Here is a 57,160-nt window from a genome sequence, read left to right as displayed (position 1 = left end):
GCGCCAAAGATGCTGCTACGAAGCGGCTTCGAGAAAAGATTTTGCGGATCAAATGCTGCGTGCTGCATGCAGATCGCTGCGCGTCCGCATCTCAGTCAATGAAGCAGCGAAAAAACCGACGCCTGCGATGCCGCTCCATCAACAAGCCACCGCCCCGGCACAACGCCAAGCAGCGGCAATCGCATATTGCATGCATCACGCAACATGCAAAACGCAAACCGCCGCTCCAGCAAGCGTTTCAAAAATCCCCGCTGCGCCCCGTACAATAGCCGTCTGCGCAACCTCCGCACCGTCTTCGATGAACCTCGTCATCCAGAGCCCTGCACCAATCTCCGATTCGCACCTGAAGCCGCTCGCCGCTCTCGCCCGCTCGACCGTAACAGCGCGCATCGACGACACGCTCCTGCGCTTGTCCGATGCCGATCCGCTTCAGCGTCCCGACATCGACGCCTATTGCGGCACGCATTCGCTCGACTACGCGTTCATCGAGCCGCAAGCGCAACTCTCCGATTTCGGCCTGGTCGCGATGGACATGGATTCGACGCTCATCACGATCGAATGCATCGACGAAATTGCGGACTTTTGCGGTCTGAAAGCGGAAGTCGCGGCGATCACCGAAGCGTCGATGCGCGGCGAGATCAAGGACTTCAACGAAAGCCTGACGCGCCGCGTGGCGTTGCTCAAAGGTCTCGACGCGAGCGCACTCGAACGTGTCTACGAAGAACGCCTGCGCCTTTCGCCCGGCGCGGAACGCATGCTCGAAGGCGCACGCGCCGCCGGCCTCAAGACGCTGCTCGTTTCAGGCGGGTTCACGTTCTTCACGGAGCGATTGAAAGCGCGGCTCGGCCTCGACTACACGCGGGCGAACACGCTCGAAATCGTGGACGGCAAGCTGACGGGCAAGGTCATCGGCGAAATCGTCAATGCGGATGTCAAAGCGCGCACGCTGCGCGAGACGTGCGAAAAGATTGGCATCGATCCGAAGCGCGCCATCGCGATGGGCGACGGATCGAATGACCTGAAGATGATGGCCGAAGCGGGATTGTCGGTAGCGTTCCGCGCAAAGCCGGTCGTGCGCGAGGCCGCCACCGTCGCCTTCAACTTCGTCGGACTCGACGGCCTGCTGCGCCTGTTCTGAAACGGTCAGCCCAGCGCCTTCACGAGCGCCGCCTCGAGATCGGCGCGCAAGTCGGCTTCGTCTTCAAGACCGATATAAAACCGCACCAGCACGCCCTCGTGCGGCCACTGCGACGCCGTGCGCATCGAGCGGACGTTGTAGGGCATCGCGAGGCTGTGCGCGCCGCCCCAGCTCCAGCCGATCGCGAACAATTCGAGCGCCTCGACGAAAGCATCGACCTGAGCGGCGCTATAGCGCCCGTCGAACACGATCGAGAACAGGCCGCCCGCGCCGCCTGAAAAATCGCGCTCGTAGAACGCGTGGCCGGGGCAGTCTTCCAGCGCCGGATGCAGTACCGCCGCCACTTCCGGACGCGTCTTGAGCCAGCGTGCCAGCGCGAGCGCCGAGCGGTCGTGCGCTTCGTAGCGCAGTTTCATCGACGGCAGGCTGCGCAGCACCAGCGATGCATCGTCCGCCGAAACGCCGATACCCATACGCATGCGCGCGCGCTTCAGCTTCTTGTGCAGTTCGACGTCGCGTGTGATCGTCGCGCCCATCAGGATGTCGCTGCCGCCCGACTGATACTTCGTCAGCGCCTGCACCGAAATATCGACGCCATGCTCGAACGGCCTGAACGCGAGCCCCGCTGAATATGTGTTGTCGATGGCCGTTACGATGCCATGCGCCCGCGCCACGGCGACGATCGCGGGCACGTCCTGCACTTCCATCGTCACAGAGCCCGGCGCTTCCAGCCAGATCAGCTTCGTGTTAGGCCGGATCGAATCGGCAATGCCCGCGCCGGTCATCGGATCGTAATAGGTCACTTCGAGCCCGAAGTCGGCGGCGAGCCAATCCGCGTGCTCGCGATTCGGCGAGTACGCGTTGTCCGGCACCAGTACGTGATCGCCCGCCTTCACCAGCGCGAAATACACGTTCGATATCGCCGCCAGACCGGAAGGCTGCAAGAGCGCGTGCTCGCCGCCTTCGATCGCCGCGAGGCGTTGCGCGAGCGCGATCGTCGTCGGCGTGCCGTGCAGGCCGTAGCGCCACTTGGAATCGTCGCTCCAGACGAGCGCGCGCATCGTCGCGAGATCGGGAAACACGACCGTCGACGCCCGCGCCACCGGCACCGCAAACGACTCGAAGCCGGGCGTGATGCAATCGTTCGGCTGCACGATGCGGGTTTGCAGGTCGCGGTTCTGGCTGCTTGAATCGGTCATGAATAAAAAGCGATGAGATAAAAAGGACGGGCGGCGCCCGGTTGCATGCAATAAACCTATTCGCCGATGATCACGTTGCTCGTGCCACCGACGGCGTTAGACGGCGGCAGCGGCGGCGCAGGTTCCAGCGAAGGCGCGGCCTGACGCGCCGCGCCGCCGCCAGCAGGCGCGGGCGGCAATTTCACGCCGGCCACGGCAGGCCGCAGGTCGAACGGCTGCGCGTTGGAATCGTCCGGATTCATGCGCTCGCCCGACACGCTGCCGTCCGCTTCGAACTTGCCGATCCAGTTGCCGGTGATGTGCGTGCCGTCGTTCGATTCTTCGATTTCGAGCGTGTCGCCGTCACGGTCGCCGGCGACGAGAATCACCGAAGGGCTGCCCGCGAAACGGTATTCACCGTGCACGCCGGACGGCTCGTCTGTTTTCGCGCCGAGCTTCATTTCGATCTGCCTGCCGCCGAGCGTGCCGACATAGCGCGGAAAGCGCGCGTACTCCGGGTTCGGCGACAGCGGCTTCTGTGGCGGCAAGGCGAGCGTGCGGATGGCGTCGTCCGCGCCGTGGGACTCGCCCTTCGGCGCGACCCCGTTTGCGGCGCTCGACGTATCCGGCGGCATCGGCGAATTGCAGCCCGCGAGCGCGAGCGCAAACGCCAGCGATGCCGCAGCCATCGTCATCGGCCGAACCGGAAAGCCCGGCCGCCTCGTTGCTTCTTTCATGCTTGCTTCCTTCGATACAACGTTAAATGCGCTCGAAGATCGCCGCGATGCCCTGCCCGCCGCCGATGCACATCGTCACCAGCGCATAGCGGCCGCCGATGCGTTGCAGTTCGTACAGCGCCTTCACGGTGATGAGCGCGCCCGTCGCGCCGATCGGATGGCCGAGCGAAATGCCCGAGCCGTTCGGATTGACCTTCGCGGGATCGAGTTTCAGTTCCTTCGTGACGGCGCAGGCTTGCGCGGCAAAGGCTTCGTTCGCTTCGATCACGTCGAGATCGTCGACGCTCAGGCCCGCGCGCTCCAGCACCTTCTGCGTCGCCGGCACGGGTCCGATGCCCATGATCTTCGGATCGACGCCCGCGTGCGCATACGCGACGAGCCGTGCGAGCGGCTGCAGGCCGCGCTTCTCCGCGACGCCCCGCTCCATCAGCACGACGGCCGCCGCCGCGTCGTTGATGCCGGATGCGTTGCCGGCGGTCACCGTGCCGTTCTCCTTCGCGAAGACCGGCCGGAGCTTGGCGAAGTCATCCGCCGTGGCGTTCATGCGAACGTGTTCGTCCTGGTCGAATACGGTATCGCCCTTCTTCGATGCGAGCGTGATCGGCAGAATCTGTTCCTTGAAATAGCCCGCCTCGATGGCCTTCGCCGCGCGGCGGTGCGATTCGAGCGCGAGCGCGTCCTGCGCCTCGCGCGTGATGCCGTACTTGTTCGCGACGTTTTCCGCGGTCACGCCCATGTGGATCTTGTCGAACGGATCGTTGAGCGCGCCGAGCATCATGTCGACGATGCGCGTGTCGCCCATGCGCTGGCCGAAGCGCGCAGCCGGCATCAGATACGGCGCGCGGCTCATGCTTTCCGCGCCGCCGCCGATGGCGATATCGGCATCGCCCAACAGGATGGACTGCGACGCCGATATGATCGCCTGCAAGCCCGAGCCGCACAGCCGGTTCACCGTGAGCGCGGGCGCATCCTTCGTGACGCCGCCGTCCAGTGCGGCGACGCGCGCCAGATACATGTCGCGCGGCTCGGTCTGGATCACGTTGCCGAACACCACATGGCCGACTTCGTCGCCCGATACGCGCGCGCGCGAAAGCACTTCCCACACGACGCGCGCGCCGAGATCGCCCGGCGTGAAGTCCTTCAGCGCGCCGCCAAAGTCGCCGATTGCCGTACGCACGCCGCTTGCCACCACCACTTCGCGCTTCATGTTGTCGTCTCCTGGTCTGTGTTCTCGGATTATCCGGCGAGCGCGCGTTCGACAGCCGCCCGGCCGGGAATGGGCGCGACCGCGCCGAAGCCTTGCGTCGATAATGCCGCCGCCACGTTCGCATAATGCGCGGCGGTGAAAGGATCGTCGCCCGCGACGATGCGCGCGATGAACGCGCCGCCGAAGCAATCGCCTGCGCCGGTGGCATCGACCGCATTGACGACGCGGCCCGGCACCACCCGCCGCTCGGCGGGCGTCGCGATGTACGCGCCTTCCTTGCCGAGCTTCAACGCGACGACTTTCGGGCCGAGCGCGAGCAGCGCGTCGACGATTGCGTCCTTGTCGTCGAGACCGGTGAGCGCGGTGACGTCGTCGTAGCTCGGCAGGCAGATATCGGTCGCGCGGATCGTTTCGAGCATCACCGCGCGGGCGCGTGCAAGCGGCCACAGCTTCAGGCGCAGGTTCGTATCGAAGCTGACCGCGACGCCGTTCGCGCGGGCGTGATCGATGGCGGCGAACGCGGCGTCGCACGCGGCAACGCCGATCGCGAGACTGATGCCCGACAGATGCACGACCTTCGCGCCCGCGATCATGTCGAGCGGCAATTCCGACGGCGCATAGCGGCTCGCCGCCGATCCCGCGCGCAAATAGTCGAAGCGATGCCCGCTCTCGCCATGCGATACGAAATAAACGCCGGTGGGCGCGTGCTGGTCGATGCGCACGGCGGAGGTATCGACGTTTTCCGCGCGCCACAGATCGAGCAGCAGTTGCCCGAAGTGATCGTTGCCGACGGCGGAGACGAAGCCCGTTGCCGCGCCTTGCCGCGCCGCCGCGATCAGGAAGTTGGAGACGTCGCCGCCGAAGCCTTGCAGATAGTTCGGCTCATTGCGCTTTGACTGATTGAACTCGATCATCGCCTCGCCGAGCGCGAGGATGGCTGGATGCTGCGGATTCTGCGGCGTCATCGTTTAGACCTCACCCCAGAGATCGTGGCCGTCGGCGCCGGTGATTTTCACGGAGACGAAATCGCCAGCCTTGTAACGCTTCGATGCCTTCGCCGGCGGCGCGATATACACGACGCCGTCGATTTCCGGCGCATCCGCACCCGTCCGGCCGACGCCGCCTTCGCCGCTCACTTCGTCGACGAGCACCTTCAGCGTCTTGCCGATCTTCTTTTTCATGCGCTTCGCGGACAGCTCCTCGGCCAGTTCCATGAAGCGCGCGCGGCGTTCCTCCCGCACTTCGTCGGGTAGCGCGCCGTCGAGTTCGTTCGCGGTTGCGCCTTCGACCGGCGAATACGCGAAGCAGCCGACGCGGTCCAGATCCGCTTCCTTGATGAAGTCGAGCAGCGTCTGAAACTGCTCTTCGGTCTCGCCGGGAAAGCCGGCGATGAACGTGCTGCGGATCGTGAGATCGGGGCAGATGGCCCGCCACGCCTTCACGCGCTCGAGCACCTTCTCGCCGTTGGCCGGGCGCTTCATGCGCTTCAGCACTTCGGGATGCGCGTGCTGGAACGGCACGTCGAGATACGGCAGCACGTGACCTTTGAACGGGCCTTCGGCCATCATCGGGATGACTTCATCGACGCTCGGATACGGATAGACATAGTGCAGCCGCACCCATGCGCCGTATTGCGCGGCCAGTTCGCCGAGCGCGCCGACCAGTTCGGTCATGCGTGTCTTGAGCGGCTTGCCGTTCCAGAAGCCGGTGCGGTATTTGACGTCGACGCCATAGGCGCTCGTGTCCTGCGAGATGACGAGCAGTTCCTTGACGCCGGACTTGAAGAGATTTTCCGCTTCGAGCATGACTTCGGCGATGGGCCGCGAGACGAGATCGCCGCGCATCGAAGGGATGATGCAGAACGAGCAGCGATGGTTGCAGCCTTCGGAAATCTTCAGATACGCGTAGTGACGCGGCGTGAGCTTGATGCCGGCGGGCGGCACGAGATCGACGAACGGATCGTGCGGCCTGGGCAGATGCGTGTGCACTGCGTTCATCACTTCGTTGGTGGCGTGCGGGCCGGTGACGGCGAGCACTTTCGGATGCACTTCCTCGATGAGCCCGGTGCCGCTTGCGCTTTTCTTTGCGCCGAGGCAGCCGGTGACGATGACCTTGCCGTTCTCGCTGAGCGCTTCGCCGATGGCGTCGAGGCTTTCCTGGACCGCTTCGTCGATGAAGCCGCAGGTGTTGACGACGACGAGGTCGGCGCCGTCGTATGTGCCGGAGATTTCATAACCTTCGGCGCGGAGTTGGGTGATGATCTGCTCGGAATCGACGAGGGCTTTGGGGCAGCCGAGGCTGACCATGCCGATTTTGGGCGCTGGCGCGGTGGAGGTAGGCTTGACTGGAGTATTCACGGGATATTCGGGGAGAGGCACGGTTGCGGGCGTGCATGCCGCTCGGGTTGCGGCGAATTCGCTATTTTAACCGCAATGGGTTGGCGGCTTTCGCGGTGGTTTGGTCGTACTTCCGCGGTGCTTTTACGGCTGTCGGCAGTCTTGTTCGGCAGCCGCCTGCTCGCGAGGATGAATTACTTGGCTGTCGACCGAGTTGGCGCTTCAGCGTCTTACTTTGGTCCATGCGGAAAGAGCGGCTTCGGGTCCGACGCATTAATCTGAGCGGGCACGCTGTAGAGCAGCGTTGGCACTGAGCTTGTGTACAGCCTCGGATCAGCATCCGCGCCGGCCGCGCGGTAGTGTGCTCCGCGTCCTTTGGCTCGACAACCCCAACTGTGCGCGAACAGGTTCAACGGTCGCAAGGACGGAACTTCAAGGATCGACTCCGGAACAACATCGCTCGTGGGGCGCGGCGAGCCGCCGGTGTTTTCTCGTCGCGACACTGGAATGTCCCACTGGTGTTAACGAGCCAACGGGCTCGGAGGACGTGGCGCTCAGCGGGCGCGGAAGGTGATTCAAGGCTGTCGGCAAGCTGAGTGCCGCCGACGTTCTACGAAGTGGCTACACCGGTCAGTCCGTCGGGCGAAAAAAAGCTGCTTTCTGTGGTTACTTTCTTCGCATGGGACCGGAGTAAGGCGCTGAAGCGGCAACTCTCGTCGACAGCCAAAAAAGTGACCCCGCCCCGGGGAGGGGCGCACTAATAAACCGACACGAAACGAAAACACCCAAGCGAGAGCAAGAAAAACCCTTACTTCTTCTCCCCCGGCGCCTGCTGCCCAGGAAACGGAAACGTATTGAACATCGACTTCGCCTGACTCTGCATCTGCTCCTGCATCTGCACGAACATATTCTTCGACTGCTCGATGTAGTTGGTCATCATCCCCTGCATCATCGGCGCCTGCATGTTCATGAACTGCGACCAGACTTCCGGATTCAGCGCATTGCCGTCATAAATGCCCTTGCTCTGCTCGGAGAGCTTCTGCTGGATATCGATGAACGCCTGAATATTTTTCTCCAGGTACGTGCCCATCATGCCCTGCATCGCATGACCGTAAAAACGGATGATCTGCGAGAGCATCACCGATGAAAACATCGGCAACCCGCCGCTCTCCTCTTCGAGAATGATCTGCAGAAGGATGCTGCGCGTCAGGTCGTCGTTGGACTTCGCATCGAGCACCTTGAACTCTTCCTGATCGAGCACGAGCTGCTTCACATCCGACAACGTGATGTAGGTGCTCGTCTCCGTGTCGTACAGCCGGCGATTCGGATATTTTTTTATCAGCCGCTCGGCGGATTTCTTTGTAGTAGTAGGGGTGGTCATTGAACGCCTTTAAACGCAAGACTTTACTGCGATGGCAGCAGGCATGTCTTGCGTTGTCGCAAAAAAGCGTTGCTGCTGGGTCGCCGCGTCATTGATATATCCGGCAAGCGCGGCCAGCCGGACAGGCGCCCCGGGCGCCCGGCCGGCCGCCGCCGCCCGTCAGCCCATGTGCAAGCCACCGTTGAGCGAAAAGTCCGCGCCGGTGGAAAAGCCTGATTCCTCCGAAGCCAGCCACGCCACTATCGAGCCGATCTCGTCCGGCGTGCCCAGACGTCGAACAGGAATGGTCGCCACGATCTTCTCCAGCACTTCAGGACGAATGGACTTCACCATGTCCGTGCCGATATAGCCCGGCGACACCGTGTTGACCGTCACGCCCTTGGTCGCCACTTCCTGCGCCAGCGCCATCGTGAAGCCGTGAATGCCGGCCTTCGCAGTCGAATAGTTCGTCTGGCCAAACTGGCCTTTCTGCCCGTTCACCGACGAAATATTGATGATGCGGCCGAAGCCGCGCTCCACCATGCCGTCGATCACCTGCTTGGTCACGTTGAAGAGACTCGTCAGGTTCGTGTCGATGACCGCCGTCCAGTCTTCGTGCGTCATCTTGCGGAACACCACGTCGCGCGTAATGCCTGCGTTGTTCACGAGCACGTCGACCTCGCCGACTTCGGCCTTGACCTTCTCGAACGCGGCCTTGGTCGAATCCCAATCGCCGACATTGCCTTCCGACGCGATGAAGTCGAAACCGAGCGCCTTCTGTTCTTCGAGCCATTTCACGCGGCGCGGAGAATTCGGACCGCAGCCCGCGACGACCGTGAAGCCATCCTTATGCAGACGCTGGCAAATGCTCGTGCCGATGCCGCCCATGCCGCCCGTTACATACGCTATGCGCTTCGTCATTCCCGACTCCCTTTTCGTTATGCGGGCCACGCCTGACCGCGCCGCCCGCTTCGCTCGTCTCCGTGCCGCCGACGCGTCTTACAGACGCTCGACCGCCAGCGCGACGCCCATGCCGCCGCCGATGCACAGCGACGCCAGGCCCTTCTTCGCATCGCGCTTCTGCATCTCATGCAGCAGCGTGACCAGAATGCGGCAGCCCGATGCGCCGATCGGATGACCGATCGCAATCGCTCCGCCGTTCACGTTGATCTTCGACTGGTCCCAGCCCATCTGCTTGTGCACGGCCAGCGCCTGCGCCGCGAACGCTTCGTTGATCTCCATCAGGTCCAGATCGTTCACGCCCCAGCCCGCGCGCTCCAGACAGCGCCTCGAGGCCGGCACCGGACCCATGCCCATCACCTTCGGATCGACGCCCGCGTTCGCGTACGCCTTGATGCGCGCCAGCGGCGTCAAGCCCAGCGCCTCGGCCTTCTTCGCCGACATCACGACGACCGCCGCCGCGCCATCGTTGATGCCCGACGCGTTCGCCGCCGTCACCGTGCCTTCCTTCGAGAACGCCGGCTTCAGCCCCGCGAGCGCCTCGGCCGTCACGCCGTGACGCACGAACTCGTCGGTGGTGAACTGCAGCGGCTCGCCCTTGCGCTGCGGAATCGCGATCGGCACGATCTCGTCGTTGAATCGGCCGGCCTTCTGCGCGGCTTCCGCCTTGTTTTGCGACAGCGCCGCGAACTTGTCCTGATCCTCACGCGAGATGCCGTACTCGCGCGCGACGTTTTCCGCCGTCGTGCCCATGTGATAGTTGTTGTACACGTCCCAGAGGCCATCGACGACCATCGAGTCGATGAGCTTCGCATCACCCATGCGGAAGCCATCGCGCGAGCCCGGCAGCACGTGCGGCGCGGCGCTCATGTTTTCCTGCCCGCCCGCGACGACGATCTCGGCATCGCCCGCGATGATCGCGTTGGCCGCCAGCATCACCGCTTTCAGGCCCGAGCCGCACACCTTGTTGATCGTCATGCCGGGAACCATTTCGGGCAGGCCGGCCTTGATCACCGACTGACGCGCCGGATTCTGACCCGACCCCGCCGTCAACACCTGACCCATGATGACTTCGCTCACCTGCTCCGGCTTCACGCCCGCGCGCTCCAGCACCGCGCGAATCACCGTTGCGCCCAGATCCGGCGCCGCAATCTTCGCGAGCGAACCGCCGAACTTGCCAACCGCCGTACGCGCGGCCGATACGATCACTACGTCAGTCATTTCAGTTTCCTTTGGCATCGCATGTTAATGCCGTTTCGTGAGTGCCTATGCGGTCTCGCGCACAGTCGCCATTTCGCCCCGGGTTTTCGTCTCAAGCACCGCTCAACTGTCACGCTCCATCACGTAGCGCCCGGGCGCCGGTTCGATCACCGGATAAGCCTTCGAACCGAGCGACGCAGCCGGCTTCACCTGCTCGCCGGCATTCGCGGCGAGCCATTGCGTCCACGTCGGCCACCAGCTTCCGGGATGCTCGCTCGCGGCTTCGAACCACGCATCGGGATCGTCCGGGAGGCGGCCGTTCGCGTTGTCGAGCATCCAGAAATTGCGCTTGTTTTTCGACGGCGGATTGATCACGCCCGCAATATGCCCCGATGCGCCGAGCACGAACGTCTGCGGTCCCGACAGAATCGGCGCGGAAGCGTACGCCGATTTCCACGGCACGATATGGTCCTCGCGCGAACCGTAAATGAAGGTCGGCAGGTCGAGCGTCGTGAGGTCGATGGCTTGCCCGCAAACGGTCAGCGCGCCCGGCTCGCGGAGCTTGTTCTCCAGATACGTGTTGCGCAGATACCAGACGGACATGGGGCCCGGCAGGTTCGTCGAGTCGCTGTTCCAGAAGAGCAGATCGAACGCTTGCGGCGTGCGGCCCTTCAGGTAATTGTCGACGACGTAATTCCACACGAGATCGTTCGGCCGCAGATACGAGAACGTGTTGGCGAACTCGATGCCGCGCATCAGTCCCGCCGGCGCGCCGTTCTTGCCGCCGATCGCCTGTTCGCGCATCTGCACGTGCGCCTCGTCGACGAAGACATCGAGCACGCCCGTGTCGGAGAAGTCGAGCATCGAGGTGAGCAGCGTCATCGATGCGGCCGGCTCGTTGCCGCGCGCCTTCTCCACCGCGAGCGCCGTCGCGAGCATCGTTCCGCCGATGCAAAAGCCGAGCGTGTTGATCTTGTCCGCGCCGCTGATGTCCTTCACGACGGCCATCGTCTCGATCACGCCCTGCTGCACGTAGTCGTCCCACGTCTTGTGGGCGATCGACTGATCCGCATTGCGCCACGACAGAATGAACACCTGCTGTCCCGATTCGAGCGCATGGCGCACGAGCGAGCCTTCCGGCGACAGATCGAGGATATAAAACTTGTTGATGCAGGGCGGCACGATCAGCAGCGGCCGTGCATGGACCTTCGGCGCGAGCGGCTTGTACTGGATCAGTTGCACGAGTTCGTTCTCGTACACCACCGCGCCTTCGGTCGTCGCAATGTTCTTGCCGACCTTGAAGCCCGATTCGTCCGACTGCGAAATCTTGCCGCGCTGCATGTCGCCGAGCAGGTTCAACATGCCCTGACGCAGGCTTTCGCCCTTGCTTTCGATGAGCGCCTTCTGCGCTTCGGGATTGAGCGCAAGGAAGTTGCTCGGCGCGGCCATCGCGGCCCATTGCTGCACGGTGAAGCGAATGCGCTCGCGGGTTTTCGGATCGCTCTGGATCGCGTCGGCCAGTTCCTGCAGATAACGCGCGTTCAGCAGATACCACGCCGCCGTGAACGCGAATGCCGGCGTAGCTTGCCACGCGGTGTCCTTGAAGCGGCGGTCCTTCAGCGCGGCGGCGTCGATATTCTGCTCGCTCGCCTGCTTGAGCAGCTCGGTCACGTCGCGCGTGTAATCGCTTTGCAGTTGATGCAGACGCTCCGGCGCAATCGCTGCCGTCGGAATCTTCGGCAAGGTGGGCAAACCCTGCATCGCCGCGCCGAAACCCGGCATGCTGCTCGCCAGCTTGGCGAATTCCGCGAGTCCGTTCATCTTCGTGATGTCCGGCATCTGCGGCATGTTCGCGATGGTGGGAAACGCGGCGGCCAGTCCGTTCGTCAACCCGCCCAGTCCCGGAAACGGCAACGCACCCAGTCCCGGCATAACCGGCTTCCCGGCATTCGCCGCAAACGCGCTCGCCGCCTGATTCGTCTGTTCAGTGAATTTGACCCATTGACCGGGATCGGCCACGGTTCGCCATGCGTTGAGCCATTGCTCGAAGGCCTGCTGCACGCCGGTCGTATCGGCTGGAGATTGCGCCGGGGTGCTGTCGGCCGTGCTGGAGCGGGAAGATGAAGAAGAAGTTTTGGAAGCCATACCCGCCTTTGACCTCTGAGTCTCGCAAGACTGATTGTGATGCAGGCATTGCCGGGCTTTTCCTGACCAGCGCGCAAGTATTGATGCGCCTTAATTGCGCGTGGCAAGAGTGCCTTGCTACGCCGTGCCCGATTGAATGAATTCCGGGAACATTCTTGCTCTTGGGTGTCGAGCATGTCAATGCTTCGTCCCGATTTTGCCGCAGTGCGATATTTTTATAATTATCGTTTTCCCCCATGAAAGAAAAGGCTTCGCCATGGGGGTTGAAATCGCGATTGAAGCGCGGACGGATTAATCGGCGAGCCAGATCATGGCGGCCATGCGTCCCGTCACCCGATCCCGACGATATGAATAAAAGCGTGCGCTTTCCGTCACCGTGCAATGCGCGCCGCCATGAATGCGCGTGGCGTCGATGCCGATATCGGCGAGTCGCAGGCGCGCGAGCGCGTAGATGTCGGCGAGATACTTGTTCTCGCTGCCGGTTCGCCGGAAAGCAGCCGCCGTTGCATCGCGACGGCCCGCAGCGGACGCAGCGGCGAACACTTCCAGCACGTCCTCTCCGACTTCGAAAGCCGCAGGACCAATGGCCGGTCCGAGATAAGCGTTCAGTTTCGACGCCGGCGCGCCCGCCAGCGCGGCAACGCGCTCGCCCGTCTTTTCGATGATACCCGCCGCCAGTCCGCGCCAGCCCGCGTGCGCGGCGCCGACCGCGCGGCCGTCGTCGTCGCAGAAGAGCACGGGCAGGCAATCGGCGGTCATCACGACGCACACGATGCCCGCGCGGTCGGTCACGCTCGCATCGGCATTGACGGGGCCGCTCGCGCCGATGACCGCGTGAGCGTCCTCGACCTGCGTGCCGTGCACTTGCTGAAGCCACGCGGCATCGCGCGCACCGGTGAGCGCGAGCGCACGGCGGCGGTTCTCGCGCACCGCGTCGGGCGCGTCGCCGGTCGACAGGCCCAGATTCAGCCCGCCCGCGTCAGGCGCCCCGCCGTCGTACGGCGCAGCGCTGACGCCGCCCGCCCGCGTCGTCACGAATGCGCGAACGCGCGGCGACACGCGCCATCGCGGCCACAGGCAGTGCTGCGCGTCGAGTGCGGGCGCTTCGCCGGTGCGTGAATCGATCATGCTTCGTCGTCCTCGTAATCTTCGTCTTCGTCCCAGTCGCCTTCGTCCCCGCCCACCTCGTAGACCTCGACGAAGTCCTCGTCTTCGTCCAGATCGATATCCTCGTCGCGCCCGAAGCCGAGTTCCGCTGCGAGCGTCGACATATCGTCGGGCACGTCCGCGCGCCAGTGCACGTCCTTGCCCGTCAGCGGATGAACGAGCCCGAGGCGCCACGCATGCAGCGCCTGCCGCGCGAAACCGTTCGGCAGCGGCGTCACCGAACGCCTGCCGCGCACGTGACCGTAGACAGGATCGCCCAGCAGCGGATGCCCGGCATGCGCGCAATGCACGCGAATCTGATGGGTGCGGCCGGTTTCGAGATCGCAATGGATCGCGCTTACAGGCTGGCCGTTCCAGACCGCGCGGTCGATGGTGCGAAAGTGCGTGCGCGCGTGCTTGCCCGCCGCGCTCTGGACGACGGCCATGCGCGTGCGCTCGCGCGAATCGCGGCCGATGGGCGCGTCGATCGTGCCTTCATCGCGCATGTTGCCCCAGACGAACGCGACGTAGCGGCGCTTCGCCGTGCGCGCCTGCAACTGGCGCACGAGGTCGGTCTGCGCTTCCAGCGTGCGCGCGACGACCATCAATCCCGACGTCTCCTTGTCCAGCCGATGCACGATGCCCGCGCGCGGCAGGCCGGCCGCCGCGTCGCCGTATCGATGGAGCAGGCCGTTCAGGAGCGTGCCGCTCCAGTTGCCGGCCGCCGGATGCACGACCATGCCCGCCGGCTTGTTGATGACGACGAGCGCGTCGTCTTCGTAGACGATATGCAGCGGCACCGGCTCCGGCGTGAACGCCAGTTGCTCCGGCAGCAGGTCGGGCACGAGCGAAATGGTCGCGCCGAGCGGCACTGACTGGCGTACTTTGGCGCTCGCGCCGTCGACGAGCACGCGCCCTTCCTCGATCCAGCCCTGCAAGCGGCTGCGCGAGAATTCCGGGAAGACTTTGGCCAGCACCTTGTCGAGCCGGTCGCCCGCGAGCTCGTCCGGAACGCGCGCGGTGCGCACGTCGGCGGACGATGCGGCCGGGTCCGTTGCCTGCGGCGATTGCGGCGAAGCTGCGTCGTCGGCCTTATCGCATCGGCTATAATCTTTGAGTTGTTCTTTGGTACGACGAGTACTTGAGCGGGTCATTTGAAGAAGATTAACGGGAAGTACGCGAGGAGCGGCCGGTGGTGATGCGATGAAGTAAAACGTCATCGTCCAGTCTGCGAGCCGCCCGTGCTTCGACGTTGCGGACCGGGAAACATCGCGGTCGACCGAACGGCATGCCGCGCGGAAGAGACTGCACCGGGGTCACAGCTGAACACAGCTGGAAAGAGCCAGTAATAGCCAGTTTTAGCCAGGATAAGCAAGCACTGATGCGAGCCTTCAACACCATTCATCAATCGATGCGGCAATCGATCAAGTATCTGGCGCTGGCCGCGAGCGTCGCCATCGTCACGGCCTGTCACGGCTTGCCCGAGAAGACCGACGAAACCGCACTCTGGAATAACAACAAATTATATACGGAGGCCCAGGACGCGCTGTCGGGCAGCGACTGGGGCAAGTGCGCCAAGTACTTCGAGGCACTCGAAGGGCGCGATCCGTTCGGTCACTTCGCGCAGCAGGCGCAGATCAACGTCGCGTACTGCAACTGGAAGGACGGCGAAACCGCCTCGGCCGACCAGGCCATCGACCGCTTCATCCGGCTGCATCCGGATCACCCTGAGATCTCGTACGCGTACTATCTGAAGGGCATGATCCACTTCAACGACGACCTCGGTCTCTTTGGCCGCTTCTCCGGTCAGGACATGAGCGAGCGTGATCCGAAATCGCTGCGCGAGTCGTATGACGCGTTCAAGGTCGTCGTCGACAAGTACCCGCAAAGCAAGTACGCCCCGGACGCCGCGCAGCGCATGCGCTACATCGTGAACGCGCTCGCCTCGCACGAAGTGCACGCGGCCAATTATTACTATCGCCGGGGCGCGTATGTCGCGGCGATCAACCGCGCGCAGCTCGCCATCCGCGAATACAAGAATGCGCCGGCGACGGAAGAAGCGCTGCACATCATGATGCTGTCGTATCAACGGCTCGACCAGCCGCAACTCGCCGACGACACCAAGCGCGTGCTCGCCGCGACGTTCCCGGACAGCCCCTACGTCACCGGGAAGGCCCGCGCAGGCGCCGAGAAGCCCTGGTATCAGATCTGGTAATGTTCACCCGAGCGGCCGGCGCAGTGCGTCGGCCTTTCGACAAGGGCGTCTCGAGCGCCCTATTTTTTCGCTCAAATTTTTGCTTTGTGGCAACAAAATTTAGCAATCCTGAATCACGGTCAGGCATCGAAGCGGTACTGCGCGCCGCCTGAGCGTGACAGACATTGAAAGAGATCAGCATGGCGCTATCCCCCATCCGGGACGAAACAGTTCCGGCGACCCAATTCAGGCGCACGCAGCGCGACGAATTTCTCGACACGATGGACCTGCTGCTCCCGTGGCCGCGTCTGTGCGCCATCGTCGAGCAGCATGGGCGCGACGGCGACGAGCCGTTCTCCGCGGGCATTGAACGCATGTTGCGCGTATGTTTTATTCAGAACTGGTTCGGACTGTCGGATCGTGCTTGCGAGGACGCGCTCATCGACAGCATCGCATTTCGACGCTTTGCGCGCATCGGCATCGACATCGACGGAGAACGCGCGGTTGCGCCCGATGCGCAGGCCATCCACCGCTTCCGCAGCGTGCTTCAGTCGCAGCAATCGGCGGCGGCGCTGCTGGCCGAAGTGAACGGCGTGCTGGCGGCGAACGGCATTCGCATCAAGGCCGGCGCGATCAGCAACGCGCGCATCGTCGCGAACCTTTCATCGAACGCGGATGAAGCGAGCGAGCACGCAGCAACCGGCAACGCGCCAAGTACGTCACACGACACGCGGAGTTATGGCGGCGCGTACGGCAGCCAGTCGGTGCGCGTCAGGCAGGCGCCCGCGCCTGGGCCATCGGCAGCCGACGCCAACGCTCGGATCGCCCGGGCGATCGCAAACATCGAACGCATCGCCAACCTCGCTAGTCGGCCATTTCCACAGTCGAGCTCGGCGAATCACTGAAAAACGCGCGGACGACGTCGAGTTCGCGCGTGCGCTTGAACGGCGGCAGACTCTGCCAGATGCGACGGCCGTAGGGCTTGTCGACGAGGCGCGTGTCGCAGATCATCAGCACGCCGCGATCGGTTTCGGCGCGAATCAGACGGCCAGCGCCCTGCTTAAGCGTGATGACCGCCTGCGGCAACTGATGCACCGCGAACGGGCTCAGCCCTTTCTTCGTGAGCGCGTCTAAGCGGGCGGCCAGCACGGGATCGTCGGGCGGCGCGAACGGCAATTTGTCGATGACGACGAGCGACAGCGCATCCCCTCTCACATCGACGCCTTCCCAGAAACTCTGGCTGCCGACGAGGATCGCGTTGCCATACGCGCGAAAACGATCGAGCAGTTCGGTGCGGCTCGCATCGCCCTGCACGAGAAGCGGGTTGCCCCAGCCGCGCCGGTCGATCACATCGCGCAGACGCGAAGCGATGCGATCCACCGCTCGCAGCGTCGTGCACAACACGAACACGCCGCCGCCCGCCGCCTCGATCACCGGCAACGCAGCTTCGAAGACGGCGTCGGTGAACTGCGGCGACGACGGCTGCGGCAGATTGCGCGGCACGTACAGAAGCCCTTGCGAGGGGTAATCGAAGGGGCTCGGGAGCGTCATCGAGCGCCGGGCGTTCAGGCCCATCTGCGCTGCGTAGTGCGTGAAGTCGCCGCGCACCGACAGCGTCGCCGACGTGAAGATCCACGCACGCGGCACACCGGCGCGCTGCTTCGCGAAGATCGGCGCGACCGACAGCGGCGTCTCGTGCAACTGAACCGTGTGCGAGAACACTTCGATCCAGCGCACCATCTCGTTCGGCTCGTCCTTCGCGGCTTCCTTCGCGATATCTTCGTCTTCCACGACAGCGCGCTCCAGCGGCGTCGGCGGCGTGGTCCAGCCCGCAAGCTGGTCCTGCAACTCGCGCGCGCGGCGCACCAGCGCCTGCAGCGATTCGGCCCGCTCCCCATGCGACGACAACGCCGCCGCGAGGGCGTCGAGATGCGTTTCGAGCGTATCCAGCGCGTCGAAGAGCGGATGGCCGTCGGGAAGCTGACCGAGCGAGAAGCGCGCCGAATCTTCCTTGAACGCGAGCCGCAGGTCACGCGCGGCGCGTTCGAGCGCGGCGCCTAGTTTGGTCCAGTCGGCGGCGTCGCGCGCGTGGCTCAGGCCTTCGGCGACGGTATCGCGCGCCAGTTCCAGCAGTTGCGTGGTCGAGAGCGTGTCACCGAAGAAGAGCGTCGCGGTTTCGGGAAGCTGATGCGCTTCGTCGAAGATGATCGTGTTCGCCATCGGCAGAAGCTCGGCCATGCCCGTGTCGCGCAACATCACATCGGCGAAGAACAGATGGTGATTCACGACGACGACGTCCGCCTGCTGCGCCTCCTTGCGCGCCTGCATCACGAAGCAGTCCTTGTAATGCGGGCATTCCTGGCCGAGACAGTTGTCGCGCGTGGACGTGACCATCGGCCAGACGGGCGAATTTTCAGGCACGCTCGCGAGTTCGGCCTTGTCGCCGGTGCGCGTGATCTTCGCGAAACGGACGATCTCCTGCAGATGCGACGTGTCCTGCCGCGACGGCAGGCGGCCGTTGTCCGCGGTGCGCTCCAGATAGTAGTGGCAGAGGTAGTTCGCGCGTCCCTTTAGCATCGCCACCGACACGGGCACGGCGAGCGCGTCGCGCACCGTCGGGATATCGCGTTGAAAAAGCTGGTCCTGCAGATGCTTCGTCCCGGTCGAGACGATGACCTTGCCACCCCATAACATGGCCGGGACGAGATACGCGTAGGTCTTGCCGGTGCCGGTTCCCGCCTCGACGATCAGCGTGTTCTCGCCGCCGTCGATGGCCGCTTTCGCGGTCGCGATGCCGACGTCGTCGGCGGGCTGCTCGTCGGGCGCGTACGGCTTGTCCGACGGCCCCAGCTTGCGTGCGGGACGGCGCTGCGCCTCGAACATCGCGGGCTCGGGCATCGCGCGGCCGGACGCTTCCATCGCGGCGGCGACGGAGCGCGCCATCTCGATCTGCGATGCACGCGACCGGTAGCCGTCGATGGCTCGTGCGAGCAGGCCATCGGCGGAGAAGATCGCATCGAGTTCGACGCGGCGCTTGTCCGACAGCGCGAACGGCGTGCTCGCGGAGTCGGAGGTTGGGACGGGAGAGTTCAAAGGGAGCTCGATTCTGCGAATTCTGCGGGTTTCGTGCGATGCGGCGCACCGCCGGCGGGGCGAGCCGCCGGAGAACACGCGACTACTGCAACTGCACCACGCGAGCGGTCAGTGCGGGTCGGTGTCCAGCTGCAATTGCAGCAGGAGTATGGTGTCCTTGACCTTGAGCTTGCGCTTTTTGAGGCGGCGCAATTCGAGATCGTCGATGCCGGACAATTTCTCGATGAGCGTGTCCAGGCTGTGATGCTCTTCCTGCAATTGCGCGATGCGATCGCGGATCAGAGCGGCATCCGCGGCGGTTTGTCGGGGTGCGTTCAAGCGCTGCTGCATCCTCGCCTCCTGTCGACCGGAGTTGGCGCTTTAGCGCCTTACTCCGGTCCCATGCAAAGCTGTCGACTAGAGTTGGCGCTTCAGCGCCTTACCTAATCCCATGCAAAGCCGTCGACCACCGCGCCGCGCCGCGCGGCGCTACTTTCCCTGCTGCTGCTCTTGCTGTTGCTGTTGCTGTTGCTGCTGCTTCACCTGATCCTGCCGCTGCTGTTCCTGCTGCGCTTGCAGTGCCTTTTCCTGTTGCTTACGCGCGGCTTCCTTCTGGCGCGCATCCACTTCAGCGCGATGCTGCGCGGCTTCCTGCTGTTTCTGCTCGTAACGCTGCGCCTTCTGCTCGCGCTCCTGCGCTTCGGCGACACCGCGCGCGCGGGCTTCGTCCAGCTTCTTCTGGTAATCAGCCTGCTTCCGGTCGTACGCTGCCTGATTGGCCGTGCGCTGCGGCGCCTCGGCCTCGCGCTGCGCGGCGGCAAGCGCATTCTGGCGCTGCTTGTCCTCGTACGCCTGCTGATTCGACTTCTCGTTGGCCGCGCGCTGCGGCGCTTCGGCTTCGTACTGCGCCTGCTTTAACCCGGTCTGGCGATCGCGCTCTTTCGCGCGTTCCACACGCTGCTCGTCGTCGAGTGCGAGTTGTTCCTGGCGAATCTGCTGACGCGCTTCCCGCATTTCAGTGCGTGCATTGTCGAGGCAGTGGTTGACGAAGAACTTGCTGTAGCAGTCGTGCTGCTTCACGCCATAGCGATAATCGTTCTCCGATGTCCGCTTGTCGAGCGCCTTCTGACGCTTGTCGTAGCCGGCACGAAGCGCCTCGTCCGTGCTGCCTGCGTCGCTCGAAGCGGCGTCGAGCGGCTGCGTGCTCACGGCGGTCGTCGGATCGATCGGCCTGGCCGTCTGCGCGATTCCCGGCTGCGATGCGAGCGCCAGAAGCACGCCTATCGACGATACGCCCAGCGCAATCGGCGAGGCCTTTGAAAAGCGAAAGTTGAGCAAATTGATGAACGGCAACGTGATAAGGAATCAGGTGCGAGAAGGGAAAAACAGGGCTTGCGCGATCCCGAAATTCTATCACCGCGCGCCGGAGCGCTCCGGCATTTATGGCAAAATGCCCTGCTCCAGCAACCCGGCCCATCGCTCGTCACGGCGTCCGGCGGCGCTGGCCAGGCGCACGTTCGCGCACTCCCACGCATGCCCGAAGCATGCCCCGCCGCCGCTTCCGTGACGAGCCAGCAGACAGCGCAGAACCATGACGGAAACCGTAGCACTCAAGATCGTACAGCGCATCGCCACCGAACTCACCGTGCAGCCGCGCCAGGTCGCGGCCGCCGTGCAGCTTCTCGACGAAGGCTCGACTGTCCCGTTCATCGCCCGGTATCGGAAGGAAGTGACCGGCAATCTCGACGACACGCAATTGCGTACGCTCGAGGAGCGCCTCCTCTATCTGCGCGAGCTGGAAGATCGCCGCGCTGCCATCCTCCAAAGCATCGACGAGCAAGGCAAGCTGAGCGACGAGCTGCGCGGCGCAATTGAAGCCGCCGACAGCAAGCAGGTGCTCGAAGACCTGTATCTGCCGTACAAGCCGAAGCGCCGCACTCGCGCGCAGATCGCCCGCGAAGCCGGCCTCGAGCCGCTCGCGCAGGCGCTGCTCGCGGACCCGACGCTCGATCCGCAGACCGAAGCCGCCAGGTTCGTCGATGCCGAGAAAGGCGTCGCCGATACCAAAGCCGCGCTCGACGGCGCCCGCGACATCCTGTCGGAGCAGTTCGGCGAAACGGCCGAGATTCTCGGCAAGGTGCGCGACTACCTGTTCAATCAGGGCCGCGTGATGTCGAGTGTCGTCGACGGCAAGCAAGGCGAGGAAGGCGAGAAATTCCGCGACTACTACGACTACAGCGAGACGATTCGCACTGTGCCGTCGCACCGGGCGCTCGCGCTGTTCCGCGGCCGCAACGCCGGCGTGCTGTCCGTGAAGCTCGGTCTCGGCGAAGAACTGGACGCGCAAGTGCCGCATCCGTGCGAAGCGATGATCGCGCAGCACGTCGGCATCGCCAATCGCGGGCGCGCCGCCGACAAGTGGCTCTCCGATGTCTGCCGCTGGTGCTGGCGCGTGAAGGTGCAGCCGCATATCGAGAACGAATTGCTGACGAAGTTGCGTGAGGAAGCCGAGCACGAAGCAATTCGCGTCTTCGCGCGCAATCTGAAGGATTTGCTGCTCGCCGCGCCCGCGGGTCCGAAGGCCGTGATCGGTCTCGATCCGGGCCTGCGCACGGGCGTGAAGGTCGCGGTCGTCGATCGCACCGGCAAGCTGCTGGCCACCGATACGATTTTCCCGCACGAGCCGCGCCGCGACTGGGACGGCTCCATCGCCAGGCTCGCGCGGATCGCACGCGAAACGCAAGCGGAACTCGTGTCGATCGGCAACGGCACGGCGTCGCGCGAAACCGACAAGCTCGCGAGCGAACTGATTGCGAAGCATCCGGATTTGAATCTGCAGAAGATCGTCGTGTCGGAAGCGGGCGCATCGGTGTATTCGGCGTCGGAACTCGCGGCCAAGGAATTTCCGGAGCTGGATGTGTCGCTGCGCGGCGCGGTGTCGATCGCGCGGCGTCTGCAGGACCCGCTCGCCGAGTTGGTCAAGATCGAGCCGAAGGCAATCGGCGTCGGCCAGTATCAGCACGACGTGAATCAGCGCGAACTGGCGCGCTCGCTCGATGCGGTCGTCGAAGATTGCGTGAACGCCGTCGGCGTCGATGCAAACACGGCGTCCGTCGCCCTGCTCGCCCGCGTGTCGGGGCTGAACGCGACGCTCGCGCGCAATATCGTCGACTATCGCGACGCCAACGGGCCGTTCCCCTCGCGCGAGCACCTGAAAAAGGTCCCGCGTCTCGGCGACAAGACCTTCGAGCAGGCCGCGGGCTTCCTGCGCATCAACAATGGCGAGAATCCGCTCGACCGTTCGTCGGTCCACCCGGAAGCGTATCCGGTCGTTCAGCGCATTCTCGCGAAGATCAACAAGCATGTCGGCGATGTGCTCGGCAAGCGTGAGGCGCTCGCGGGGCTTTCGCCAACCGAATTCGTCGACGATCGCTTCGGCCTGCCGACCGTGCGCGACATTCTCGCCGAACTCGAAAAGCCGGGCCGCGATCCGCGTCCCGAGTTCAAGACGGCGACGTTCCGCGAGGGCATCGAAAAGATTTCGGATCTCGCGCCGGGCATGGTGCTCGAAGGCGTCGTGACGAACGTCGCGGCATTCGGCGCGTTCGTCGATATCGGCGTGCACCAGGATGGTCTCGTGCACGTATCGGCGATGTCGACGAAGTTCATCAAGGACCCGCACGAAGTCGTGAAGGCGGGTCAGGTCGTGCAGGTGAAAGTGCTCGAAACCGATGTGAAGCGCCAGCGCATTTCGCTGACGATGCGCCTCGACGACGACTTCGCAGCCGCATCGGTGGGCGGCGGCGCGGGTGCATCGGCGCGTGGCGGTCAGGATCGTCGCGCTTCGGGCGGCGGACGCGATGCGCGGGGCAACCAGCGCCGCGAGCCGGAAGCCGCCGGTGCGATGGCCGCGGCTTTCGCGAAACTGAAACGATAAGCGACTTGCGCTGCCAACAAAAACCCACGCCGAGGCGTGGGTTTTTTATTTGGGCGTCGCGGCGCTCAGATTTCGATCTTCGTCCCCAGTTCCACGACGCGATTTGCCGGAATGCTGAAGAAATCGGTCGGCTTCGCGGCGTTCTGATGCATCCACGCGAACACACGTTCACGCCACACTGACATGCCGGGCAACTCCGTCGGCACCACGGTCTCACGCGCCATGAAGAACGACGTGTCCATCAGCTCGAAGGTCATCGCGTGCGCGCGCGTGATCTGTTCGAGGACGGCCTTCACATCGGGCGTCTCGTTGAAGCCATACGCAGCCTTCACGAGAAAGAGACCACCCGTAACGTCCTTCACTTCCAGCCGATGCGCGTCGTCCACGTAAGGGATATCGCGCGTGATGAAGTTCAGAAAGATGGTCCGCTCGTGCAGCACCTTGTTGTGCTTCAGGTTGTGCAGCAGGCTGACCGGCACGAGCGAATCGCTGCCGGTGAGATAAATGGCCGTGCCCGACACGCGATGCGGCGGATGCGCAAGCAAGCCTTGCAGGAACGGCATCAGCGGAATGCCGTCGGCGGCCGTGCGATCCTTCACGATCATGCGGCCCTTGTACCAGGTCATCAGCAGGAAGAAAAGCGCCCCGCCGATGCACAGCGGCAGCCAGCCGCCCTGCTCGATCTTCAGCAAGCTCGCGCCGAAAAAGCCGATGTCGATGACGAGAATCATCGCGATCATCGCGCCGACCAGAAAGCGGTTCCATCCCCAGAGGTTCGTCATCACGACGGACACGAGGATGGTGGTGACGAGCATCGTCGCGGTCACGGCGAGGCCATAGGCGGCCGCCAAGTTTTCCGAACTCTTGAACCCGACCACAATGCACAGGATGATGAACAGCAGCATCCAGTTGACGAGCGGAATATAGATCTGCCCGATCGCCAGTTCGGACGTATGCAGGATCTTCATGCGCGGCACGTAACCGAGCTGGATCGCCTGACTCGTCAGCGAATACGCGCCGGAGATGACGGCCTGCGATGCGATCACCGTCGCGACCGTCGACAGAATCACGAGCGGCAGCAGCGCCCATTCCGGTGCGAGCAAAAAGAACGGGCTTTCAATGGCCTTCGGCGAGTGCATCAGCAGCGCGCCTTGCCCGAAGTAATTCAGCAGCAGCGACGGCATCACGAGCCCGTACCAGCCGTAGCGGATCGGCCTTACGCCGAAGTGGCCCATGTCCGCATAGAGCGCTTCCGCGCCGGTCAGCACCAGCACGACCGAACCGAGCACGATATACGCCTGCAACACGTGATCGGCCATGAACGAGACGGCGTAGTACGGATTCAATGCGACCAGCACACCCGGCGCGAGCACGATGTGATAAACGCCCAGCACCGCGAGCGTGCCGAACCAGACCAGCATGATCGGCCCGAAGAGCTTGCCTACCACGGCGGTGCCGTGACGCTGGATCCAGAACAGCATCACGAGAATGACCATCGTGATGGGGATCACGTAAGGCGAGAGCTTCGGCGCGGCGATCTCGAGACCTTCGACCGCCGATATCACGGACATCGCCGGCGTGATGACCGCATCGCCATAGAACATGCATGCGCCGAAGATGCCAAGCATCATCAGCACACCCGAAAGACGGCCGGAGTCTTTGACGCTGCGTAACGCCAGGGTCATCATTGCGAACACGCCGCCTTCACCGTTGTTGTCGGCGCGCATGACGAAGAGCACGTACTTGATGGCCACGACGATGACGATGGCCCAGAACAGCAGGGAGATGACGCCGAGGATGGAGGCTTCTGAAAGCGCGATGCCGTGGGTTGGGCTAAAGGCTTCCTTCAAAGCGTACAGTGGACTCGTGCCGATGTCGCCAAAGACGACGCCGATTGCCGCGAGCGCAAGCGAATGCAAAGGCTGTTTGCGCTCTTGCGCGTGAGTCATGTTAGTCATAAAAGCGAGAGATCCGTCCAGGGCGGAAGAAAACCGAACGCCATTCTATCTAACGTCGCGCGCAAAGACGTCTGCCTGCGTGTTGCTCACGCACCACGACAGACGCGAGTAAGAGTTTAGCATCGTGCCCCGAATGCGTAAGCGGCGCGGCACGCCTTCGCAACACGGTCGCGCTGAAAGGCGGCCGGAAAGCAAAACGCCGTTGCGGCGGGAGAAAACCCCGGCGCAACGGCGCAGCGCATCGAAACAAACCGGACGGCGCGATGCTTAAACGCGGCCGTTCTGCGTACCTCGCTTGATCCAGGCGCCGAGGTTGTGAGGACGCACCGTGTCCCACTCCTCGAACGGCTGATGAATCCACGGATTCGTTTCGAGAAACTGCACGTGATAGTCGGGCTTGACCTTCGAGCACGCCTTGTACCAGAGCACCGCCGAGCGCACCGCGGTGATCGCGGGATAACGCTCTTTCAGATGGTCCTGCACGCGCGCCAGCGTGACGCCCGAATCGACCAGATCGTCGACGAGCAGCACGTTGCCCGACAGTTCGCCGCGCGTCATCGTGATGTACTGCGCGATGTCGAGGTCGCCCTGCTGCGTGCCCGCGGCCTCGCGATACGAACTCGTCGCAAGAATGGCGAGCGGCAGGTCGTAGATGCGCGAAAGCTGGTCGCCGACGCGCAGGCCGCCGCGCGCGAGGCACAGGATTTTGTCGAACTTCCATCCCGAGTCGTGCACGTTCAGCGCGAGAAGTTCGATCAACCGGTGATATTCGTCCCAGTTGACCCATAGGTTCTTTTCGTCGTTACGCGGGTCGGTCATCGCGATCATGTGAGGCTCTTTCGATTGCATAGTGCGGTTATATACGAAATGTGGCCGCATGAAGCGGCCACATTCTTTACAGCGTCCGGTTCAGGCCGAGGCTTGGGCGCGCTCAGACCTTGAACGGATGACGAAGCAGAATAGTTTCGTCGCGGTCCGGACCGGTCGACACCATGTCGATCGGCACGCCCGCCACTTCCTGCACACGCGTGAGATACGCACGCGCGTTCTCGGGCAGGCTGTCCCACTGCGTGATGCCGACGGTGCTTTCCTTCCAGCCGCCGAACGTCTCGTAGACCGGCTCGCAGCGCGCTACTTCCGATGCGCCGCGCGGGAGAATGTCGAGCGCCTTGCCGTCGAGCGTATAGCCGACGCACAGCTTCACTTCTTCCAGGCCGTCGAGCACGTCGAGCTTGGTCATGCACAGGCCCGTGATGCCGTTGATCTGGATCGAGCGGCGCAGCGCGGCGGCATCCAGCCAGCCGGTGCGGCGCGGACGGCCGGTGACCGAGCCGAATTCCTTGCCGACGGAGGCGAGCGTCACGCCGACCGGGTCCTGGCGCTTTGGATTATCCGCGTCGTACAGTTCGCTCGGGAACGGGCCGGCGCCCACGCGCGTGCAATACGCCTTCGTGATGCCGAGCATGTAGTTGAGCTTTTGCGGACCGACGCCCGCGCCCGCTGTCGCCGCGCCCGCGACGCAGTTGCTCGACGTGACGTACGGATACGTGCCGTGGTCGATATCGAGCAGCGTGCCTTGCGCGCCTTCGAACAGCAGATTGCGGCCCGCGTGGTTTTCGTCGTACAGGCGGCGGGAGACGTCCGTGACCATCGGCGCGAGACGGTCGGCGTAGCCGAGCATCGTGTCGAGCGTTTCCTGGTAGTCGACTTCGGCTGCACCGAGATATTTCGTCAGCACGAAGTTGTGGAAGTCGAGCACTTCACGCAGACGTTCGGCGAAGAGCGGCGCATCGAACAGATCCTGCACGCGCAGGCCGCGACGGGCAACCTTGTCTTCGTAAGCCGGACCGATACCGCGCCCCGTCGTGCCGATCTTGCCGGCGCCGCGCTTGGCTTCGCGCGCCTGGTCGATGGCGACGTGGTACGGCAGAACGAGCGTGGCGGCTTCGGAAATGAACAGACGCTTGCAGACATCGATGCCCGCGGCCTCCAGTTCGTCGATTTCCTTGAACAGCGCCTGGGGGGACAACACGACGCCATTGCCGATGTAGCAGGCCGTGCCCGCGCGCATGATGCCCGACGGGATGAGGCGCAAGATGGTTTTCTTGCCGCCGATGATGAGCGTGTGGCCGGCGTTGTGACCGCCCTGGAAGCGCACGACGCCCTGGGCATGGTCCGTCAGCCAGTCGACGATTTTGCCTTTGCCCTCGTCACCCCACTGGGTGCCCACCACGACGACGTTGCGCCCCGGGTTCACATTCACTGCACTGGCAGACATGTTGATTCGTTAGCTGGTTAAAAACGCATTTTACCTATGTTCGCGGCTGTTTCCGAGTTTTTCGGGATGCATGCCGCGATTAGGTCTGGTTCACGCGCTTGCGCACGCGATGACGAAAGTCCTGGGCCGTCAGACGCCGGAACGAGCCGGATTCACGCGCTCCTCGACCGCCCATTGCCCGTCGCGCTCGACCAGCACGCGATCGAACGCGAATTCGTCGAGATCGTGTTCGTGGCCCGGCAACGCCTGAATCACGACTTCGCCCGCATCGCGCAGCGTCGCGACGGCCGCGCGCAACGGTTCTTCATGCTTCCACGGCGCGAGGATCGCGCTGCCGCGTGCATCGACGGGAGAAATGCGCGCCACTTCCCGCAGGTCCAGCGAGAAGCCCGTCGCGGGCCGCGCGCGGCCATAGGCCGAGCCGACATCGTCGTAACGGCCGCCGCGCGCAACCGCGTTCGGCACGCCATCGACGTAAGCGGAGAACATCACACCGCTGTGGTACGCGTAGCCGCGCAGGTCGGCCAGGTCGATCATCAGTTCGGCGCCGTCGGCGCGGGCGGCGAGGAACGCGAGATCGTCGAGCGCCCGCGCGATCACCGGCAGATTCGGCAGACGCGCACGCGCCATTTCGAGTACCGAAGCATCGCCATACAGCGAAGGCAGCGCGCGCAACGCCTCGCGCGGCACATGGCCAAGATGCGCCGTCAGTTCGTTGATGCGCGGCACGTCCTTGCTGGCGAGCGCGTCGTAGAGCGCTTCTCCGAGCGATGCCGCCGCCGGTTCGAGTTCGAGCAGCGCCGCGAGCACGCCCGCATGACACAGGTCGAGGCGCACTTTCGACAAGCCCGCGAGGTGCAGCGAATCGAGCATCAATTGCTGAATCTCGAGATCCGCTTCCAGCCCGGCGTGACCGTAGATTTCCGCGCCGATCTGAATCTGCTCGCGCGTCGCGTGCAGGCCGCGCGGACGCGTATGCAGCACGACACCCGCATAACAAAGACGCGTGACGCCCTGCCGGTTCAGCAAGTGGGCGTCGATACGCGACACCTGCGGCGTAATGTCCGCCCGCAAACCCAGCGTGCGCCCCGACAACTGATCGACGAGCTTGAAGGTGCGCAGATTGAGGTCGCTTCCACCGCTCGTCAGCAACGATTCGAGGTATTCGAGCATTGGCGGCATGACGAGCTCGTAGCCGTACGAGCGAAACCGGTCGAGCAGGCGGCGGCGCAGCTCTTCGATCTTGCGGGCTTCCGACGGCAACACGTCGGCGATATTTTCGGGAAGCAACCAGGTGGACATCGATACGTTTCCTGCTTGGGCACGCGGCGCTCGCAAGCACGGCGCGCATGGGCGGATAGAGACAAAGATAGGCTAAATGGCGGAACCCCGCCGGGCGCTGCGATCCGCGAATGGGCTTACGTGGCGATCCACAACAGGATCAGCCCGAGCGCCATCGCGATCAATCCGCCGATGCGGATGTGATGCGGCGGCCGTTCGGCGATACGGCGGAACGTGTCGCGCCAGGCCGTGGGAAAGACGAAGGGAAACATGCCTTCGATGATCAGCATCAACGCAAGTGCGAGCAGTATCGTCTCGACCATGTTCTCGGGAAGAAGGCGCCGCGCGCGTGCTTATTCGCCTCTGGCGCGCGGCGCGGGTACGGTCAGCGTTTCGCTGCGGCAGCGGATGCGTCCGCACCGCCGTTCGGGCTTTTCATGAAGCGGAAGAAGTCGCTGCTCGGATCGACCACGATCACGTCGCCGGGCTTGAACGTCTTCTTGTACGCCTCGAGGCTCTGATAGAACTGATAGAACTGCGGATCGCGTCCGTATGCGTCGGCTGCGATGGCGGCGGCCTTGCTGTCGCCTTCGCCGCGGATCGACTGCGCTTGACTGTAGGCATCGGCGAGAATTTGCTGCTGCTCGCGTTCCGCATCGGCCTTGATCTTGTCCGCTTCCGCCGTGCCTTTCGCGCGCTCGTTCGCCGCTGCCTGCTGGCGCGCCGCGATCATGCGCTTGTAGACCGAATCGGCCACCGCCGACGGAAAGTCGATACGCGTCATCTGCAGGTCGACGAGCTGCACGCCGAACGCTCCCGCCGCGCCTTCCACCGCCTTCAGCGCCTCGTTCTCGAGCGCCTGCTGATTCCCGAGCGCATCGGTCAGCGAGCGATTCGCGAACGCGCTGGCAAGCGCGGTGCGGGCGAGCGCGATCAGACGCTCTTGCGCGGTTTGCGTGTTCTTCTCGTTGCTGACGAAGAGCTTGAGCGGATCGGCCACGCGATACTTCACGACCGTGTTCACCAGCACTTCATTCTTGTCCGACGTCGTGAAACGATCGGCGCCGCTCTCGTCGATGGTGAGCGTGCGCGTGTCGAGGAGCGTAAGCGTCTGGAACGGCGGCGGCAGCTTGAAGTGCAGGCCGGGACCGTCGAGGCGCGGGTTGCTGTCGCCATGAGCGGCGACGATGGCGGCGTGCCGTTCATCGACGGTGAAGACCATCGACGAACCGATGAACAGCACGATGACGACTGCGACGACGAGCGCAATAATTCGATTCATGTTCGCGCTCCTTACTGCAGGTCGTCTTGACGGCTGCGCGAGCGGAACGCATCGCGCGAGCGCAGCGGATCGCCACTTGCGGCGCTCGCGCCGCTTGCAGGGCTTGCACCGCTCGCGGGCGCTGCTGCCGCCGGCGCCGACGCGGGCGCCGTAGCTTGCGGACGCACCTGTGGTTCAACGGGAGCCGAAGCGGCGCTGCCCGTGCTCGCCGCCGCGTCCCTGGCTTGCTGACGGTTCGCGTCGATGAGCTTGTCGAGCGGCAGATAAATCACGTTATTGCCTGCCTTGCTGTCCACGAATACCTTGGTGGTTTGCGAGTAGATCTGCTGCATCGTGTCCAGGTACATGCGTTGACGGATGACCGTTGGGGCCTTCGAATATTCCGCGTAGACCTCCTTGAAACGCTCGGCGTCGCCCTGAGCCTGCGTCACCTGGCGGTTACTGTATGCGGTGGCTTCTTCGATCATCTTCGCGGCATCGGCCTTTGCGCGGGGCAGCAATTGATTGGCGTAGGCCTCGGCCGTATCGCGGGCGCGCTCGTTGTCCTGCCGCACGCGCGAGGCTTCTTCGAACGCCGCCTGCACCTGAGTCGGCACTTGCACGCTCTGCACGGTCACGCCCGTCACCTGCAGGCCGGTGCGGTAGGCGTCGAGGGAGCGCTGGATAGATTCGGTCAGACGCGGGCGCAACGCTTCGCGGTCCTTGTAAAGCAGATCGTCCGTCGCCGCAGCGCCGGCGATTTCCCGGATCGCGGCCTGCCCCGCCTCGGTGACGCTCAGGTCGGGATCGGGATTACGGAACAGGAAGTCGGTCGGCGACTTGATCTGATACTGCACGGAGAAGCGCACGTCGAGAATGTCGGCTTCGTTCGTCAACAGCGATGCATCGCGCACGTTGCCTTGCGAGAGCGCCGCGCCGCGTCCGATTTCGACGGAGCGCACTTGCGACGTATCGACGATATCGTGCGACTGGAACGGATACGGCAAACGCCAGTGGATGCCTTGCGTCACCGTCTGGCGGTATTGCCCGAACTGCGAGACCACGCCGACGTGTCCATCCTGCACGACGAACACGCCGCTGCCGAGATAGATCGCGATGAGCACGCCAATGACGATGCCCACGCCAATGCGCGTGCCCCGCCCGTTGTCGCGCGGCATGCCGCCGTTCGGCTTGCGGCCGAAAATACCGGCGAGGCGGCGATTGAATTCGCGCCACATTTCGTCGAGATCCGGCGGGCCTTCTTCCTTGCCGTTGCCGCGCTTGCCGTCCTGCGGGCGCTTCGAATCGTTCTTGACGCCGTCGCCGTCGCCCCGCCCCCAGCGCGGATCGTTGATCGAAAAGGCCGCATGCATGCGCTGCCTGTTAGTCCGCTCGTTGTATACGTTCACTCAGTGATTCACCATTAGACAGCCGGTTCGATGCCGCGTCGGTCATGCGGAGCAGTTAGTGTCCGTGTTCAGGAACCTTGTGGCCGTCACGTTCTCCGGCTGGCCGGTGGTCTTCCGGCTGCGCGTTCTCGTCGTGTGTCTCGTTCGGCCCGGACTGCGTGGACTGCGGGAATTGCGTGGCTTCCGACATTTGCGCCGGCTCGCCGGTTTCGGCGAACACGCTCGGCACGCTTTCTTCGGGTTCGCCTGCTTCCGCTGAAGCAATTTCGGCGATGGCGGCGCGCAGCGCGTCGAGTCCCTGACCCGTGCGTGCGCTCAAAAAGACGCGCGAAATATTACCATACTCATCCCTTTCAACCGCCTCGCCGCGGGCCGCAAGTTCGGGCACGGCGTCGATCTTGTTGAAGACGAGAATCTGGCGGATGGAGTCCGCGCCGATGCTGCGCAAAACCTCGTTCACCTGATCGATCTGATCGAGGCGCACTGGACTCGATGCGTCGACGACGTGCAGCAGCAAGTCGGCGTGAATGGTTTCCTCGAGCGTCGCGCGAAACGCCGCGACGAGCTGGTGCGGCAGTTCGCGAATAAAGCCGACCGTATCCGACACGACGACATGGCCCGCTTCCTCGCCGAGGAACACGCGGCGCGACGTGGTATCGAGCGTGGCGAACAACTGATTGGCGGCATACGCCTGCGCCTTGGTCAACGCGTTGAACAGCGTCGACTTGCCCGCGTTCGTATAGCCGACGAGCGACACCGACATCGTCTGATTGCGCTGACGCTGCCGGCGCTGCGTGCCGTGCTGACGGCGCAGCTTCGCAAGCCGCGTCTTCAGCGCCTTGATGCGCTCGCCGATCAGCCGGCGGTCGGTTTCGAGCTGCGTCTCACCCGGACCGCGCAGACCGATACCGCCCTTCTGGCGTTCGAGGTGGGTCCAGGCGCGAATCAGCCTCGTAGAAAGATATTGCAGTTGCGCGAGCTCGACCTGCAATTTGCCTTCATGGCTGCGGGCGCGCTGCGCAAAGATATCGAGGATGAGACTCGTGCGATCGACGACGCGGCGATTCAACGCAAGTTCGAGATTGCGTTGCTGCGCGGGCGCGAGCGCGTGATTGAAAATGACGAGTTCGACGTCGTTCGCTTCGCAGGAAAGGCGCAGTTCTTCGACCTTTCCGCTGCCAATGAACATTTTGGCGTCCGGACTAGACCGACGGCCGGTGAGCGTAACGGCAGGATGGGCGCCCGCGCTTTCTGCGAGCAGGCTGAGTTCTTCGAGACTGGCTTCGAAATCGATCTTGCCGAAATCGATGCCCACAAGCGCTGCGTTAATCAAATTATGTCTGGATAGTTTTTGAAGCGACCGGCGAGTTGCTCAATGTTCGAATTCGGAATGGCAACGGCGCGCCGGCCGCAACGAGGTTAGGACGATTCAGCGTCCGGGTGGAAATTCACCGGGCGAGCCGGCACGACCGTGGAAATGGCGTGCTTGTAGACCATCTGGGTGACCGTATTCCGGAGCAACACGACGTACTGGTCGAACGATTCGATGTTCCCTTGAAGCTTGATGCCGTTGACCAAATAGATCGAGACCGGCACGTGCTCTTTACGCAGTGCGTTCAAAAACGGGTCTTGTAACAATTGCCCTTTGTTGCTCATAGCAAACTCCGTGTTTTTTGCAGGTTAGAAGTATTGTGACGAAGAAAAAGAGATCCGCCGGCAATCGCTACACTATAGCCGATTTTCGTTTCCGCACCAGACCGGCCATTTGGCCAATGAGGCCGAAACGCTTGGCTCCGCGGGCGCTTACTCTTTGTCCGCGTAGGGGTTCTTGCTCGAGCGAAACTCTATGCGCAATGGAGTGCCGGCCAGTCCAAAAGTTTCTCGGAATCGCCCTTCCAGATACCGCTTGTAGGTATCGGTGACCGCATCCAGCGCATTGCCGTGCACGACGATGATCGGCGGGTTCTGTCCGCCCTGGTGCGCATAGCGCAGCTTCGGCCGGACCGGCCCGCGGCGGCGCGGCTGCTGAAACTCCACGGCCTCGATGAGCGCGCGCGTGAGCTTCGGCGTCGGCAGCTTCGCCATCGCGGCGGCATAGGCGTCATCGACCGACTTCATCAATGCGCCGATGCCCGTCTTTTCCAGCGCCGAGACGTAGTGGAATTTAGCAAAGTCCAAAAACTTCAGCTTGCGCGTGAGATCAGCCTTCGTGCGCTCGCGCACATGCGAGTCCAGCCCGTCCCATTTGTTCACGCCGACGACGAGCGCACGCCCCTGTTCGACGACGAAGCCCGCGATATGCGCGTCCTGATCGGAGATGTCCTGCTGCGCGTCGAGCAGCAGAATCACGACATTCGCGTCTGAGATCGACTGCAGCGTCTTGACCACCGAGAACTTCTCGATCGCTTCGAAGACCTTGCCGCGGCGGCGCAAACCCGCCGTGTCGATCAACGTGTATTTGCGGCCTTGACGCTCGAAATCAACATAGATCGAATCGCGCGTGGTGCCGGGCATGTCGAACGCGATCACGCGCTCTTCGCCGATCAGCGTATTGACGAGCGTCGACTTGCCGACGTTCGGCCGTCCGACGATCGCGATCTTCACGCCGTGCTGCGCCTTCTCTTCCTCGCTCTCTTCCGGCTGATCGGCATAGGCGATGTCGAGCGCGTCGTTGATCATCTCGGTGACGCCGTCGCCGTGCGCCGCCGAAATCGCGCGCGGATCGCCAAGGCCGAGTTCGTAGAAGTCCGACGCGACCGCCGTGTACTTCATCCCCTCCGCCTTGTTGACCACCAGGAAGAGCGGCCGGCCGGTCTTGCGCAGATAATCGGCGATGGACTTGTCCTGCGGCGCGAGCCCGTTGCGCCCATCGACGATGAACACGACGATGTCGGCTTCCTCGACGGCCTGCCGCGTCTGACGCGCCATCTCGTGCAGGATGCCGTCCTTCGCGACCGGCTCGAAGCCGCCGGTATCGACGACGAGATACGGACGCTCGCCGCCCACGCGCCCTTCGCCGTAGTGGCGGTCGCGCGTGAGACCGGGCAGATCGGCGACGAGCGCATCGCGCGAACGCGTCAGCCGGTTAAAGAGAGTGGATTTCCCCACATTGGGGCGCCCGACGAGGGCAATCACGGGTTTCATCAGAGTTTGTTCACAGTTGAACGCAAGGCGATGGGCGAAACGCGCGGTACGGCGTCTTCGCCGCTTGCGCCGCGAGAATGGCTGCGCTTGTCGAAAATTAGCATGGATTCGGCTCGCCGCTTTGCAGCTTATGCCGCTGTCGGGCCGTCGCGCCGTGCACCGATGGTTGCCTTGCGCGGGCTTTTGTCGCGCGGCATCGGCGGCGCGCTTTCTTCTTTCGTGCCCGGCCTGGCGGGCCGTTCTTGTCGAGCGCGAACGGATGTCGCGCTCTCTTTCTGCAACCCTGTTCAGGGCTTCGGCGCTGCGAGCGCCGGTCTTTCCAACAGCGCTTCGTCCCGTGAAGGACGAAGCGCTGCATGACGATTACTGCGGACGGAAGCCGTACAGCCCGCCATCGTGCGTCTGCACGACGAGCGTATTGCCTGCCAGCACCGGCGGCGCGGTAATTTCGCTGCCATCGGTCGGCGCGCGGCCGACGATCTCGCCGTTGTCCACGCTCAGGAAATGCACGAAGCCCTTGTAGTCGCCCACGACGACCGCGCGGCCCAGGATGAACGGCACGCTGACCCGGCGGCTCTTCAGCTTGTCGTTCTTCCAGACGGGCGTGCCGTCCGACGCGCGGAAGGCGTTGACCACCGACCAGTCGTCTCCGGCGGCGACGATCTGCTCGTCTTGCGCGAGACCGCTATCGCTCGAGAAGTTCTTCTCCCAGACCGGACGGCCCGAATTCGCGTCGAAACAGCCGATCTTGCCCTGGAACGTCACCGCGCAGGTCTGCGCGCCGACGAGACCCGGCGCGCCGGTCACGTCGTTGATGCGCTCGACTTCCGTCACGCCCTTCGGATACGACACCGGCGCTTGCCAGTACGCGTCGCCCGTTTGCAGGTTGATCGCGGCGAAGTTGCCGCCCGGGAAGCCCGCGAGCACCGCCTGATTGCCGGCGAAAGTCATCGCGGCGGCCACACGCAGATTTAGCGGCACGGCGCGCAACTGGAAGATCCACTTCTGCTCGCCGGTCTGCGCGCTGAACGCGATAACCTTGCCGTCGATGGTGCGCACGACTACGAGATCATTGCCGACCAGCGGCGGCGAAACGATTTCGCCCGGCGCCGTGGCCGTCCACAATTGCTTGCCGTCCGGTCCGAGCGCGTACACCGAGCCCTTCAGGCCGCCGACCGCCGTCAGGTTGCCGTCGCTGCCGACGCCCGCCGACAGATCGTCCTTGAGCTTGGTGCGCCAGACTTCCTGGCCGGTCGTCGCATCGATCTTCGCGACGGTGCCGTTCTCGCCCGCGGCGAAGACGGCATCGCCCACGGCGACCGGCGCGAACAGGTAACGGCCGGCCTTGCCGACGCTCGCCTTCCACGCCTGATTGACATTCAGCACCGGCTTGATGTCGACCAGCGGTGTCGGCACGCGGCGTTCGTCCTTGGTGGACGCACAGGCGGCCAGCAGGACGGTCATCGCGCAGGCGAAGGGCACGGCGTAGCGTTTCAATTGAATCATCGGTGGACGCAACATGAATGGGTGAATTCGGTTGACCGGCGCAGCCGCGCTTCGCTCGATGGCGACGCGCGGCGCGGCGGCTTGATTGGCGAAATAGCGTTGGCGCCTGAACGAGGCGACGGTCGAAGCCGTCGCTCAAGAGCGATCAGCCGCCAAGCGAATCGAGCTTGAACTCGATCAGTTGCCGGGTGGCCGCGTCATTCTTCGGCAGGCTGTCGAGCGCCGTCTTGTAGGCGGCGCGCGCGTCTTCGCGCTTGCCTTGCGCTGCGAGCAGATCGCCGCGGCGATCAGCAACGACGCCCTTGAACGCATCGAGCGGAGCGTCGGCGAGCAGCTTCAGGCCGGCGTCGTAGCTCTTTTCGTCGAGCAGGATCAGCGCCATGCGCAGCTTCGCGATCTGCTTGTACTCGTCGTCCTTCGCGTGGTCGATGGCCCACTGCAGTTGCGCCTTCGCACCGGCGGCATCGCCCGCTGCGTACAGCGACTTGGCCGCCGAGAGCGCCGACATCTGCGCGTACGCCGTGCCGCCGAACTTGTCTTCCATGTCCGACGCGACACGCGCGACGAGCTTCTGATCGTTGCCGTTCACGGCCTGCTGAAGCCGGTCGTAGAGCACCGAAGCTTCCGCCGCCTGTCGGCGCTGCCAGTAATTCCAGCCGTTGAAACCGGCCGCAACGACGAGCGCCACGAGCACGATCCACGTCGTGGCGTTACCCCATTTGGCCCACCAGGCCTTGACACTTTCCAGTGATTCTTGTTCGTCGTGGTAACTCATCGTCCAGCTATTCCTTCCTGCGTCTCATTGCCCATCGTGGCCTGGCACGATGGCGGGATCGGACCGATCTCCACGATGCGCGCGGCTCTTGATCCGACCGAAGCCCGTTCGTCAGGCGTCCTCGTCGGCGGATGCAACCATCGCATTGATTAGGTATTCGGTCAAGTCTTCCGCCGGAACGTTGACTTGCTCGTTCTTCTGCGCATCGGCAGTTTCGTCGCCGGTGCGGCGCAGCGGCTTCACGCCGATCGTTCCTTGTGCGAGTTCGTCCTCGCCGAGCACCACGGCGAACGCCGCGCCGCTCGCATCCGCCTTCTTCATCTGCGACTTGAAGCTCGCCGGCGCGCCGTCCGGGCTGCAGTGCAGAATGACGTCGAGGCCGGTGTCGCGCAGCCGTTCAGCGACGATGAACGCCTGCTCCGCCGCCTTCTCGCCCTGATGCACGACGTACACGTCCGTGCCTTCCGCTTCCGGCACCAGATTCTCTTCCTTGAGCAGCTCGAGGATACGCTCGACGCCCATCGCCCAGCCGCACGCCGCTGTCGGCTTGCCGCCCAGTTGCTCGATGAGCGGATCGTAGCGGCCGCCGCCTGCCACCGTGCCTTGCGCGCCGAGCTTGTCGGTCACCCATTCGAACACGGTGAGATTGTAGTAATCGAGGCCGCGCACGAGACGCGGATTGACGGTGAACGGAATGTTGTTCGCCTTCAGCAGACGCTGCACGCCGTCGAAGTGCTTGCGCGATTCCTCGCCCAGAAAGTCGACGAGCTTCGGCGCGTTTTGCGCGATTTCCTGCATCGCCGGGTTCTTCGTGTCGAGTACGCGCAGTGGATTCGTATAAAGACGGCGCTTCGCTTCTTCGTCGAGGGAATCGGCGTGCTGTTCAAGATACGCGATCAGTTCCTTGCGATGCGCCGCGCGCTCTTCCGCCTGGCCGAGCGAATTCAGTTCGAGCCGGATGCCGGTGAGGCCCAGGTCGTCCCACAGGCGCTGGCACATCATGATGATTTCGGCGTCCGTATCCGGACCCGCGAAGCCGAGCGCTTCCACGCCGACCTGATGGAACTGCCGATACCGCCCGCGCTGCGGACGCTCGTGCCGGAACATCGGCCCGATATACCACAGGCGCTTCGGGCCGTCGTACAGAAGATTGTGCTCGATGGTCGCGCGCACGACGGCCGCCGTGTTCTCCGGACGCATCGTGAGGTGCTCGCCGTTGAGCGCGTCGGTGAAGCTGTACATCTCCTTCTCGACGATGTCGGTCACTTCGCCGATGCCGCGCGTGAAAAGCTGCGTATGCTCGACGATCGGCGTGCGAATGTTCTGATAGCCGTATGCGCGCAGCAGCGACTTGACGGTGCTTTCGAAGAAGTCCCACAACGCGGCATCCTGCGGGAGGATGTCGTTCATGCCCTTCACGCCGCTCAGCTTCGAGAGCCGTTTCTTCTGTTCAGTCATCTGTCTTTAGAGTGATGCCACGGACGTCTCGACGCGCTGGCCGTAAGTGCGTTCGACGTAGTCGCTGACGATTTGCTGGAATTCCTCGGCGATGCGCTCGCCGCGCAGCGTCTTGACCTTTGCGCCGTCGATGAACACCGGCGCGGCCGGATTCTCGCCCGAACCCGGCAAGCTGATGCCGATATTCGCGTGCTTCGACTCACCCGGCCCGTTGACGATGCAGCCCATGACGGCCACGTGCATCTTTTCGACGCCCGGGTACTGGTCGCGCCAGACCGGCATCGAATTGCGCAGATACGTCTGGATCTGCGACGCCAGTTCCTGGAACAGCGTGCTGGTCGTGCGGCCGCAGCCGGGACATGCGATGACCATCGGCGTAAAGGAGCGCAGACCCATGGTCTGCAGGATTTCCTGTCCGACGACGACTTCGCCCGTACGCGCGCCGCCCGGCTCGGGCGTCAGCGAGATGCGGATCGTGTCGCCGATGCCTTCCTGCAGCAGCACCGAAAGCGCCGCCGTCGAAGCGACGATGCCCTTGGAGCCCATGCCCGCCTCGGTGAGCCCGAGGTGCAGCGCGAAACTGCAACGCTTCGCCAGTTCGCGATACACCGCGATCAGGTCCTGCACGCCGCTCACCTTGCACGACAGGATGATCTTGTCGCGGCCAAGGCCCAGTTCGACGGCGCGTTCCGCCGAGCCGACCGCCGACTGGATCAGCGCTTCATACATCACGCTTTGCAATTCCCACGGCTTCGAACGCGCGGCGTTTTCGTCCATCATGCGCGCGAGCAGATCCTGGTCGAGGCTGCCCCAGTTCACACCGATCCGCACCGGCTTGTCGTACTTGATGGCGGCTTCGATCATCTGCGCGAACTGCGTGTCGCGCTTCGCGCCCTGCCCGACGTTACCCGGATTGATGCGGTACTTCGACAGCGTCTCGGCGCACGCCGGATGGTCGCGCAGCAACAGATGGCCGTTGTAGTGGAAGTCGCCGACGAGCGGCACCGACACGCCCATGCGGTCCAGCTGTTCGCGGATGTGCGGCACGGCGGCCGCCGCTTCCGGCGTATTCACCGTGATGCGCACGAGTTCGGAGCCGGCCTGCGCGAGTTCCTTGATCTGGATCGCGGTGCCGATGGCGTCGGCCGTGTCGGTGTTCGTCATCGACTGAACGCGCACTGGCGCATCGCCGCCGATCGTCACGAGCTGGCCGCCCCAGCGCACGTCCACGGCATGCGACGAACGGCGAGACAACGGACCGCCGAAGACCGGATCGGTCGAACAAATCTTGCTGCTAATCAGGGATTGAGCTTCGGATTGCATCGAAAAACCCTTTGGCAACCGGCGCGCTGCGCATGCAGCGACCGTCGCTTGTTTGAAACCTCGAACGAGCGTCACGGCCGAACCGGGACGCCCTCGTCATGTCCGCGCGCTGAATCACCGACGCTGGCGGCTCCGTCTGCCTCTTACGGCAAGGACAGGCGCGCGACGTTTCCGCGTGCGCCGGAATACTTCTTGGCGTCGACGGGCTGATCGTCGATCGACAGCGACTCGACGCCCTTCGCGTTCCCGACGGTCACCTTGAAAGGCGCTTCGCCTTGCACGCGCTGCACGCTGCCCGCACGGACGAGGCCGGAAAACAGTTCCTTGCCGTCCTTGCCGCGTACGTTGAACCAGCTATCTTCCTTCACCTTCAGTTCAATTGCATTCGCGCCCGTGCCTGCGCTTCCGACAGCCGGAGCCGAAGCAGCCGTAGCGGTAGCCGATGCCGGGACCGCAGCCGCCGGAGCGGCCTTGACCGTCGATGCAGCCGCCGGCGCGCTCGCGCTTTGCACGGCTGCGATCGTCGACGACGACGCCGGCAGCGCGTTCGTGCCGAGCGGACGCGGCATCGGCTGTTCGCCGGGCGCCGCCGCCACTTCGGGCAGCGATGCCTCGCCGGTGTTCGCCGCTGCGGCTTCATCGGGCGTTGCGGCCTGCGAAGAGGCAGGCTTGTCGATCGACGTCGCCGCCGAACCCGCGCTCGACTTCAGCCGCGCAAGCCACGCCGACGAATCGCCACCCGTATGCCACATCACGAGCGCGGCGAGCACGGCGACGATCGCCGCCACGCCCCACAACCACGAACGCTTGCGCCCGGATGAATTGCCGAGCGGCATTGAGACGCGCCCGCGCGGCAAGCCCGCGCCAGACGACGCCGGCACCTTCAAATTGTGTTCAACCGGCACGCCCTCGCGGCGAAACGCCTGCGTGAACGGCGTCGGGTCAGCGCCCAGCACCTTCGCGTAGCTGCGCACGATACCCGCCGCAAAAGTGCGGTCCGGCAACTGGCTGATGTCGCCCTCTTCGAGCGCGGCCAGCTTCTGCGGCGACACCTTCAGGCGCGCCGATACATCGTCGATCGACCATGCTTTCGCATGCCGAAGCTGCGCGAGACGCGCCCCCACGGCTGCCAGCGAGTCCAGCGGCTCCGCCTGGCGCTCGCCCGATGCCGCCCCGTCGACGCGCGTCCGGCCATCATGCTGAGTGGCAGGCACATCGCCGGTATGACTGCCGAAAGGCGTCGGGTGTTGCGGCTCACTCATCCCAAATTCCTCGCATCGAATCTTTTATAGAGCGCTGCTGCGCCGTGAAGTGCAAAAAGCACTGAACAATACAACTCCGGCGCTGTTGCAGACCGCTTTATAACAAAATGTTCGGCTTTGCGCGCCCTGTGGAGCGCTTGCTTCGTTGTTATCTGTGTTCTTGTGTTGCGGCGGCACGCCAATGTGCCGCAAGGGCGCACCCGGCGTTCTGCCGGGACCGCGCCGCCGTCAGACCGCGCGCACCTCGATCACCTTGCTTCCCGCGCGGCTCGTGCGCTCGGCAAGCCGCGTGCGGTCCTGTACCGCGCCCGCGAGCTGACCGCAGGCCGCGTCGATGTCGTCGCCGCGCGTCTTGCGCACGGTCGTGACGACGCCCGCGTCGATCAAAATCTGCGCGAAGCGCTTGATCTGCTCGTTCTTCGACCGAGTCAGGCCCGACTCGGGGAACGGATTGAACGGAATCAGATTGAACTTGCATGGCACATCCCGCGTGACGGCAAGTAGTTCGCGCGCATGCGCCTCGGTGTCGTTGACGCCGTCGAGCATGCAGTATTCGAACGTGATGAAGTCGCGCGGCGCGACCTTTAAATAACGCTGACACGCAGCCATCAACTCGCGCAGCGGATACTTCTTGTTCAGCGGCACCAGCATGTCGCGCAGCGGATCGTTCGGCGCGTGCAGCGATACCGCGAGCGCCACCGGCAAGTCCGCCGCGAGGCGGTCCATCATCGGCACGACGCCGGACGTGGACAGCGTCACGCGCCGGCGCGACAGGCCGTAGGCGTTGTCGTCGAGCATCAGGCGCATGGCGGGCACGACGGCATCGTAATTGAGCATAGGTTCGCCCATGCCCATCATCACGACATTCGTCACGACGCGCTCGCCCTTGCCCGGGCCGCCGACCTCGCGGCCAAGCGACTTGCGCAGCGCGAACTCCGCCATGCGCAACTGGCCGATGATTTCCGCCGTCGTCAGATTCCGAGAGAAACCTTGCTTGCCAGTGGAGCAGAACCGGCAGTTGACCGCACACCCCGCCTGCGACGAGACGCACAGCGTCCCGCGCGTTTCTTCCGGGATGAACACGGTTTCGACCGCGTTGCCGTTGCCGACGTCGATCAGCCACTTGCGTGTGCCGTCGGCGGAAACGTGGTCGCTGATGATGTCGGGCATCGCCAGACTGGCGCGGCCCTTGAGTTTTTCGCGCAGCGATTTCGCGAGATCCGTCATGCCGTCGAAGTCGTCGGCACCAAACTGGTGGATCCAGCGCTGCAATTGCTTGGCGCGAAACGGCTTTTCGCCAAGGCTGCCGCAATACGCGACCAGCCCGGCGGCGTCGAGATCGAGAAGATTGACGGTGGTGCTGCTCGTCATGTCGAGTTCTGCCATTTACAGATTGCGAAGTCCGGACCGGTTCTATCAAACCTGGTCCGGGACCGTTCGCGCCAATTCCTGCTTTTTAACAACCATTTCTGCGTTGCGGCGCGATGACCGCGCCACTGGTCCGGCGCGGCGACCAACGCTTGAATCGGTTTCCCGATCGGCGTTTCGATTAACGCGAGTAGACGTTCACTTCCGGGAAGAAGAACGCCACTTCCTGACGCGCCGTTTCCGGAGCATCCGAGCCGTGCACGGCGTTTGCGTCGATGCTGTCAGCGAAGTCAGCGCGGATCGTGCCCTTCTCCGCCTTCTTCGGGTCCGTCGCGCCCATCAGGTCACGATGCTTGGCGATTGCGTTCTCGCCTTCCAGCACCTGGATCACGACCGGGCCGGAGATCATGAATTCCACGAGGTCCTTGAAGAACGGGCGTGCAGCGTGCACAGCGTAGAACTTCTCAGCGTCCCCGCGGGACAGATGAACCATGCGCGACGCGATGATCTTCAGACCAGCGTTCTCGAAACGGCTGTAGATCTGGCCGATAACGTTCTTTGCCACTGCGTCCGGCTTGATAATCGACAGGGTGCGCTCGATCGCCATGAAAAACTCCAAAAAATGAACTGTTTACGGATTAAAACGAATCGACAATTGTAGCACGAAGCAAGGTATGATTTCGATTGAAACCTTACGGCGCCGTAAGCATCAAAGAGGCAAGGACTGCGCGGTGCGCGGCGCGAAATTGAGGGGAGAACCATTGAATTCGGGGCGCTCCGCAGCCATATTGGATCCAAACGTGGCATTGCAACGCAGCGCCGCGAAATCGCTAAGAATGGCTTAAGTCTGCGACCCTATCATTTACGTGTGACGGATGTTGAAGCGGGACCAACGAAGACAATTGGAGCAAGGAGAAACCATGAACGAATCACCCTACAGCTTTGGCCGCAACGGCAGCGTTACCTCCGTGGAGGTGCGCAACAAGGTCCTGCGCAATACTTACTGGCTGCTCGCGCTTTCAATGGTGCCGACGGTCCTCGGCGCCTGGGTCGGCGTGGCGACGGGTTTCTCGCTGTTCGCCGCCACCAGCCCGGCAATGAGCTTCATCGCGTTTCTGGCCATCGCGTTCGGCTTCATGTTCGCGATCGAGAAGACGAAGGACAGCGGCATGGGCGTCGTCGTCCTGCTGGGCTTCACGTTCTTCATGGGTCTGATGCTGTCGCGCCTGCTGAGCTTCATTCTCGGCTTCTCGAATGGACCGCAGCTCATCATGATGGCGTTCGGCGGCACCGGCGTGATCTTCGCCGCGATGGCCACCATCGCCACGGTCAGCAAGCGAGACTTTTCGGGCCTCGGCAAGTGGCTGTTCATGGGCGTGCTGGTGATTCTGCTGGCTGCGTTCGCGAACATCTTCCTGCAACTGCCGGCGCTGATGATGACGATCTCCGTCCTCGCCATCGTGATCTTCTCGGCGTACATGTTGTTCGACGTGCAACGCGTGGTGAACGGCGGCGAAACGAATTACATCAGCGCAACGCTCGCGATCTACCTCGATCTGTACAACGTGTTCACGAACCTGCTGGCGCTGCTCGGCATCTTCGGCGGCAACCGCAATTAAGTCGGCGGAGCGCACAGAAACGAAAAACCGGCCTTCGGGCCGGTTTTTTTACGTCTGCTGAAAGGCGCGAAGCCTCAGTCGCGCTCGAATAGCGCGATGGATTCGACATGCGACGTATGCGGGAACATGTTGACGACGCCCGCGCCCTTCATCCGATACCCGGCTTCGTGCGCGAGCAGACCGGCATCGCGCGCGAGCGTCGCCGGATTGCACGACACATAGACGATGCGCTTCGGCAGCGGTCCGTCGCCGCTCTGCGCAATGTCCGCCAGCGCCTTCGATACCGCGAGCGCGCCTTCGCGCGGCGGATCGATCAGGTATTTGTCGAACGCGCCGAGCGCGCGCAAGTCATCGGCCGTGACTTCGAACAGATTTCGGCATGCGAACGACGTATAGCCGTCGACGCCGTTCGCCTTCGCGTTGTCGAGTGCACGCGCCGTCAGTGCTTCGCTTCCCTCGATGCCGACGACTTCACGCGACAGCCGCGCGAGCGGCAGCGTGAAATTGCCGATCCCGCAAAACAGGTCCAGCACGCGATCCGACGGCTGGGGCGCGAGCAGGCTCAGCGCGCGCGCCACGAGCACGCGGTTGATCTGGTGATTGACCTGCGTGAAATCGGTCGGCTTGAACGGCATACGGATATTGAATTCCGGCAGCGTATAAGCCAGCTCGCGGTCGAGCGGATAAAACGGATAGACCGTGTCCGGGCCCTTCGGCTGGAGCCAGAACTGCACGCCATGCTCATCGGCGAACGCGCGGATCAGCGCCTCGTCGGCTTCGGTGAGCGGCTCGAGAATGCGCAGCACGAGCGCGGTCAAGTCGGTCCCGACCGCCAGTTCGATCTGCGGCATGCGATCGCGAATCGACAGCCCCGCCACCAGATGACGCAACGGCACGAGCATCGCCGAAACGTGCGGCGGCAGCACTTCGCAGCTCGTCATGTCGGCGACGTAGCTGCTCTTGCGCTCGTGAAAACCGACGAGCACGCCGCCCTTCTTCTCGACATGCCGCACCGTCAGGCGCGCGCGGTACCGATAGCCCCACGACGGCCCGTGAATCGGCCGAAACATGGTCTCGGCGCGCAGCTTCGCCAGATGCTGAAGATTGTCTTCCAGCACGCGCTGCTTCACGGCGATTTGCGCGCGTACATCGAGATGCTGCATCGAGCAGCCGCCGCAGGTGCCGAAAAACTGGCACTTCGGCTTCGCGCGGATCACGCTTTCGCGCAGCACCTTGACGACTTGCGCCTGCTCGAAACTCGGCTTCTTGCGATAGCTCGAATAGCTCACCCGTTCGCCCGGCAACGCGCCTTCCACGAAGATCACCTTGCCCGGCTCGCCGTCCTCGTTGACCGTGCGGCCGACGCCGCGCGCTTCCATATCGAGCGCATCGATTTCGATTTCAGGCGCGACGAACGAGGGATCGGGCGTGACGGACTTGGCCGGCGCGGCGCGGCGGCGATGCGGATTTTTTCGAGCGGTTTCAGACACCTGCGTACTTCCTGACTGACGGGATGGCAAATGCGAGATTGTAGACGAACGTCACGAAGTCATCGTCCGAACGCGGCGAGATACTCGGCCCAGTGCGGCGATGCTTCCTGCGAGAGTGCGTTCTTGACGAAGTTGATTTCGTCGGCGTACTCGTCGGGCGTGAAGCCGCCGCGCATCATCTGGAAACGGCAGTACATCAGATACGTGTTGACGACATCGGTCTCGCAATAGTTGCGGATTTCCTCGAGCTGGCCGTCGCAAAACGCTTCCCAGACCTTGCCGCCGTCCATGCCGAGCTTGCCCGGAAAACCGCAAAGTTTGGCGAGCGCATCGAGCGGCGCGTTGGCGCGCGCCTGATACATCGCGAGGACGTCCATCAGATCGATATGCCGCATGTGATAGCGGCTGATGTAGTTGTTGAACTTGAACTCGCGATCGTCCTGGCCAAGATCCCAGTATCGCGGCGCGGCGATGCCATGCACCAGCGCACGGTAATGGAGCACGGGCAGATCGAAGCCGCCGCCGTTCCAGGAAACGAGTTGCGGCGTGTATTTCTCGATCACGCGATAGAACGACTGAATGAGCGCGGCCTCGTTGTCGCCCGGCGCGCCGAGCGAGCGGACGCGAAAGCCGCTGTTGTCCCGGAAAACACAGGAGATGGCGGCGACGCGCTGCAGATGATGCGGCAGAAAATCATTGCCGACGCGTTCACGGCGCGCGGCGAACGCATGGTCCGCGACTTCGCGGTCGGAGAGATCGTCGGGTAAGTCTTCGAGACGGCGAATGCCGTCGACATCGGGAATGGTCTCGATGTCGAATACGAGAATCGGTGTCATTGAATCCTGCGGATGTACGGCGATGCGACGCCCTCGCGGGCGTCGATTAGCGTTAAAGCACGGCGTCCTTGCGAACGCCGTTGGATGCGAAAAAGCGCTTGAGCCTCACGAGCGCCTCTTGCTGAATCTGGCGCACACGCTCGCGCGTGAGGCCCATCTCGTCGGCCAGTTCTTCGAGCGTCGCGGGCTCGATATGATTGAGTCCGAAACGTCTCTCGATCACATGCCGGTGCTTGTCCGACAGCCGCGACAGCCACAGCCGCGTAAGCGATTCCAGCTCGCGATGCTGCACCTCGGCGTCGGGCGACTGGCTCTGGTCGTCGGACAAGAGGTCGAGCAGACTGCTGCCAGGATCGAGGTCGAGCGGCGCGTCGAGCGATGCGGTGTGTTCGTTGAGCGCGAGAATATCGGTCACTTCCTCCGGCGTCTTGCCCGTGAGATACGCGATGTCGTCGATGCTCGCATCGCGGCGCTCGGGCGCGACGGCATCGTTCGAGTTGGCGGAATTTTTTTCCAGATGACGCTTCGCGCGCAGCACCTGATTGAGTTCGCGGATCACATGCACCGGCAGCCGCACCGTGCGCGCCTGATTCATGATCGCCCGTTCGATGCTCTGGCGAATCCACCAAGTCGCATAGGTCGAAAAACGAAAGCCGCGCGTTGGATCGAATTTCTCGATCGCATGCATGAGGCCGAGGTTGCCCTCTTCGATCAAATCGAGCAAAGGCACGCCGCGATTCAAATAACCCTTTGCGATGCTGACGACCAGCCGCAGATTGCGCTCGATCATCACCTGCCGCGCCTCGAACTCGCCCGCCTTCGCGAGACGCGAATACCGCTGCTCTTCCTCGACGGTAAGCAGCGGCTTCACGCTGATGCGGTTCAGATAGTGCTGGATGGTGTCGGCCGTGAGTTCGGCCTGGAGAAGCGAGCGGAAGTCGTCGGCATCGGGCGCGGAATCGTTTGCGCGCTCGGCGCCTTCTTCGCTCTTTTCCCGGCTTCCGCCTTCTTCCTCGGAGTCGACTTCGACGTCGATATTCTCGGCGTCGTCATCGTGAGTCGAAGCACCCTCCTCCACCGACACTTGCAAAGGTCGGCTGATCGTCTCAGTCTCGGCTTGCGGCAGGCGGCGCTTCGTTTTCGGCATGATGGTTCCGCTTTATTGCGGCGGCAAATACTTCAGTGGGTCAACAGGTTTACCCTGCCGGCGAACTTCGAAATGCAACATCACACGGTCCGAATCGCTGTTGCCCATCTCAGCGATCTTTTGCCCTTTAGTCACCGCGTCACCTTCTTTTACCATCAAAGCGCGGTTATGTGCATATGCCGTGAGAAAAGTAGCGTCGTGCTTGATGATAATGAGATTGCCATAGCCGCGCAGCCCATTTCCGGAATAAACCACCCGTCCATCCGCTGAAGCGTTGACCGCATCTCCAGCCGCGCCGCCGATATTCAAACCCTTGTTCTTCGCATCGTCGAACGTACCGATAATCGGACCGCGCGCCGGCCAACTGAACGCCGGCTGAGTCGCCGCAGCCGCGCTGTTATCCACGCCCGGCGCGCCCGGCACACTGGCCGCATCCGCAGGCGCTGCGCCCATGCCCGAATTCGGACCGTAGTACGGCGGCTGGCTTGTTGCACCCGCTGCAACGCCGGGCTGCTGTCCGCCGCCAAGCGGCTGTGCCTGCACCGCGCCGCCCGCGATAGGCGCTGTCGAAACACCCGGCGTCGCCGCGGCGAGATTGGCGCCCGGAGGCGCCACGCGCACCAGTTGACCGACTTCGATCTGATTCGGGTTCGTCAGGTTATTCCACGCGGCGATGTCGTGATAATTCTGACCGTTTTCCAGTGCGATCCGATATAGGGTGTCGCCCGGCTTCACACGGTAATAGCCGGGTGGCGGCGGAGCGTTGGCGGCGGCGGCGGCCTGAGCCGCGTCCGTGGCAATCGGTGCGCCCGTCCTGTCGACCACCGGCGCCATGTCCATGCGCGTCGAACAGGCCGCCAGCACGGATAGCGCCAGTACGCAAACGCCGCGCTGCGCCGCCGTCAGACGAACGTCCGCACTTCCTTCTCGCAAAGCACGCAAGATACTCATCGGTGTCAAATCACTCCGGATTTTAAAGGTACAAAGAAAACGCGATCAAGCTGGGACTCGCGCCACTGCGTCGCTGAAATGCGCGTGACGAGCGTCAGCACTTGCGACTGCGCAGCCTGCGATCCGACCGGCGCAACGAGCTTGCCGCCCACCGCCAGTTGATCGAGCAAAGCCTGCGGCACGTCGAGCCCCGCGCATGCGATGACGATCGCATCGAACGGCGCCGCCGCCGGCAGTCCGAGGCGGCCGTCGCCATAGTGAAGCCGGATGTTCGGCACACGCAGCGGCCTGAGATTGAGCTTCGCGCGCTCGGACAGCGGGCGCACGCGCTCGATGGAATACACCTCTTTCGCGACTTGCGACAGCACCGCCGCCTGATAGCCGCAACCGGTGCCGATCTCCAGCACCTTGTCGAGGGTGCGCCCGGTCGCGACGAGTTCGATCATGCGCGCGACGACGGACGGCTTCGAGATGGTCTGGTGATGACCGATCGGCAGCGCCGCGTCTTCGTAGGCCTGCGCGGCGAGCCCCGGATCGACGAACATGTGGCGCGGCACGACCGACATCGCGTTCAGCACGCGCGGGTCCGTGATGCCGTTCGTGCGCAGCCGTTCGACCATGCGCTCGCGCACCCGCTCCGAGGTCAGCGTCTGCGTGCTGGCCAGCGCGACATTGGGCGCGCCCTTCTTCGATGCGGCGTTCGCGGCGCCGTTCAGTGCATCACGTTCGATGCCGCGCTGCGCGGTGCGCAACGCGCTCGTGCGCGGATGCGGCGCTTGTGCAGGGCTTCGCGTCGTGCCGGGAACCAATTTCGCCGTAACAGGTGTCTGTTTCGCGGAAAAAATGGATGCAGCGGCCCCGCTGTTCGTCGCGCTCGCCGGAGACCGCAACGCGCCAGGCTTGCCCGGCGATGCGGCGGCCGGCTTCGCACGCGATGCATCGGCCCGGCCGGCGGGCTTGCGCGGCTCGCGTACCAGGTCCGCGAGCGCCAGCGGGAAGCGCTTGGCGCGCTCGTCGGTCATGTGCGGCGGCTCCCGGCGCGCGCCCATTCGCGCGTCTCGGCCATGAGCTTCGTGTGCGTCAGGTCGAGTTGAAGCGGCGTAATGGAGACATAGCCGTTCGCCACGGCATGGAAATCGGTGCCTTCGCTGGCATCGAGCGCATCGCCCGACGGGCCGATCCAGTAGATAGGATTCCCGCGCGGATCGGCCTGGCGGATGACAGGCTGCGAAGGATGGCGCTTGCCGAGACGCGTCACGCGCCATTCGCCGAGCTGGTCGTATGGCAAGCTGGGAATGTTCACGTTCAGCAACGGATGACCGGGCATCGGATGGTCGAGAAAGTGCGCGACGATTTCCGCCGCCACGCGCGCCGCGTCCTCGAGATGCAGCCAGTCCCGCCCGACGAGCGAGAACGCGATGGACGGAATGCCGAACATGAAGCCTTCGGTGGCCGCCGCGACGGTGCCGGAATACAGCGTGTCCTCGCCGACGTTCTGCCCGTTGTTGATACCCGACACGACGAGGTTCGGCTGCTCGTCGAGCATGCCGGTCAGCGCGATGTGCACCGAGTCGGTAGGCGTGCCGTTCACGAAATTGAAACCGTTCGCCGCACGATGAATGCTCAGAGGCCGGGACAGCGTGAGCGAGTTCGATGAGCCGCTGCAGTTCTGCTCCGGCGCCATCACGGTCACTTCGCCGAGCGGCTGCAAGGCGTCGTGCAGCACGTTGATGCCGCGAGCCAGGTAACCGTCGTCGTTGCTGAGTAGGATTCGCATCCGACGATTGTAACCGAGGAAACATGACGCGCGAACGAGTCGCCGGGGCTCGTCCGGCGTACGCGGCGTGTCATAAACTGAGCGCCTACCGACAAGGAGACAACATGCGCGCCGTTCGCTGCAACCTGCATGGACTACCCGAGACGCTCGTCATCGAGACGCTGCCCGATCTGCATCCAGAAGCGGGCGAAGTCGTCATCGACGTGAAGGCGGCGAGCGTCAATTTCCCCGACGTATTGATCATCCAGAACAAGTACCAGTTCAAGCCGCCGCTGCCGTTCACGCCGGGCGCGGAGTTCGCCGGCGTCGTGCGCGAAGTCGGCGCGGGCGTCACGCGCTTTCGGCCCGGCATGGGCGTGGCGGCCTACACGGCGCAAGGCGCGTTCGCCGAACAGGCGCGGGCGAGCGAGACCGCGTGCATCGCGCTGCCCGATGACGTCGATTTCGCCGATGCCGCCGCCTTCATGATCGCCTATGGCACGTCGTATCACGCGCTCGTCGATCGCGGCGCGCTGAAGGCCGGCGACACGCTGCTCGTGCTCGGCGCGGCGGGCGGCGTCGGGCTGGCGGCGGTGCAGATCGGCAAGATAGTCGGGGCGCGCGTGATAGCGGCGGCGTCGAGCGCGGAGAAGCTCGCGTTCTGCCGCGAGCATGGCGCCGACGATGTGATCGACTATGCGAACGAAGACTTGCGTGAACGCGTGAAGGCGCTGACCGGTGGCAACGGGGCGGATGTCATATTCGATCCCGTCGGCGGGGCGTACGCGGAACCGGCGTTTCGCAGCATCGGCTGGCGTGGGCGGTATCTCGTGGTCGGCTTTGCGAACGGCGAGATACCGAGGCTGCCGCTCAACCTCGCGCTGCTGAAAGGCGCGAGCATCGTCGGCGTGTTCTGGGGCGATCACATGCGCCGCGAACCTGCGCTTGCAGACAGCGAATACGCGACGATGGTCGACTGGATCAGAACCGGCAAGCTGCGTCCGGCCGTGACGAAACGCTATACGCTCGATGAAACGGCGAAGGCGCTCGACGACATGATGAACCGGCGGGTGACGGGGAAAGTGGTCGTGCAGATGTAACGCGGCCGTCGCGACATTGCATCGGCTAAGGGCGCGGCGAGGCTATGCGCGTTAGGCATCCGGCAGTACCGTCGCCTGCGCTGCGTCCCGCTCACGCCGCGCGGCCGGCCGGACTGGTTGCGTCTCGCGCCCGCTCGCGCCCTGCAGCGCATTGAAGGCGGCCATCACGCGGCGCACGCTGAGCAGACGCTTCCAGAACCGCTCCCTCAACGCAGCCGATGGCACCAGCGCAGGCGGCAGCACCACCGCCCCCGGCCCCCAGCCCGGCCGCCACGACCGGGCGAGCCCGCGTCGCATGAAGAGCGTCAGCGTCGGCACGCCGAGCGACGACGCAAGATGACCGAGCCCGGAATCGTTGCCGATGAACCACCTCGATTCGGCGATCCACGTCGCGACATCGCCGAGACGCGGCAGCGCGTTGACCTCGTGCCCTGCGCGCGCGACGTCGTCCCAGCCAGACATCTCGACCGGAGAAACAAGGAAGCTCGGCACGAACTGACGCCGCGAGAGCGCGCGAGACAGCGCGAGAAACTTGTCGCGATCCCACATCTTCTCGGGATGGCTGCCGGTCGGATGAATGACCACGCGATTGCCGAAGCGCCCGCGCATCACGCCAGCGGGCACGACGAGGCCATTGGAGCGCGTCACATCGCGCAGATGCAGCACGTTCGTCGCGATATTGACGATGCGCTCCACCATATGCTTGCTGCCGCTGTATTCGGGGAATTCATCGAGGCGAAGCGTTTGCCCCGAGCGGCTAAGCGCGGCGGCGTAGTCGGTCTTCCATAGTTCGATGACCGTATCGAAGGCGCCGCGGCATGCGCCCGGCTCTCGAACGTCCACGCCTGGGAGCCAGTCCGCGAGTTGCTCCGCCACCCAGCCAAACACGACTGGCCGATAGCCGTTGCGGATGAGATTGTTGACGAGCACGAGCCCGATCAGGCTGTCGCCAATCGGCGGCGGCAATGCCACCGCAACCGCACTGCTGGTGTCCAATCTCATTCGTTGTCTTGCGCAAATCGTTTGAATCGCGTCATGAAGGCGCCGCGCCGCCGATGGGAATCCGCACCGAACCCGGGAGCCCGCCGAACCGTGCGCCACCATGCCCCGAGCACGGAAAGTCGGGCCGAATCTTACAGGAATGCGCCATGGAGCGTGGCCCAAGGATCGATTCGGTTTTGGAAAGGATAACCGACTTGTGCGGATCGAGCTGACACCAGCGTGTCACTTAACGTCACGCGCGCATGAAGCACTCACAGCTTCTCGGTCTCGCCGCTTTTGGGTTGCCACTTCATCAGCCGGCGCTCGACGAGCGCGACGATTCCATCGAGCACGAGTGCGAACGCGGTCAGCACCAGAATGCCGGCGAAGACCGTGTTGATATCGAACGTGCCTTCGGCCTGCAAGATGAGATAACCGACGCCCCGCGCCGAACCCAGATATTCGCCGACCACCGAGCCGACGAACGCAAGCCCGACCGATGTATGCAAACTCGAAAACACCCAGCTCGTCGCGCTCGGCAAATATACGTGCCGCAAGAGTTGCTTGCGGTTCGCGCCGAGCATCCGGGCGTTCGCAAGCACGACCGGGCTGACTTCCTTCACGCCCTGATAGACGTTGAAGAACACGATGAAAAACACCAGCGTCACGCCGAGCGCCACCTTCGACCAGATGCCGAGGCCGAACCACACTGCGAAGATCGGCGCGAGAATCACGCGGGGCATCGAGTTGGCGGCCTTGATGTACGGATCGAGAAGCGCGCTCATCGTCGGGGCGAGCGCGAGCCACAGACCGACCCCAAGACCGAACACCGTGCCGATGACGAACGCCAGCACCGTCTCGATCAGCGTCACCCACAGGTGCAGGTAAATCTCGCCGCCGCTGAACCATTCCCAGATGCGCACGAGCACCTTCTGCGGCTCGCCGAAGAAGAAAGCGGCCTTGTTCGCGTCGTCGAAATAGAAAGGCGGCAGAAGCGTCGGGCTGGTCAGCGCGTACCACAGCACGAAGCACGCGACGAGCAGCAGGACCTGCCACAGGATCAGATTCTTTCGATTCGGGCGCAGCCTATTCCACATGATCGTTCCGTTTCAACTGCTGCTGATAACCCTTGAGCACTTCCTCACGCAGCACGCCCCAGATCTGCGCGTGCAACTCGACGAAACGGGGATGTGAGCGAATCTCGGCGACATCGCGCGGACGCGGCAAGTCGATGGCGAACTCGCCGATCGGATGCGTCCCCGGCCCCGCCGACAGCACGACCACGCGATCGGACATCGAAATGGCTTCGTCGAGATCGTGCGTGATGAAGAGCACCGCCTTGCGTTTCGCGGCCCACAGATCGAGCAGTTCGTTCTCCATCAACTGCCGCGTCTGGATGTCGAGCGCGGAGAACGGCTCGTCCATCAGGATGATGTCGGGATCGAGAATGAGCGTCTGCGCCATCGCGACGCGCTTTCTCATGCCGCCCGACAATTGATGCGGATAGCGGTCGCCGAAACCGCCGAGGCCCACGCGCTTGAGCCATGCCTCGCCGCGCGCGGCGGCTTCGTCGTTCGTCACGCCCCGGAACGCGAGGCCGGCGGTGACGTTGCCGAGCGCGGAACGCCAGGGCATCAGCGCATCCGCCTGGAACATGTAACCGGCGCGCCGGTTGATGCCGCTCAGCTTTTCACCGAAGACGCGCACCGTGCCGGACGACGGCTGCAACAGTCCCGCCGATACATTGAGCAACGTCGACTTGCCGCATCCCGTTGGACCGACGACGGAGACGAACTCGCCCGGCGCAATAGTAAGGTCGGTGTTTCTAACGGCCGTATAACGGTCGCTGCGGCTATTGCGTGAAGCGAACGTGCACGTGACGTTTTCCAGCGCAAGCGCAGGTGTCGATGTGGTATTCATCGCTCACGCCTTGACGGTCGCGAGCGCTTTCTTCACGAAGTCGTTGGTCCACGTCTTCGACACGTCGATCGGCTTGCCCTTCACCGTTTCGTCGAACGCCTGCAGCGTCTTCAGCGCCGTCGCCGGGCCGTCTTCCGGCATCAGGCCGTCCGGCGACATGGCTTCCTTCACGTGCTGCCAGGAATCGAGATACAGCGCGCGATCGCCCAGCAGATAGCCTTCCGGCACGGTCGCGATCAATTCCTTGCCCGACGCCGCCTGCAGCCACTTCAGCGCGCGGACCATCGCGTTGGTCAGCGCCTGCGTCGTGTTCGGGTTCTTGTTGATGAAGCTTTGCGACGCGTACAGGCAGCCCGCAGGCATGTTGCCGCCGAAGACAGTCTTCGTATCGGCGAGCGTGCGCGTATCGGAGACGATGCGGATATCGCCTGCGCGATCCAGCTTGGTCATCACGGGATCGAGATTGGCGATGGCGTCGATCTGACCGGACTGCAGCGCGGCAATCGCGCCCGCCCCGGCGCCCACGCCGATGAACGACACATCGCTCGCTTTCAGCCCTGCCTTCGCGAGCACGAAGCTCGCCATGATGGACGTCGACGAGCCCGGCGCGGTCACGCCGATCTTCTTGCCCTTGAGATCGGCCACCGACTTGTAGTTCGGCATCGCCTTCTTCGATACGGCGAGCACGATCTGCGGCGCGCGCCCCTGAAGCACGAACTCGCGGAAATACTGGTTCTTCGCCTGCAGCAGCAGCGTGTGTTCGAACGCGCCGGACACGACATCGGCACTGCCGCCGACCGCTGCCTGCAACGCCTTCGCGCCGCCCGCGAAATCCGAGATCTCGACGTCGAGCCCTTCATCCTTGAAGTAGTTGCGGCGCTCGGCGATCGTGAGCGGCAGATAGTAGAAGAGGTTCTTGCCGCCGACCGCGATCGACACCTTCGTCTGCTCCAGCTTGCCCTGCGCGAAGGCGAGCGGCATGCCCGACAGCGCACCACTCGCGAGCACGGCGCCGCTCGCGATGAACGTTCTGCGTTTCATCGTTGTTTGTCTCCTGTCCCATGCAAGCTTGCTTGCTGCATGTGCTTTGTTGTTGTCGCGGTGAAGCTGACCTAGATGACCTTGGCCGCTCGCAGCCGCGCGATGTCGTCAGGATGATACCCGAGCGTTTGAAGCACTTCATCGGTGTGTTCACCGAGTCGCGGTCCGAGCCAGCGCGTCTCACCGGGCGTTTCCGAGAGCTTCGGCGTGACGTTGGGCAGCGTGATCTCGCGGCCGTCCTGCCAGGGGAAGCGCTGGAGCATCTGCCGCGCGATGAACTGCGGATCGGCGAACATGTCCGCCACGCTATAGATGCGCCCGGCCGGCACGTCGGCGGCGTTGAGCACGGCGAGGGCCTCGTCGATGCTGCGCGTCGCGAGCCAGGCGGCGATCGCGTCGTCGATTTCCTGCGTGCGCGGCACGCGGCCATCGTTGGAAGCGAGCGCGGGATCGTCGGCGAGATCGGCGCGGTCGATCGCCATCATGAGCCGCTTGAAAATAGGATCGCTGTTGCCGCCGATCACGATGCTTCCATCGCGGCAAGGATACGTATTCGACGGCACGATGCCCGGCAGCGACGCGCCCGTGCGCTCGCGCACGAGGCCATAGACGCCATACTCCGGCACGACGCTTTCCATCATGTTGAAGACGGCTTCGTAGAGGGCGACGTCGACCACTTGCCCCTTGCCGCCATTGACTTGCCGATGATGCAGCGCCATCAGCGCGCCGATCACGCCATGCAGCGCCGCGATCGAATCGCCGATCGAGATGCCGATGCGCGGCGGCGGCAGATCGGGATAGCCGGTGATATGGCGCAGGCCGCCCATCGATTCGGCGATCGCGCCGAAGCCCGGCCGGTCGCGATACGGCCCGGTCTGCCCGTAGCCGGACAGCCGCACCATCACGAGGCCGGGGTTGTCGGCGGACAGCGTTTCGTAGCCGAGGCCGAGCTTTTCGAGCAAGCGAGGGCGAAAATTTTCCACGACGACATCGGCTTCCTTCGCGAGCCGCCGCACGATTTCCTTACCCTCTTCCGCCTTGAGATTGACCGTCACCGATTTCTTGTTGCGCGCCTGCACGGCCCACCACAGCGACGTGCCGCCCACTTCCGGGTACAGCTTGCGCCACTTGCGCAGCGGATCGCCGCCGTTCGGATCTTCGATCTTGATGACATCCGCGCCGAACTCGCCCATGAAACGCGCGGCGAACGGCCCGGCGATGAGCGTGCCGAGTTCGAGCACTTTGACGCCGGCGAGCGGCCCGGTCGTTGCGGTCATTCTCGTCTCCTATTAATAGCTTTTTACGGCCCGTTCATGTCAGCGGGCTTTGTCGACTGCTTCAGAGCGGCTTGAATCGGGGCGTGCCGTCCGCGAGGGTATCGTTGAACATCTGCGCGGGACGCACCCACAGGCCGCGCTCGTGCGGCCACAAGTGTTCGTAGACCGTCATTTCCTCTTCGGTTTCGGAGTGCCGCGCGACGCCGATCACGCGGTAAAGCCCGCCCTTGTAATGCCGATGCGTGGCGAGCGCGAGTGCTTCGGTTTCTGTCATGACTTTTCGATTCCGCTGGATTTCACAAGGCTATACGGAGCGGCGATCGATCATCGCGCGGGCGATGGTGCCGGCATCGACATATTCCAGTTCGCCGCCCACCGGCACGCCGCGAGCGAGCCGCGTCACCTTCAGCCCCTTCGACTTCAAAGTCTGCGCGAGGTAATGCGCGGTGGCTTCCCCTTCGTTCGTGAAGTTGGTGGCGAGCACCACTTCCTGCACGACGCCATCCAGCGCGCGGTTGATGAGCCGGTCGAAGTGAATTTCCTTCGGACCGATGCCGTCGAGCGGACTGAGCCTGCCCATCAGCACGAAGTAAAGCCCGCGATAGGTCAGCGTCTGCTCGAGCATGATCTGATCGGCGGGCGTCTCGACGACGCACAGCAACGCCGGATCGCGCTCGTCATCGAGGCAGACTTCGCAAACGGCCGCCTCGGTGAACGTGTGGCACTTCTCGCAGTGCCGCAGATGCTCGGTCGCGAACAGCAGCGACTGGCCGAGCTTTTCGGCGCCGGCGCGGTCGTGCTGCATCAGGTGATACGCCATGCGCTGCGCCGACTTGGGACCGACGCCGGGCAGCGCGCGCAGCGCCTCGACGAGCGCCGACAATGCGGAAGGTTGTTTCATGTGTCCTCATGGCGCGCCCCGCACGGGGCGCGGATTTAAAACGGCAGCTTGAAGCCCGGCGGCATCGGCATGCCGGCCGTCATGCCGCTCATCTTTTCCTGCGTGGTGGCTTCCGCCTTGCGCACGGCGTCGTTGAAGGCCGCGGCGACGAGGTCTTCCAGCATGTCCTTGTCGTCGGCGAGCAGGCTCGGATCGATCGACACACGCTTCACGTCGTTCTTGCAGGTCATCGTCACTTTCACGAGACCGGCGCCGGACTGGCCCTCGACCTCGATCAGCGCGAGTTGGTCCTGCATCTTCTTCATGTTTTCCTGCATCTGCTGAGCTTGTTTCATCAGCCCGGCGAGTTGGTTCTTCATCATGGTTCGGCTCCTTGCTGGAAAGCGGATATGGCGGATGGCGGCAAGCGCGCCGCGCATGCAACGGCTGCAACGGCGCGCAAAAAATGGCGATGCCGCGGATGCGGCCAATCTTACTGTGCGCGCGGCGCCTGCTGTGCGGACGCGTC

Annotated in this window: 53 protein-coding genes (1 of these 53 running past the window's edge); 7 read left to right on the top strand and 46 right to left on the bottom strand. The window is 63.7% G+C overall.

Annotation, left to right across the window (positions count from 1 at the left end; all coding sequences use genetic code 11):
• Positions 1–298: 298 nt before the first annotated feature.
• The gene (gene serB, locus AB6804_RS15440) at positions 299–1,138 is read left to right on the top strand and encodes a phosphoserine phosphatase SerB (protein WP_370887151.1); all 840 of its coding nucleotides are present in this window, start codon (positions 299–301) and stop codon (positions 1,136–1,138) included.
• 5 nt (positions 1,139–1,143) lie between these two features.
• Here serB and AB6804_RS15435 read toward each other — a convergent pair whose 3' ends face one another.
• From AB6804_RS15435 to AB6804_RS15385, 11 genes are all read right to left on the bottom strand, one after another.
• The gene (locus AB6804_RS15435) at positions 1,144–2,337 is read right to left on the bottom strand and encodes a cystathionine beta-lyase (protein WP_370887150.1); all 1,194 of its coding nucleotides are present in this window, start codon (positions 2,335–2,337) and stop codon (positions 1,144–1,146) included.
• 56 nt (positions 2,338–2,393) lie between these two features.
• On the bottom strand, positions 2,394–3,053 hold the full coding sequence (locus AB6804_RS15430; protein WP_370887149.1) for a hypothetical protein: 660 nt from the start codon (positions 3,051–3,053) through the stop codon (positions 2,394–2,396).
• A 22-nt stretch (positions 3,054–3,075) separates the two neighbouring features.
• Positions 3,076–4,260 carry a beta-ketothiolase BktB gene (bktB, locus tag AB6804_RS15425; RefSeq protein ID WP_370887148.1) on the bottom strand — a complete coding sequence of 395 codons (1,185 nt, stop codon included), beginning with the start codon at positions 4,258–4,260 and terminating at the stop codon, positions 3,076–3,078.
• Between the two features lie 29 nt (positions 4,261–4,289).
• Entirely contained in the window at positions 4,290–5,225 is a 936-nt protein-coding gene (locus AB6804_RS15420; protein ID WP_370887147.1) for a sugar kinase, read from the bottom strand.
• A 3-nt stretch (positions 5,226–5,228) separates the two neighbouring features.
• Complete coding sequence (gene rimO, locus AB6804_RS15415; protein ID WP_370887240.1) at positions 5,229–6,566, bottom strand: 30S ribosomal protein S12 methylthiotransferase RimO; 1,338 nt, start codon at positions 6,564–6,566, stop codon at positions 5,229–5,231.
• An 838-nt stretch (positions 6,567–7,404) separates the two neighbouring features.
• A complete protein-coding gene (gene phaR, locus AB6804_RS15410) occupies positions 7,405–7,977 on the bottom strand; it encodes a polyhydroxyalkanoate synthesis repressor PhaR (RefSeq protein WP_244794631.1) in 573 nt (190 codons plus the stop codon).
• 159 nt (positions 7,978–8,136) lie between these two features.
• A complete protein-coding gene (locus AB6804_RS15405) occupies positions 8,137–8,877 on the bottom strand; it encodes a 3-ketoacyl-ACP reductase (protein ID WP_244794630.1) in 741 nt (246 codons plus the stop codon).
• A gap of 78 nt (positions 8,878–8,955) precedes the next feature.
• Positions 8,956–10,137, bottom strand: coding sequence for an acetyl-CoA C-acetyltransferase (locus tag AB6804_RS15400; RefSeq protein WP_370887146.1), 1,182 nt, complete (start codon positions 10,135–10,137; stop codon positions 8,956–8,958).
• A gap of 102 nt (positions 10,138–10,239) precedes the next feature.
• Positions 10,240–12,261, bottom strand: a complete 2,022-nt coding sequence (gene phaC, locus AB6804_RS15395; protein ID WP_370887145.1) for a class I poly(R)-hydroxyalkanoic acid synthase — start codon at positions 12,259–12,261, stop codon at positions 10,240–10,242.
• A gap of 291 nt (positions 12,262–12,552) precedes the next feature.
• Positions 12,553–13,389: a peptidoglycan editing factor PgeF gene (gene pgeF, locus AB6804_RS15390; RefSeq protein WP_370887144.1), complete on the bottom strand. Its 837-nt coding sequence runs from the start codon at positions 13,387–13,389 to the stop codon at positions 12,553–12,555.
• Complete coding sequence (locus tag AB6804_RS15385) at positions 13,386–14,561, bottom strand: RluA family pseudouridine synthase (RefSeq protein WP_370887143.1); 1,176 nt, start codon at positions 14,559–14,561, stop codon at positions 13,386–13,388. Before AB6804_RS15385 ends, pgeF begins: the two co-directional genes overlap by 4 nt.
• Before the next feature lie 227 nt (positions 14,562–14,788).
• On the opposite strand from AB6804_RS15385, the gene AB6804_RS15380 reads away from it, so the two are divergent.
• Positions 14,789–15,622: an outer membrane protein assembly factor BamD gene (locus tag AB6804_RS15380; protein WP_035968314.1), complete on the top strand. Its 834-nt coding sequence runs from the start codon at positions 14,789–14,791 to the stop codon at positions 15,620–15,622.
• 179 nt (positions 15,623–15,801) lie between these two features.
• Complete coding sequence (locus AB6804_RS15375; RefSeq protein WP_370887142.1) at positions 15,802–16,506, top strand: transposase; 705 nt, start codon at positions 15,802–15,804, stop codon at positions 16,504–16,506.
• Here the strand turns inward: AB6804_RS15375 and AB6804_RS15370 are convergent.
• The 3 genes from AB6804_RS15370 to AB6804_RS15360 form a co-directional block, all read right to left on the bottom strand.
• Complete coding sequence (locus AB6804_RS15370) at positions 16,466–18,694, bottom strand: ATP-dependent DNA helicase (protein ID WP_370887141.1); 2,229 nt, start codon at positions 18,692–18,694, stop codon at positions 16,466–16,468. The genes AB6804_RS15375 and AB6804_RS15370 overlap by 41 nt on opposite strands.
• Positions 18,695–18,802: 108 nt before the next feature.
• Complete coding sequence (locus AB6804_RS15365) at positions 18,803–19,024, bottom strand: DUF465 domain-containing protein (protein ID WP_370887140.1); 222 nt, start codon at positions 19,022–19,024, stop codon at positions 18,803–18,805.
• Positions 19,025–19,162: 138 nt separating this feature from the next.
• Positions 19,163–19,978: a colicin transporter gene (locus AB6804_RS15360; RefSeq protein WP_370887239.1), complete on the bottom strand. Its 816-nt coding sequence runs from the start codon at positions 19,976–19,978 to the stop codon at positions 19,163–19,165.
• Between AB6804_RS15360 and AB6804_RS15355 the strand changes: the two genes are divergently transcribed.
• Both AB6804_RS15355 and AB6804_RS15350 read left to right on the top strand, forming a co-directional pair.
• On the top strand, positions 19,875–20,240 hold the full coding sequence (locus tag AB6804_RS15355) for a hypothetical protein (protein ID WP_370887244.1): 366 nt from the start codon (positions 19,875–19,877) through the stop codon (positions 20,238–20,240). The genes AB6804_RS15360 and AB6804_RS15355 overlap by 104 nt on opposite strands.
• Positions 20,241–20,264: 24 nt before the next feature.
• The gene (locus AB6804_RS15350) at positions 20,265–22,610 is read left to right on the top strand and encodes a Tex family protein (RefSeq protein WP_370887139.1); all 2,346 of its coding nucleotides are present in this window, start codon (positions 20,265–20,267) and stop codon (positions 22,608–22,610) included.
• Positions 22,611–22,675: 65 nt separating this feature from the next.
• Here AB6804_RS15350 and AB6804_RS15345 read toward each other — a convergent pair whose 3' ends face one another.
• From AB6804_RS15345 to ndk, 17 genes are all read right to left on the bottom strand, one after another.
• Positions 22,676–24,568 (bottom strand): potassium transporter Kup, encoded by a 1,893-nt coding sequence (locus tag AB6804_RS15345; RefSeq protein WP_370887138.1) that lies wholly within the window; start codon positions 24,566–24,568, stop codon positions 22,676–22,678.
• A 267-nt stretch (positions 24,569–24,835) separates the two neighbouring features.
• On the bottom strand, positions 24,836–25,396 hold the full coding sequence (locus AB6804_RS15340; RefSeq protein WP_370887137.1) for a phosphoribosyltransferase: 561 nt from the start codon (positions 25,394–25,396) through the stop codon (positions 24,836–24,838).
• 103 nt (positions 25,397–25,499) lie between these two features.
• The gene (locus AB6804_RS15335; RefSeq protein ID WP_035968299.1) at positions 25,500–26,846 is read right to left on the bottom strand and encodes an adenylosuccinate synthase; all 1,347 of its coding nucleotides are present in this window, start codon (positions 26,844–26,846) and stop codon (positions 25,500–25,502) included.
• 129 nt (positions 26,847–26,975) lie between these two features.
• Positions 26,976–28,148: an ATP phosphoribosyltransferase regulatory subunit gene (locus tag AB6804_RS15330; protein ID WP_370887136.1), complete on the bottom strand. Its 1,173-nt coding sequence runs from the start codon at positions 28,146–28,148 to the stop codon at positions 26,976–26,978.
• A 116-nt stretch (positions 28,149–28,264) separates the two neighbouring features.
• A complete protein-coding gene (locus AB6804_RS15325; RefSeq protein WP_244794619.1) occupies positions 28,265–28,450 on the bottom strand; it encodes a DUF2065 domain-containing protein in 186 nt (61 codons plus the stop codon).
• A 62-nt stretch (positions 28,451–28,512) separates the two neighbouring features.
• The gene (gene hflC, locus AB6804_RS15320; RefSeq protein WP_370887135.1) at positions 28,513–29,409 is read right to left on the bottom strand and encodes a protease modulator HflC; all 897 of its coding nucleotides are present in this window, start codon (positions 29,407–29,409) and stop codon (positions 28,513–28,515) included.
• Between the two features lie 11 nt (positions 29,410–29,420).
• Entirely contained in the window at positions 29,421–30,797 is a 1,377-nt protein-coding gene (gene hflK, locus AB6804_RS15315; RefSeq protein ID WP_370887134.1) for an FtsH protease activity modulator HflK, read from the bottom strand.
• Positions 30,798–30,852: 55 nt separating this feature from the next.
• Positions 30,853–32,130 (bottom strand): GTPase HflX, encoded by a 1,278-nt coding sequence (hflX, locus tag AB6804_RS15310; RefSeq protein WP_370887133.1) that lies wholly within the window; start codon positions 32,128–32,130, stop codon positions 30,853–30,855.
• Between the two features lie 86 nt (positions 32,131–32,216).
• Positions 32,217–32,453 (bottom strand): RNA chaperone Hfq, encoded by a 237-nt coding sequence (gene hfq / locus AB6804_RS15305; RefSeq protein ID WP_006999489.1) that lies wholly within the window; start codon positions 32,451–32,453, stop codon positions 32,217–32,219.
• A 147-nt stretch (positions 32,454–32,600) separates the two neighbouring features.
• A complete protein-coding gene (gene der / locus AB6804_RS15300; protein ID WP_370887132.1) occupies positions 32,601–33,941 on the bottom strand; it encodes a ribosome biogenesis GTPase Der in 1,341 nt (446 codons plus the stop codon).
• Between the two features lie 363 nt (positions 33,942–34,304).
• Complete coding sequence (bamB, locus tag AB6804_RS15295; RefSeq protein WP_035968334.1) at positions 34,305–35,447, bottom strand: outer membrane protein assembly factor BamB; 1,143 nt, start codon at positions 35,445–35,447, stop codon at positions 34,305–34,307.
• Positions 35,448–35,592: 145 nt separating this feature from the next.
• The gene (locus tag AB6804_RS15290) at positions 35,593–36,222 is read right to left on the bottom strand and encodes a tetratricopeptide repeat protein (protein ID WP_035968288.1); all 630 of its coding nucleotides are present in this window, start codon (positions 36,220–36,222) and stop codon (positions 35,593–35,595) included.
• Between the two features lie 111 nt (positions 36,223–36,333).
• Positions 36,334–37,680, bottom strand: a complete 1,347-nt coding sequence (gene hisS, locus AB6804_RS15285) for a histidine--tRNA ligase (RefSeq protein WP_244794613.1) — start codon at positions 37,678–37,680, stop codon at positions 36,334–36,336.
• 6 nt (positions 37,681–37,686) lie between these two features.
• On the bottom strand, positions 37,687–39,003 hold the full coding sequence (gene ispG, locus AB6804_RS15280) for a flavodoxin-dependent (E)-4-hydroxy-3-methylbut-2-enyl-diphosphate synthase (protein ID WP_370887131.1): 1,317 nt from the start codon (positions 39,001–39,003) through the stop codon (positions 37,687–37,689).
• A gap of 143 nt (positions 39,004–39,146) precedes the next feature.
• On the bottom strand, positions 39,147–40,265 hold the full coding sequence (locus tag AB6804_RS15275; protein WP_370887130.1) for a helix-turn-helix domain-containing protein: 1,119 nt from the start codon (positions 40,263–40,265) through the stop codon (positions 39,147–39,149).
• A 228-nt stretch (positions 40,266–40,493) separates the two neighbouring features.
• Complete coding sequence (gene rlmN / locus AB6804_RS15270; RefSeq protein WP_370887238.1) at positions 40,494–41,636, bottom strand: 23S rRNA (adenine(2503)-C(2))-methyltransferase RlmN; 1,143 nt, start codon at positions 41,634–41,636, stop codon at positions 40,494–40,496.
• Between the two features lie 178 nt (positions 41,637–41,814).
• Positions 41,815–42,240 (bottom strand): nucleoside-diphosphate kinase, encoded by a 426-nt coding sequence (gene ndk / locus AB6804_RS15265; protein ID WP_035968284.1) that lies wholly within the window; start codon positions 42,238–42,240, stop codon positions 41,815–41,817.
• Positions 42,241–42,553: 313 nt separating this feature from the next.
• Between ndk and AB6804_RS15260 the strand changes: the two genes are divergently transcribed.
• Positions 42,554–43,252, top strand: coding sequence for a Bax inhibitor-1/YccA family protein (locus tag AB6804_RS15260; protein ID WP_370887129.1), 699 nt, complete (start codon positions 42,554–42,556; stop codon positions 43,250–43,252).
• 74 nt (positions 43,253–43,326) lie between these two features.
• On the opposite strand, the gene rlmD is transcribed toward AB6804_RS15260, so the two are convergent.
• Genes rlmD through surE form a run of 6 tightly spaced genes read right to left on the bottom strand, consistent with a single transcriptional unit; the run spans position 43,327 to position 49,453 of the window.
• A complete protein-coding gene (gene rlmD / locus AB6804_RS15255; RefSeq protein ID WP_370887128.1) occupies positions 43,327–44,742 on the bottom strand; it encodes a 23S rRNA (uracil(1939)-C(5))-methyltransferase RlmD in 1,416 nt (471 codons plus the stop codon).
• Positions 44,743–44,801: 59 nt separating this feature from the next.
• Positions 44,802–45,578 carry a 3'-5' exonuclease gene (locus AB6804_RS15250; RefSeq protein ID WP_370887127.1) on the bottom strand — a complete coding sequence of 259 codons (777 nt, stop codon included), beginning with the start codon at positions 45,576–45,578 and terminating at the stop codon, positions 44,802–44,804.
• 52 nt (positions 45,579–45,630) lie between these two features.
• A complete protein-coding gene (rpoS, locus tag AB6804_RS15245; protein ID WP_035968277.1) occupies positions 45,631–46,725 on the bottom strand; it encodes an RNA polymerase sigma factor RpoS in 1,095 nt (364 codons plus the stop codon).
• A gap of 12 nt (positions 46,726–46,737) precedes the next feature.
• Positions 46,738–47,676: a peptidoglycan DD-metalloendopeptidase family protein gene (locus AB6804_RS15240; protein ID WP_370887126.1), complete on the bottom strand. Its 939-nt coding sequence runs from the start codon at positions 47,674–47,676 to the stop codon at positions 46,738–46,740.
• Positions 47,677–47,681: 5 nt separating this feature from the next.
• On the bottom strand, positions 47,682–48,698 hold the full coding sequence (locus AB6804_RS15235) for a protein-L-isoaspartate(D-aspartate) O-methyltransferase (protein ID WP_370887125.1): 1,017 nt from the start codon (positions 48,696–48,698) through the stop codon (positions 47,682–47,684).
• Positions 48,695–49,453: a 5'/3'-nucleotidase SurE gene (surE, locus tag AB6804_RS15230; protein ID WP_035968272.1), complete on the bottom strand. Its 759-nt coding sequence runs from the start codon at positions 49,451–49,453 to the stop codon at positions 48,695–48,697. Before surE ends, AB6804_RS15235 begins: the two co-directional genes overlap by 4 nt.
• A gap of 104 nt (positions 49,454–49,557) precedes the next feature.
• On the opposite strand from surE, the gene AB6804_RS15225 reads away from it, so the two are divergent.
• Positions 49,558–50,532, top strand: coding sequence for an NADPH:quinone oxidoreductase family protein (locus AB6804_RS15225; RefSeq protein ID WP_370887124.1), 975 nt, complete (start codon positions 49,558–49,560; stop codon positions 50,530–50,532).
• Between the two features lie 51 nt (positions 50,533–50,583).
• On the opposite strand, the gene AB6804_RS15220 is transcribed toward AB6804_RS15225, so the two are convergent.
• The 9 genes from AB6804_RS15220 to AB6804_RS15180 all read right to left on the bottom strand — a co-directional run.
• Positions 50,584–51,534 carry a glycosyltransferase family 9 protein gene (locus tag AB6804_RS15220; protein WP_370887123.1) on the bottom strand — a complete coding sequence of 317 codons (951 nt, stop codon included), beginning with the start codon at positions 51,532–51,534 and terminating at the stop codon, positions 50,584–50,586.
• Positions 51,535–51,785: 251 nt separating this feature from the next.
• Positions 51,786–52,610: an ABC transporter permease gene (locus AB6804_RS15215; protein ID WP_370887122.1), complete on the bottom strand. Its 825-nt coding sequence runs from the start codon at positions 52,608–52,610 to the stop codon at positions 51,786–51,788.
• Positions 52,600–53,433 carry an ABC transporter ATP-binding protein gene (locus tag AB6804_RS15210; protein WP_370887121.1) on the bottom strand — a complete coding sequence of 278 codons (834 nt, stop codon included), beginning with the start codon at positions 53,431–53,433 and terminating at the stop codon, positions 52,600–52,602. Before AB6804_RS15210 ends, AB6804_RS15215 begins: the two co-directional genes overlap by 11 nt.
• A gap of 3 nt (positions 53,434–53,436) precedes the next feature.
• The gene (locus AB6804_RS15205) at positions 53,437–54,474 is read right to left on the bottom strand and encodes an ABC transporter substrate-binding protein (RefSeq protein WP_370887120.1); all 1,038 of its coding nucleotides are present in this window, start codon (positions 54,472–54,474) and stop codon (positions 53,437–53,439) included.
• 71 nt (positions 54,475–54,545) lie between these two features.
• Positions 54,546–55,751, bottom strand: coding sequence for a CaiB/BaiF CoA transferase family protein (locus tag AB6804_RS15200; protein WP_370887119.1), 1,206 nt, complete (start codon positions 55,749–55,751; stop codon positions 54,546–54,548).
• Between the two features lie 61 nt (positions 55,752–55,812).
• A complete protein-coding gene (locus AB6804_RS15195; protein ID WP_035968261.1) occupies positions 55,813–56,025 on the bottom strand; it encodes a DUF1653 domain-containing protein in 213 nt (70 codons plus the stop codon).
• Between the two features lie 30 nt (positions 56,026–56,055).
• Positions 56,056–56,652: a recombination mediator RecR gene (recR, locus tag AB6804_RS15190; RefSeq protein ID WP_370887118.1), complete on the bottom strand. Its 597-nt coding sequence runs from the start codon at positions 56,650–56,652 to the stop codon at positions 56,056–56,058.
• 35 nt (positions 56,653–56,687) lie between these two features.
• Complete coding sequence (locus AB6804_RS15185) at positions 56,688–57,014, bottom strand: YbaB/EbfC family nucleoid-associated protein (RefSeq protein WP_014191628.1); 327 nt, start codon at positions 57,012–57,014, stop codon at positions 56,688–56,690.
• Positions 57,015–57,124: 110 nt separating this feature from the next.
• Positions 57,125–57,160: the final stretch of a DNA polymerase III subunit gamma/tau gene (locus tag AB6804_RS15180; protein WP_370887117.1), read on the bottom strand. Its footprint extends 2,355 nt past the window's final position; 36 of the gene's 2,391 nt are visible here — the last part of the coding sequence; its start codon lies off the right edge, out of view; its stop codon occupies positions 57,125–57,127.

It is taken from the genome of Caballeronia sp. RCC_10, from assembly GCF_041360715.1.
Taxonomy (GTDB): domain Bacteria; phylum Pseudomonadota; class Gammaproteobacteria; order Burkholderiales; family Burkholderiaceae; genus Caballeronia; species Caballeronia grimmiae.
The sequence above is the reverse complement of the archived record's forward strand: the minus strand, read 5'-3'. Positions and strand labels throughout refer to the sequence as shown.

What these genes read in the sequence shown, in the direction of transcription:
- AB6804_RS15365 (WP_370887140.1), bottom strand. Translation starts at nt 19,024, where the DNA reads ATGCAGCAGCGCTTGAACGCACCCCGACAAACCGCCGCGGATGCCGCT.
- surE (WP_035968272.1), bottom strand. Translation starts at nt 49,453, where the DNA reads ATGCGAATCCTACTCAGCAACGACGACGGTTACCTGGCTCGCGGCATC.
- recR (WP_370887118.1), bottom strand. Translation starts at nt 56,652, where the DNA reads ATGAAACAACCTTCCGCATTGTCGGCGCTCGTCGAGGCGCTGCGCGCG.
- AB6804_RS15420 (WP_370887147.1), bottom strand. Translation starts at nt 5,225, where the DNA reads ATGACGCCGCAGAATCCGCAGCATCCAGCCATCCTCGCGCTCGGCGAG.
- ispG (WP_370887131.1), bottom strand. Translation starts at nt 39,003, where the DNA reads ATGCAATCCGAAGCTCAATCCCTGATTAGCAGCAAGATTTGTTCGACC.
- ndk (WP_035968284.1), bottom strand. Translation starts at nt 42,240, where the DNA reads ATGGCGATCGAGCGCACCCTGTCGATTATCAAGCCGGACGCAGTGGCA.
- bktB (WP_370887148.1), bottom strand. Translation starts at nt 4,260, where the DNA reads ATGAAGCGCGAAGTGGTGGTGGCAAGCGGCGTGCGTACGGCAATCGGC.
- hisS (WP_244794613.1), bottom strand. Translation starts at nt 37,680, where the DNA reads ATGACTGAACAGAAGAAACGGCTCTCGAAGCTGAGCGGCGTGAAGGGC.
- AB6804_RS15200 (WP_370887119.1), bottom strand. Translation starts at nt 55,751, where the DNA reads ATGACCGCAACGACCGGGCCGCTCGCCGGCGTCAAAGTGCTCGAACTC.
- serB (WP_370887151.1), top strand. Translation starts at nt 299, where the DNA reads ATGAACCTCGTCATCCAGAGCCCTGCACCAATCTCCGATTCGCACCTG.
- AB6804_RS15210 (WP_370887121.1), bottom strand. Translation starts at nt 53,433, where the DNA reads ATGAATACCACATCGACACCTGCGCTTGCGCTGGAAAACGTCACGTGC.
- AB6804_RS15325 (WP_244794619.1), bottom strand. Translation starts at nt 28,450, where the DNA reads ATGGTCGAGACGATACTGCTCGCACTTGCGTTGATGCTGATCATCGAA.
- phaR (WP_244794631.1), bottom strand. Translation starts at nt 7,977, where the DNA reads ATGACCACCCCTACTACTACAAAGAAATCCGCCGAGCGGCTGATAAAA.
- AB6804_RS15385 (WP_370887143.1), bottom strand. Translation starts at nt 14,561, where the DNA reads ATGACCCGCTCAAGTACTCGTCGTACCAAAGAACAACTCAAAGATTAT.
- AB6804_RS15260 (WP_370887129.1), top strand. Translation starts at nt 42,554, where the DNA reads ATGAACGAATCACCCTACAGCTTTGGCCGCAACGGCAGCGTTACCTCC.
- AB6804_RS15195 (WP_035968261.1), bottom strand. Translation starts at nt 56,025, where the DNA reads ATGACAGAAACCGAAGCACTCGCGCTCGCCACGCATCGGCATTACAAG.
- AB6804_RS15290 (WP_035968288.1), bottom strand. Translation starts at nt 36,222, where the DNA reads ATGAGTTACCACGACGAACAAGAATCACTGGAAAGTGTCAAGGCCTGG.
- bamB (WP_035968334.1), bottom strand. Translation starts at nt 35,447, where the DNA reads ATGATTCAATTGAAACGCTACGCCGTGCCCTTCGCCTGCGCGATGACC.
- AB6804_RS15430 (WP_370887149.1), bottom strand. Translation starts at nt 3,053, where the DNA reads ATGAAAGAAGCAACGAGGCGGCCGGGCTTTCCGGTTCGGCCGATGACG.
- rpoS (WP_035968277.1), bottom strand. Translation starts at nt 46,725, where the DNA reads ATGCCGAAAACGAAGCGCCGCCTGCCGCAAGCCGAGACTGAGACGATC.
- AB6804_RS15215 (WP_370887122.1), bottom strand. Translation starts at nt 52,610, where the DNA reads ATGTGGAATAGGCTGCGCCCGAATCGAAAGAATCTGATCCTGTGGCAG.
- AB6804_RS15275 (WP_370887130.1), bottom strand. Translation starts at nt 40,265, where the DNA reads ATGAGTGAGCCGCAACACCCGACGCCTTTCGGCAGTCATACCGGCGAT.
- AB6804_RS15185 (WP_014191628.1), bottom strand. Translation starts at nt 57,014, where the DNA reads ATGATGAAGAACCAACTCGCCGGGCTGATGAAACAAGCTCAGCAGATG.
- AB6804_RS15225 (WP_370887124.1), top strand. Translation starts at nt 49,558, where the DNA reads ATGCGCGCCGTTCGCTGCAACCTGCATGGACTACCCGAGACGCTCGTC.
- AB6804_RS15235 (WP_370887125.1), bottom strand. Translation starts at nt 48,698, where the DNA reads ATGACCGACGAGCGCGCCAAGCGCTTCCCGCTGGCGCTCGCGGACCTG.
- AB6804_RS15345 (WP_370887138.1), bottom strand. Translation starts at nt 24,568, where the DNA reads ATGACTAACATGACTCACGCGCAAGAGCGCAAACAGCCTTTGCATTCG.
- AB6804_RS15380 (WP_035968314.1), top strand. Translation starts at nt 14,789, where the DNA reads ATGCGAGCCTTCAACACCATTCATCAATCGATGCGGCAATCGATCAAG.
- AB6804_RS15335 (WP_035968299.1), bottom strand. Translation starts at nt 26,846, where the DNA reads ATGTCTGCCAGTGCAGTGAATGTGAACCCGGGGCGCAACGTCGTCGTG.
- AB6804_RS15205 (WP_370887120.1), bottom strand. Translation starts at nt 54,474, where the DNA reads ATGAAACGCAGAACGTTCATCGCGAGCGGCGCCGTGCTCGCGAGTGGT.
- phaC (WP_370887145.1), bottom strand. Translation starts at nt 12,261, where the DNA reads ATGGCTTCCAAAACTTCTTCTTCATCTTCCCGCTCCAGCACGGCCGAC.
- hflC (WP_370887135.1), bottom strand. Translation starts at nt 29,409, where the DNA reads ATGAATCGAATTATTGCGCTCGTCGTCGCAGTCGTCATCGTGCTGTTC.
- AB6804_RS15400 (WP_370887146.1), bottom strand. Translation starts at nt 10,137, where the DNA reads ATGACTGACGTAGTGATCGTATCGGCCGCGCGTACGGCGGTTGGCAAG.
- AB6804_RS15435 (WP_370887150.1), bottom strand. Translation starts at nt 2,337, where the DNA reads ATGACCGATTCAAGCAGCCAGAACCGCGACCTGCAAACCCGCATCGTG.
- AB6804_RS15340 (WP_370887137.1), bottom strand. Translation starts at nt 25,396, where the DNA reads ATGATCGCGATGACCGACCCGCGTAACGACGAAAAGAACCTATGGGTC.
- rimO (WP_370887240.1), bottom strand. Translation starts at nt 6,566, where the DNA reads ATGGTCAGCCTCGGCTGCCCCAAAGCCCTCGTCGATTCCGAGCAGATC.
- der (WP_370887132.1), bottom strand. Translation starts at nt 33,941, where the DNA reads ATGAAACCCGTGATTGCCCTCGTCGGGCGCCCCAATGTGGGGAAATCC.
- AB6804_RS15250 (WP_370887127.1), bottom strand. Translation starts at nt 45,578, where the DNA reads ATGACACCGATTCTCGTATTCGACATCGAGACCATTCCCGATGTCGAC.
- AB6804_RS15330 (WP_370887136.1), bottom strand. Translation starts at nt 28,148, where the DNA reads ATGTCCACCTGGTTGCTTCCCGAAAATATCGCCGACGTGTTGCCGTCG.
- AB6804_RS15350 (WP_370887139.1), top strand. Translation starts at nt 20,265, where the DNA reads ATGACGGAAACCGTAGCACTCAAGATCGTACAGCGCATCGCCACCGAA.
- AB6804_RS15240 (WP_370887126.1), bottom strand. Translation starts at nt 47,676, where the DNA reads ATGAGTATCTTGCGTGCTTTGCGAGAAGGAAGTGCGGACGTTCGTCTG.
- AB6804_RS15405 (WP_244794630.1), bottom strand. Translation starts at nt 8,877, where the DNA reads ATGACGAAGCGCATAGCGTATGTAACGGGCGGCATGGGCGGCATCGGC.
- hfq (WP_006999489.1), bottom strand. Translation starts at nt 32,453, where the DNA reads ATGAGCAACAAAGGGCAATTGTTACAAGACCCGTTTTTGAACGCACTG.
- rlmN (WP_370887238.1), bottom strand. Translation starts at nt 41,636, where the DNA reads ATGACGAGCAGCACCACCGTCAATCTTCTCGATCTCGACGCCGCCGGG.
- pgeF (WP_370887144.1), bottom strand. Translation starts at nt 13,389, where the DNA reads ATGATCGATTCACGCACCGGCGAAGCGCCCGCACTCGACGCGCAGCAC.
- AB6804_RS15375 (WP_370887142.1), top strand. Translation starts at nt 15,802, where the DNA reads ATGGCGCTATCCCCCATCCGGGACGAAACAGTTCCGGCGACCCAATTC.
- AB6804_RS15220 (WP_370887123.1), bottom strand. Translation starts at nt 51,534, where the DNA reads ATGAGATTGGACACCAGCAGTGCGGTTGCGGTGGCATTGCCGCCGCCG.